General features: G+C 72.3%; 49 protein-coding genes and 1 riboswitch (1 of these 50 only partly in view). Of the genes, 34 read left to right on the top strand and 15 right to left on the bottom strand.

What is annotated here, in order from left to right; all coding sequences use genetic code 11:
* The 10 genes in view from nuoE to nuoN are tightly spaced (at most 15 nt apart) and all read left to right on the top strand, a layout consistent with a single transcriptional unit that may run on beyond the window.
* Window positions 1-225 carry the 3' end of an NADH-quinone oxidoreductase subunit NuoE gene (nuoE, locus tag ACFQ9Z_RS23865; protein ID WP_383022200.1) on the top strand. Its footprint begins 645 nt before the window's first position, so the window shows 225 of its 870 coding nt (coding positions 646-870); its start codon lies beyond the left edge, outside the window; it ends in the stop codon at window positions 223-225.
* Entirely contained in the window at window positions 225-1,571 is a 1,347-nt protein-coding gene (gene nuoF / locus ACFQ9Z_RS23860; protein WP_383022198.1) for an NADH-quinone oxidoreductase subunit NuoF, read from the top strand. Before nuoE ends, nuoF begins: the two co-directional genes overlap by 1 nt.
* Window positions 1,568-4,072, top strand: a complete 2,505-nt coding sequence (locus tag ACFQ9Z_RS23855; protein ID WP_383022196.1) for an NADH-quinone oxidoreductase subunit G — start codon at window positions 1,568-1,570, stop codon at window positions 4,070-4,072. The genes nuoF and ACFQ9Z_RS23855 overlap by 4 nt, the downstream gene beginning before the upstream one ends.
* Window positions 4,069-5,433 carry an NADH-quinone oxidoreductase subunit NuoH gene (nuoH, locus tag ACFQ9Z_RS23850; RefSeq protein ID WP_383022194.1) on the top strand — a complete coding sequence of 455 codons (1,365 nt, stop codon included), beginning with the start codon at window positions 4,069-4,071 and terminating at the stop codon, window positions 5,431-5,433. The genes ACFQ9Z_RS23855 and nuoH overlap by 4 nt, the downstream gene beginning before the upstream one ends.
* Window positions 5,426-6,076: an NADH-quinone oxidoreductase subunit NuoI gene (nuoI, locus tag ACFQ9Z_RS23845; protein WP_383022192.1), complete on the top strand. Its 651-nt coding sequence runs from the start codon at window positions 5,426-5,428 to the stop codon at window positions 6,074-6,076. The genes nuoH and nuoI overlap by 8 nt, the downstream gene beginning before the upstream one ends.
* Window positions 6,073-6,918 (top strand): NADH-quinone oxidoreductase subunit J, encoded by an 846-nt coding sequence (locus ACFQ9Z_RS23840; protein WP_383022190.1) that lies wholly within the window; start codon window positions 6,073-6,075, stop codon window positions 6,916-6,918. Before nuoI ends, ACFQ9Z_RS23840 begins: the two co-directional genes overlap by 4 nt.
* Window positions 6,915-7,214, top strand: coding sequence for an NADH-quinone oxidoreductase subunit NuoK (nuoK, locus tag ACFQ9Z_RS23835; RefSeq protein ID WP_020941573.1), 300 nt, complete (start codon window positions 6,915-6,917; stop codon window positions 7,212-7,214). Before ACFQ9Z_RS23840 ends, nuoK (ACFQ9Z_RS23835) begins: the two co-directional genes overlap by 4 nt.
* Window positions 7,215-7,229: 15 nt before the next feature.
* Entirely contained in the window at window positions 7,230-9,176 is a 1,947-nt protein-coding gene (gene nuoL / locus ACFQ9Z_RS23830) for an NADH-quinone oxidoreductase subunit L (RefSeq protein WP_383022185.1), read from the top strand.
* Window positions 9,177-9,181: 5 nt separating this feature from the next.
* On the top strand, window positions 9,182-10,753 hold the full coding sequence (locus ACFQ9Z_RS23825; RefSeq protein ID WP_383022183.1) for an NADH-quinone oxidoreductase subunit M: 1,572 nt from the start codon (window positions 9,182-9,184) through the stop codon (window positions 10,751-10,753).
* Complete coding sequence (gene nuoN, locus ACFQ9Z_RS23820) at window positions 10,750-12,399, top strand: NADH-quinone oxidoreductase subunit NuoN (RefSeq protein ID WP_383022181.1); 1,650 nt, start codon at window positions 10,750-10,752, stop codon at window positions 12,397-12,399. Before ACFQ9Z_RS23825 ends, nuoN begins: the two co-directional genes overlap by 4 nt.
* A gap of 54 nt (window positions 12,400-12,453) precedes the next feature.
* Here nuoN and ACFQ9Z_RS23815 read toward each other — a convergent pair whose 3' ends face one another.
* Window positions 12,454-13,044: a hypothetical protein gene (locus tag ACFQ9Z_RS23815; protein ID WP_383022179.1), complete on the bottom strand. Its 591-nt coding sequence runs from the start codon at window positions 13,042-13,044 to the stop codon at window positions 12,454-12,456.
* A gap of 348 nt (window positions 13,045-13,392) precedes the next feature.
* Here ACFQ9Z_RS23815 and recQ point away from each other — a divergent pair, with 348 nt between their 5' ends.
* Window positions 13,393-15,456: a DNA helicase RecQ gene (gene recQ / locus ACFQ9Z_RS23810; RefSeq protein WP_383022177.1), complete on the top strand. Its 2,064-nt coding sequence runs from the start codon at window positions 13,393-13,395 to the stop codon at window positions 15,454-15,456.
* 15 nt (window positions 15,457-15,471) lie between these two features.
* Here the strand turns inward: recQ and ACFQ9Z_RS23805 are convergent, their stop codons facing one another.
* Window positions 15,472-16,410: a M56 family metallopeptidase gene (locus ACFQ9Z_RS23805; protein ID WP_365296498.1), complete on the bottom strand. Its 939-nt coding sequence runs from the start codon at window positions 16,408-16,410 to the stop codon at window positions 15,472-15,474.
* A gap of 207 nt (window positions 16,411-16,617) precedes the next feature.
* Complete coding sequence (fahA, locus tag ACFQ9Z_RS23800; protein WP_383022175.1) at window positions 16,618-17,835, bottom strand: fumarylacetoacetase; 1,218 nt, start codon at window positions 17,833-17,835, stop codon at window positions 16,618-16,620.
* A gap of 306 nt (window positions 17,836-18,141) precedes the next feature.
* Between fahA and ACFQ9Z_RS23795 the strand changes: the two genes are divergently transcribed.
* Complete coding sequence (locus tag ACFQ9Z_RS23795) at window positions 18,142-18,954, top strand: HAD family hydrolase (protein WP_383022173.1); 813 nt, start codon at window positions 18,142-18,144, stop codon at window positions 18,952-18,954.
* A gap of 36 nt (window positions 18,955-18,990) precedes the next feature.
* Here ACFQ9Z_RS23795 and ACFQ9Z_RS23790 read toward each other — a convergent pair whose 3' ends face one another.
* The gene (locus ACFQ9Z_RS23790; protein ID WP_383022170.1) at window positions 18,991-19,476 is read right to left on the bottom strand and encodes a transglycosylase SLT domain-containing protein; all 486 of its coding nucleotides are present in this window, start codon (window positions 19,474-19,476) and stop codon (window positions 18,991-18,993) included.
* 1 nt (window position 19,477) lies between these two features.
* Window positions 19,478-19,662, bottom strand: a riboswitch (cyclic di-AMP (ydaO/yuaA leader).
* A gap of 533 nt (window positions 19,663-20,195) precedes the next feature.
* On the opposite strand from ACFQ9Z_RS23790, the gene ACFQ9Z_RS23785 reads away from it, so the two are divergent.
* The 4 genes from ACFQ9Z_RS23785 (at window position 20,196) to ACFQ9Z_RS23770 (ending at window position 24,560) form a co-directional block, all read left to right on the top strand.
* Window positions 20,196-21,206: a polyprenyl synthetase family protein gene (locus ACFQ9Z_RS23785; RefSeq protein ID WP_383022168.1), complete on the top strand. Its 1,011-nt coding sequence runs from the start codon at window positions 20,196-20,198 to the stop codon at window positions 21,204-21,206.
* Window positions 21,207-21,453: 247 nt separating this feature from the next.
* The gene (locus ACFQ9Z_RS23780; protein WP_383022166.1) at window positions 21,454-22,668 is read left to right on the top strand and encodes an outer membrane lipoprotein carrier protein LolA; all 1,215 of its coding nucleotides are present in this window, start codon (window positions 21,454-21,456) and stop codon (window positions 22,666-22,668) included.
* A 49-nt stretch (window positions 22,669-22,717) separates the two neighbouring features.
* Window positions 22,718-23,692: an ATP-binding cassette domain-containing protein gene (locus ACFQ9Z_RS23775; RefSeq protein ID WP_383022163.1), complete on the top strand. Its 975-nt coding sequence runs from the start codon at window positions 22,718-22,720 to the stop codon at window positions 23,690-23,692.
* Window positions 23,679-24,560 (top strand): ABC transporter permease, encoded by an 882-nt coding sequence (locus tag ACFQ9Z_RS23770; protein WP_383022160.1) that lies wholly within the window; start codon window positions 23,679-23,681, stop codon window positions 24,558-24,560. The genes ACFQ9Z_RS23775 and ACFQ9Z_RS23770 overlap by 14 nt, the downstream gene beginning before the upstream one ends.
* Window positions 24,561-24,566: 6 nt before the next feature.
* On the opposite strand, the gene ACFQ9Z_RS23765 is transcribed toward ACFQ9Z_RS23770, so the two are convergent.
* Complete coding sequence (locus tag ACFQ9Z_RS23765; RefSeq protein WP_383022158.1) at window positions 24,567-25,154, bottom strand: flavodoxin family protein; 588 nt, start codon at window positions 25,152-25,154, stop codon at window positions 24,567-24,569.
* Between the two features lie 219 nt (window positions 25,155-25,373).
* Here ACFQ9Z_RS23765 and ACFQ9Z_RS23760 point away from each other — a divergent pair, with 219 nt between their 5' ends.
* Window positions 25,374-26,708, top strand: a complete 1,335-nt coding sequence (locus ACFQ9Z_RS23760; protein WP_383022156.1) for a tetratricopeptide repeat protein — start codon at window positions 25,374-25,376, stop codon at window positions 26,706-26,708.
* Window positions 26,709-26,733: 25 nt separating this feature from the next.
* Here ACFQ9Z_RS23760 and ACFQ9Z_RS23755 read toward each other — a convergent pair whose 3' ends face one another.
* The 3 genes from ACFQ9Z_RS23755 to ACFQ9Z_RS23745 form a co-directional block, all read right to left on the bottom strand.
* Complete coding sequence (locus ACFQ9Z_RS23755) at window positions 26,734-27,219, bottom strand: VOC family protein (protein ID WP_383022154.1); 486 nt, start codon at window positions 27,217-27,219, stop codon at window positions 26,734-26,736.
* A gap of 47 nt (window positions 27,220-27,266) precedes the next feature.
* Window positions 27,267-28,229, bottom strand: coding sequence for an EamA family transporter RarD (gene rarD / locus ACFQ9Z_RS23750; RefSeq protein ID WP_383022151.1), 963 nt, complete (start codon window positions 28,227-28,229; stop codon window positions 27,267-27,269).
* A gap of 135 nt (window positions 28,230-28,364) precedes the next feature.
* Window positions 28,365-29,219 carry an SDR family oxidoreductase gene (locus ACFQ9Z_RS23745; RefSeq protein WP_383022148.1) on the bottom strand — a complete coding sequence of 285 codons (855 nt, stop codon included), beginning with the start codon at window positions 29,217-29,219 and terminating at the stop codon, window positions 28,365-28,367.
* A 112-nt stretch (window positions 29,220-29,331) separates the two neighbouring features.
* Here ACFQ9Z_RS23745 and ACFQ9Z_RS23740 point away from each other — a divergent pair, with 112 nt between their 5' ends.
* The gene (locus ACFQ9Z_RS23740; protein ID WP_383022145.1) at window positions 29,332-29,742 is read left to right on the top strand and encodes a winged helix-turn-helix transcriptional regulator; all 411 of its coding nucleotides are present in this window, start codon (window positions 29,332-29,334) and stop codon (window positions 29,740-29,742) included.
* A gap of 19 nt (window positions 29,743-29,761) precedes the next feature.
* Here the strand turns inward: ACFQ9Z_RS23740 and ACFQ9Z_RS23735 are convergent, their stop codons facing one another.
* The 5 genes from ACFQ9Z_RS23735 to ACFQ9Z_RS23715 form a co-directional block, all read right to left on the bottom strand.
* The gene (locus ACFQ9Z_RS23735) at window positions 29,762-30,823 is read right to left on the bottom strand and encodes a 2-oxoacid:ferredoxin oxidoreductase subunit beta (RefSeq protein WP_383022143.1); all 1,062 of its coding nucleotides are present in this window, start codon (window positions 30,821-30,823) and stop codon (window positions 29,762-29,764) included.
* Window positions 30,816-32,744: a 2-oxoacid:acceptor oxidoreductase subunit alpha gene (locus ACFQ9Z_RS23730; RefSeq protein ID WP_383022141.1), complete on the bottom strand. Its 1,929-nt coding sequence runs from the start codon at window positions 32,742-32,744 to the stop codon at window positions 30,816-30,818. The genes ACFQ9Z_RS23735 and ACFQ9Z_RS23730 overlap by 8 nt, the downstream gene beginning before the upstream one ends.
* Window positions 32,745-33,040: 296 nt before the next feature.
* Window positions 33,041-33,700, bottom strand: a complete 660-nt coding sequence (locus tag ACFQ9Z_RS23725) for a response regulator (protein ID WP_383022138.1) — start codon at window positions 33,698-33,700, stop codon at window positions 33,041-33,043.
* A 152-nt stretch (window positions 33,701-33,852) separates the two neighbouring features.
* Window positions 33,853-35,217, bottom strand: coding sequence for a sensor histidine kinase (locus ACFQ9Z_RS23720; protein WP_383022136.1), 1,365 nt, complete (start codon window positions 35,215-35,217; stop codon window positions 33,853-33,855).
* A 267-nt stretch (window positions 35,218-35,484) separates the two neighbouring features.
* Complete coding sequence (locus tag ACFQ9Z_RS23715) at window positions 35,485-36,681, bottom strand: sensor histidine kinase (protein WP_383022133.1); 1,197 nt, start codon at window positions 36,679-36,681, stop codon at window positions 35,485-35,487.
* Window positions 36,682-36,916: 235 nt separating this feature from the next.
* On the opposite strand from ACFQ9Z_RS23715, the gene ACFQ9Z_RS23710 reads away from it, so the two are divergent.
* From ACFQ9Z_RS23710 to htpX, 11 genes are all read left to right on the top strand, one after another.
* Entirely contained in the window at window positions 36,917-37,333 is a 417-nt protein-coding gene (locus ACFQ9Z_RS23710; RefSeq protein WP_143627993.1) for an NADH-quinone oxidoreductase subunit A, read from the top strand.
* Window positions 37,324-37,944 carry an NADH-quinone oxidoreductase subunit B gene (locus ACFQ9Z_RS23705; RefSeq protein ID WP_383022129.1) on the top strand — a complete coding sequence of 207 codons (621 nt, stop codon included), beginning with the start codon at window positions 37,324-37,326 and terminating at the stop codon, window positions 37,942-37,944. The genes ACFQ9Z_RS23710 and ACFQ9Z_RS23705 overlap by 10 nt, the downstream gene beginning before the upstream one ends.
* Entirely contained in the window at window positions 37,944-39,713 is a 1,770-nt protein-coding gene (locus tag ACFQ9Z_RS23700) for an NADH-quinone oxidoreductase subunit C (protein ID WP_383022126.1), read from the top strand. The genes ACFQ9Z_RS23705 and ACFQ9Z_RS23700 overlap by 1 nt, the downstream gene beginning before the upstream one ends.
* Window positions 39,710-40,678, top strand: coding sequence for an NADH-quinone oxidoreductase subunit H (locus ACFQ9Z_RS23695; RefSeq protein WP_383022123.1), 969 nt, complete (start codon window positions 39,710-39,712; stop codon window positions 40,676-40,678). Before ACFQ9Z_RS23700 ends, ACFQ9Z_RS23695 begins: the two co-directional genes overlap by 4 nt.
* 2 nt (window positions 40,679-40,680) lie before the next feature.
* Window positions 40,681-41,235, top strand: coding sequence for a NuoI/complex I 23 kDa subunit family protein (locus tag ACFQ9Z_RS23690; protein ID WP_383022121.1), 555 nt, complete (start codon window positions 40,681-40,683; stop codon window positions 41,233-41,235).
* Entirely contained in the window at window positions 41,232-41,834 is a 603-nt protein-coding gene (locus ACFQ9Z_RS23685) for an NADH-quinone oxidoreductase subunit J (protein ID WP_383022119.1), read from the top strand. Before ACFQ9Z_RS23690 ends, ACFQ9Z_RS23685 begins: the two co-directional genes overlap by 4 nt.
* Window positions 41,834-42,220 carry an NADH-quinone oxidoreductase subunit NuoK gene (gene nuoK / locus ACFQ9Z_RS23680; RefSeq protein ID WP_383022117.1) on the top strand — a complete coding sequence of 129 codons (387 nt, stop codon included), beginning with the start codon at window positions 41,834-41,836 and terminating at the stop codon, window positions 42,218-42,220. The genes ACFQ9Z_RS23685 and nuoK (ACFQ9Z_RS23680) overlap by 1 nt, the downstream gene beginning before the upstream one ends.
* Window positions 42,217-44,211, top strand: a complete 1,995-nt coding sequence (locus ACFQ9Z_RS23675) for an NADH-quinone oxidoreductase subunit L (RefSeq protein WP_383022114.1) — start codon at window positions 42,217-42,219, stop codon at window positions 44,209-44,211. Before nuoK (ACFQ9Z_RS23680) ends, ACFQ9Z_RS23675 begins: the two co-directional genes overlap by 4 nt.
* Before the next feature lie 6 nt (window positions 44,212-44,217).
* The gene (locus ACFQ9Z_RS23670; RefSeq protein WP_383022112.1) at window positions 44,218-45,795 is read left to right on the top strand and encodes an NADH-quinone oxidoreductase subunit M; all 1,578 of its coding nucleotides are present in this window, start codon (window positions 44,218-44,220) and stop codon (window positions 45,793-45,795) included.
* Window positions 45,792-47,315: an NADH-quinone oxidoreductase subunit N gene (locus ACFQ9Z_RS23665; RefSeq protein WP_383022110.1), complete on the top strand. Its 1,524-nt coding sequence runs from the start codon at window positions 45,792-45,794 to the stop codon at window positions 47,313-47,315. The genes ACFQ9Z_RS23670 and ACFQ9Z_RS23665 overlap by 4 nt, the downstream gene beginning before the upstream one ends.
* 191 nt (window positions 47,316-47,506) lie before the next feature.
* Entirely contained in the window at window positions 47,507-48,370 is an 864-nt protein-coding gene (gene htpX, locus ACFQ9Z_RS23660) for a zinc metalloprotease HtpX (RefSeq protein WP_383022108.1), read from the top strand.
* Between the two features lie 74 nt (window positions 48,371-48,444).
* Here the strand turns inward: htpX and ACFQ9Z_RS23655 are convergent, their stop codons facing one another.
* Complete coding sequence (locus tag ACFQ9Z_RS23655) at window positions 48,445-48,846, bottom strand: YccF domain-containing protein (RefSeq protein WP_383022105.1); 402 nt, start codon at window positions 48,844-48,846, stop codon at window positions 48,445-48,447.
* 616 nt (window positions 48,847-49,462) lie between these two features.
* Between ACFQ9Z_RS23655 and ACFQ9Z_RS23650 the strand changes: the two genes are divergently transcribed.
* The 5 genes from ACFQ9Z_RS23650 (at window position 49,463) to ACFQ9Z_RS23630 (ending at window position 55,955) form a co-directional block, all read left to right on the top strand.
* A complete protein-coding gene (locus ACFQ9Z_RS23650; protein ID WP_383022102.1) occupies window positions 49,463-50,638 on the top strand; it encodes a cytochrome P450 in 1,176 nt (391 codons plus the stop codon).
* Window positions 50,631-51,794 (top strand): cytochrome P450, encoded by a 1,164-nt coding sequence (locus ACFQ9Z_RS23645; protein ID WP_383022100.1) that lies wholly within the window; start codon window positions 50,631-50,633, stop codon window positions 51,792-51,794. Before ACFQ9Z_RS23650 ends, ACFQ9Z_RS23645 begins: the two co-directional genes overlap by 8 nt.
* Entirely contained in the window at window positions 51,791-53,629 is a 1,839-nt protein-coding gene (locus tag ACFQ9Z_RS23640; RefSeq protein WP_383022098.1) for a S9 family peptidase, read from the top strand. Before ACFQ9Z_RS23645 ends, ACFQ9Z_RS23640 begins: the two co-directional genes overlap by 4 nt.
* The gene (locus ACFQ9Z_RS23635; RefSeq protein ID WP_383022095.1) at window positions 53,626-54,612 is read left to right on the top strand and encodes an aspartyl/asparaginyl beta-hydroxylase domain-containing protein; all 987 of its coding nucleotides are present in this window, start codon (window positions 53,626-53,628) and stop codon (window positions 54,610-54,612) included. The genes ACFQ9Z_RS23640 and ACFQ9Z_RS23635 overlap by 4 nt, the downstream gene beginning before the upstream one ends.
* Window positions 54,613-54,704: 92 nt before the next feature.
* On the top strand, window positions 54,705-55,955 hold the full coding sequence (locus tag ACFQ9Z_RS23630; protein ID WP_383022092.1) for an MFS transporter: 1,251 nt from the start codon (window positions 54,705-54,707) through the stop codon (window positions 55,953-55,955).
* Window positions 55,956-56,155: 200 nt separating this feature from the next.
* Here ACFQ9Z_RS23630 and ACFQ9Z_RS23625 read toward each other — a convergent pair whose 3' ends face one another.
* The gene (locus ACFQ9Z_RS23625) at window positions 56,156-56,311 is read right to left on the bottom strand and encodes a hypothetical protein (RefSeq protein WP_383022088.1); all 156 of its coding nucleotides are present in this window, start codon (window positions 56,309-56,311) and stop codon (window positions 56,156-56,158) included.
* Between the last annotated feature and the right edge of the window lie 127 nt (window positions 56,312-56,438).

Genomic DNA, 56,438 nt, shown 5'->3' with positions numbered 1-56,438 from the left:
GGCAGTGCGGGACCGGCGTCGCTGGTGGGCCTTCGCCTGGCGAAGGGAGAAGCCGCACCCGCGCGCGTGGTCCATCCGCGGGACGGCGGTCCGCACGACGAACCGCAGGACCGGGCGCACCGGCCGTCGACGGCCGAGCACCTCAGTTCCCATGACGCGCCGCAGCAGACATCGGCCTCCGACCCGGCCCACCCTGCAGGGCCCGCCGCCGAGGAGGGGGAGTGATGACCGTGGCACCCGACCTCAAGGACATGAGCCCCGAGAAGCTGCTCGCACCCGTGCTGTCGGCCTTCTGGGACGAGGACCGGTCCTGGTCCATGGACGTCTACCGGAGGCACGAGGGGTACGAGGGGCTCCGCAAGGCGCTCGCCATGTCGCCGGACGACCTGATCGCGTACGTCAAGGACTCCGGTCTGCGCGGGCGCGGCGGCGCGGGATTCCCGACGGGAATGAAGTGGCAGTTCATTCCCCAGGGTGATGGAAAACCGCATTATCTTGTTGTCAACGCCGACGAGTCGGAGCCCGGGACGTGCAAGGACATCCCGCTCCTCTTCGCGAACCCGCACAGCCTCATCGAGGGCATCGTGATCGCGTGCTACGCCATCCGGTCGTCGCACGCCTTCATCTACCTGCGTGGTGAAGTCGTCCCCGTTCTGCGGCGGTTGCACGAGGCCGTGCGCGAGGCCTACGCGGCGGGTTACCTCGGCGAGAACATCCTCGGCAGCGGACTCGACCTCGAACTCACCGTGCACGCCGGCGCCGGCGCGTACATCTGCGGTGAGGAGACCGCGCTGCTCGACTCGCTCGAAGGCCGCCGTGGTCAACCGCGGCTCCGTCCCCCTTTCCCGGCCATCGAAGGGCTCTACGCCTGCCCGACTGTTGTGAACAACGTCGAGTCGATCGCGTCGGTTCCCGCCATCCTGAAGAACGGGAAAGACTGGTTCAGGTCGATGGGCAGCGAGAAGTCCCCGGGCTTCACGCTCTACTCGCTCAGCGGCCACGTCGCGAGCCCCGGCCAGTACGAGGCGCCGCTCGGCGTCACACTCCGCCAGCTCCTCGACATGAGCGGCGGGATGCGGCCCGGCCACCGCCTCAAGTTCTGGACCCCGGGCGGCTCCTCCACCCCGATGTTCACCGACGAGCACCTCGACGTCCCCCTCGACTACGAAGGGGTCGGCGCCGCGGGTTCCATGCTCGGCACCAAGGCCCTGCAGTGCTTCGACGAGACGACCTGCGTGGTGCGGGCGGTGACCCGCTGGACCGAGTTCTACGCCCACGAGTCCTGCGGCAAGTGCACCCCCTGCCGCGAAGGCACCTACTGGCTGGTGCAGTTGCTGCGGGACATCGAGGCGGGCAAGGGTGCCATGCCCGACCTCGACAAGCTCGCCGACATCGCCGACAACATCAACGGCAAGTCCTTCTGCGCCCTCGGTGACGGCGCCGCATCCCCGATCTTCTCCTCGCTGAAGTACTTCCGCGAGGAGTACGAGCAGCACATCACGGGCCGGGGCTGCCCCTTCGACCCGGCCAAGTCGACGGCCTGGGCGGACCGCCCGGAGGTGAACGCATGACCGTGACCACCAGTGCTCCCTCCGGAGGGGGAGAGGCGGCGGTCCCGCCGGAGGACCTCGTCACGCTGACGATCGACGGCATCGAGACCAGCGTGCCCAAGGGCACCCTGGTCATCCGGGCCGCCGAGCAGCTCGGCATCGAGATCCCGCGGTTCTGCGACCACCCCCTGCTGGACCCGGCCGGCGCCTGCCGACAGTGCATCGTCGAGGTCGAGGGCCAGCGCAAGCCCATGGCGTCCTGCACCATCACGTGCACCGACGGCATGGTCGTGAAGACCCAGCTCACCTCGCAGGTGGCGGAGAAGGCCCAGCACGGCGTGATGGAGCTGCTGCTCATCAACCACCCGCTGGACTGCCCGGTCTGCGACAAGGGCGGCGAGTGCCCGCTGCAGAACCAGGCCATGTCGCACGGCAACGCGGAGTCCCGCTTCGAGGGCCGCAAGCGGACCTACGAGAAGCCCGTGCCGATCTCGGCACAGGTGCTCCTCGACCGCGAGCGGTGCGTGCTGTGCGCCCGCTGCACCCGCTTCTCCAACCAGGTCGCGGGCGACCCGATGATCGAACTGATCGAGCGGGGCGCACTGCAGCAGGTCGGCACCGGTGAGGGCGACCCGTTCGAGTCGTACTTCTCCGGCAACACCATCCAGATCTGCCCGGTGGGCGCCCTCACCTCGGCGGCCTACCGCTTCCGCTCCCGGCCCTTCGACCTCGTCTCCTCGCCGTCGGTGTGCGAACACTGCTCGGGCGGCTGCGCGACGCGCACCGACCACCGGCGCGGCAAGGTCATGCGGCGGCTCGCCGCCGACGACCCCGAGGTCAACGAGGAGTGGATCTGCGACAAGGGACGCTTCGCGTTCCGGTACGCGCAGGCCAGGGACCGCCTCGACCTCCCGCTGGTGCGCAACGCCGACGGCGTCCTGGAACCGGCCTCCTGGCCGGAGGCCCTTGAGGCGGCCGCGCGCGGCCTGACCGCCGCCCGCTCCCGGGCCGGCGTCCTCACCGGCGGCCGGCTGACCGTCGAGGACGCCTACGCCTACAGCAAGTTCGCGCGGGTCGCGCTCGGCACGAACGACATCGACTTCCGCGCGCGCGTGCACAGCGGCGAGGAGGCCGACTTCCTCGCGGCCCGGGTGGCGGGCCGCGGCCGTGACCTCGACGGCACGGGCGTCACGTACACCGCGCTGGAGAAGGCGCCCGCCGTCCTGCTCGCCGGGTTCGAGTCGGAGGAGGAGGCGCCCGGCGTCTTCCTGCGGCTGCGCAAGGCCTGGCGCAAGCACAAGCAGCGGGTGTTCGCCCTGGCCACCCACACCACGCGCGGCCTGGAGAAGGCGGGCGGCACCCTGCTGCCGGCCGCGCCCGGCACCGAGACCGAGTGGCTCGACGCCCTCGCGAGCGGCGTCGGCCTCGACGAACTCGGCGCGCAGGCCGCCGAGGCCCTGCGCGCCGAGGGCGCGGTGATCGTCGTGGGGGAGAGGCTCGCCTCGGTCGCCGGCGGCCTCACCGCCGCCGTCCGCGCGGCCGCCGCCACCGGCGCCGAACTGGCGTGGATCCCGCGGCGGGCGGGCGAGCGCGGCGCCGTCGAGGCGGGCGCGCTGCCGTCCCTGCTGCCGGGCGGCCGCCCGGCGACCGACCCGCGCGCGCGTGACGAGGTCGCCGCGGTCTGGGGACTGGCCGAACTGCCCGTCCGTCACGGCCGCGACACCCAACAGATGATCGAGGCGGCCGCCACCGGCGAACTGTCCGCGCTCGTCGTCGCCGGCGTGGAGGTCGACGACCTGCCCGACCCGGCACGCGCGCGTGAGGCGCTCGGCGGCGTCGGCTTCCTGGTGTCGCTGGAACTGCGGCCCAGCGAGGTCACCGAGCACGCCGACGTGGTCCTGCCGGTCGCCGCGGTCGCCGAGAAGGCGGGCACCTTCCTGAACTGGGAGGGCCGGGTGCGCTTCTTCGAGGCCGCGCTCAAGCCCGACCAGATGACCCGCCGCCTCGCCCCCACCGACGGGCGGGTGCTGCAGATGCTGGCCGACGCCATGGACGTCCACCTGGGCCTGCCGGACCTGCGCACCACGCGCGCGGAGATCGACCGGCTCGGCGCCTGGGACGGCCCGCGGGCCACCGACCCCCTGGAGACCGGGGGCGTGCTGCCCCGCCCGGCCGTCGGCGAGGCGGTGCTCGCCGGGCACCGGCTGCTGCTCGACCAGGGCGTCCTGCAGGAGGGCGACGAGGCCCTCGCCGGGACCCGGCACGCGGCACGCGCGCGCGTGTCGGCGGCGACGGCCGCCGAGGCAGGCGTCGCGGACGGCGGTGTCCTGGCCGTCACCGGCCCTCGCGGCGCCGTCGAATTCCCGCTCCAGGTCACCGAGATGCCCGACCGGGTGGTGTGGCTGCCGCTGAACTCCGCCGGCGCGGGCGTCGCCTCCGGCACCGGTGCGCAGCCCGGCGACCTCGTCCGTATCGGCCCGGCGGCGCCCGCCGAACAGGCCCCCAAGGAGGTGGAGGCATGAGCCCGTACCTCGCGGCTGCAGACCTCTCGATGTTCGGCCGCGACCCCTGGTGGCTGGTCGTCGTCAAGGCCGTCTTCTGCTTCGCGTTCCTGATGGTGACCGTGCTGTTCTCCATCGTCTGGGAGCGCAAGGTCGTCGCCTGGATGCAGTTGCGCATCGGCCCCAACCGGCACGGCCCCTGGGGCATGCTCCAGTCGCTCGCCGACGGCATCAAGCTGATGCTCAAGGAAGACGTCATCGTCAAGCGCGCGGACAAGGTGGTCTACGTCCTCGCACCGATCGTCGCGGCCATCCCGGCCTTCATGGCGATCGCGGTGATCCCCTTCGGCCCGGCCGACAACGAGATCTCGATCTTCGGCACGCGCACCACGATGCAGCTCACCGACCTGCCGATCGCGATGCTCTACATCCTCGCGGTCGCCTCGGTCGGCATCTACGGCATCGTGCTGGCGGGCTGGAGCTCCGGATCCACCTACCCGCTCCTCGGCGGCCTGCGCTCCTGCGCGCAGATGATCTCCTACGAGATCGCGATGGGCGCCGCGTTCGCCTCCGTGTTCCTCTACTCGGGGTCGATGTCGACGTCGGCCATCGTCGAGCAGCAGCACGACCGCTGGTACATCCTGCTGCTGCCGGTCTCCTTCATTCTCTACATCGTCACCATGGTCGGCGAGACCAACCGCGCCCCCTTCGACATGCCGGAGTCCGAGGGCGACCTGGTGGGCGGCTTCAACACCGAGTACTCGTCCATCAAGTTCGCGATGTTCATGCTGGCCGAGTACGTGAACATGGTGACGGTGTCGGCCGTCGCGACCACCCTCTTCCTCGGCGGCTGGCGCGCCCCCTGGCCGATCAGCGGCTTCTGGGAGGGCGCGAACCACGGCTGGTGGCCGCTGCTCTGGTTCGTCATCAAGGTCCAGCTGCTGCTGTTCTTCTTCATCTGGCTGCGCGGCACGCTCCCCCGGGTCCGGTACGACCAGCTGATGAAGCTCGGCTGGAAGGTCCTCATCCCGGTCTCGGTGACCTGGCTGATGCTCGTGGCGACCGTGCGGGCGCTGCGCAACGAGAACTACGACTTCGCCGACATCGCCCTCTACGTCGGCGGCGGTGTCATCGCCCTGCTGCTGCTCTCCTTCGTCGCCGACATGTTCCGCGAGAAGGCGAGGACGGACGAGGGCCCCGCCGGCCCGCAGCCCGGGTTCGACCCGATGGCGGGCGGGTTCCCCGTGCCGCCGCTGCCCGGGCAGGAGCTGCCCCCCGTGCCCAGGCGCCGCCCGCGCCACGAGCGGGAGCTGATTGTCAGTGGCGGGCCGGACACTGTCAGTGACGGATCTTCGGATGGAAAGGAGGCGTCCGATGGCTGAGGAGCCAACGGAGTCCGGGCGGACCAAGCCCGGCTTCCAGAATCCCGTGGCCGGCTTCGGCGTGACCTTCAAGGCCATGTTCAAGAAGCGGCTCACCGAGCAGTACCCGGAGCAGCAGAAGACCACGGCTCCGCGGTTCCACGGACGGCACCAGCTGAACCGCCATCCGGACGGCCTGGAGAAGTGCGTCGGCTGCGAGCTGTGCGCCTGGGCCTGCCCCGCCGACGCCATCTACGTGGAGGGCGCCGACAACACCGACGAGGAGCGCTACTCGCCGGGCGAGCGGTACGGCCGCGTCTACCAGATCAACTACGCCCGTTGCATCCTGTGCGGCCTGTGCATCGAGGCCTGCCCCACGCGCGCGCTGACGATGACCAACGAGTTCGAACTGGCCGACTCCAGCCGCGCCAACCTCATCTACACCAAGGAGCAGCTGCTCGCCGGTCTGGAGGAGGGCATGGTCGACACGCCGCACGCGATCTTCCCCGGGACGGACGAGCAGGACTACTACCGGGGCCTGGTGACGGAGGCCGCGCCGGGCACGGTGCGCCAGACCGCCGTCTCCAAGGGCGAGGTGGTGCAGGAGGGCGACAGCACCTTCGGCGAGACCGAACCGGCGTCGGAGAAGGTGATCGGCCGATGAGCGCACAGCAGCTCGCCGCCTACACCACCTCCACCGGTGAGGCCTTCCAGTTCTGGGTCCTCGGCACCTTCGCGGTGATCGGCGCCCTGTGCACCGTGCTGATGAAAAAGGCCGTGCACAGCGCCCTCTGCCTCGCCGGGACCATGATCATCCTGGCGGTGTTCTACCTCGCCAACGGTGCCTACTTCCTGGGCATCGTGCAGATCGTCGTCTACACCGGCGCGATCATGATGCTGTTCCTGTTCGTTGTGATGCTCGTCGGCGTCACGGCCGCGGACTCGCTGAAGGAGACCATCAAGGGCCAGCGCTGGCTGGCCCTCCTCTGCGGGGCCGGCTTCGGTGTGCTGCTGTTCGCCGGCATCGGCAACGCCTCGCTGAAGGAGTTCAACGGCACCGGCCAGGCGAACGCGCACGGCAACGTGGAGGGCCTCGCGTCCCTCATCTTCACCAAGTACGTCTTCGCCTTCGAGATCACCGGCGCCCTGCTGATCACGGCCGCCGTCGGCGCGATGGTGCTCACCCACCGCGAGCGCACCGAGCGGGCCAGGACCCAGCGCGAGCTGGCCGAGCAGCGCATCCGGGAAGGCAGGCACATCCCGCCGCTGCCCGCCCCGGGCGTCTACGCCCGCCACAACGCCGTGGACATCGCGGGCCTGCTGCCCGACGGCACCCCCTCCGAGCTGACCGTGAACAAGACGCTGCGCGAACGCGGTCAGATCCGGGACGTGTCGGCGGAGGCGCTCAACGACCTGCGGGCCCTGGAGCAGCGTGCCGCCGAGCGTCTGGAGCGGACCGCGATCGAGCCGGCGACGTTCAAGCGGCCCGAGGAGGCGTCGAAGTGAATCCGGTCAACTACCTCTACCTCGCGGCCCTGCTGTTCACCGTCGGCGCGACCGGAGTGCTGATCCGGCGCAACGCGATCGTCGTGTTCATGTGCGTCGAGCTGATGCTCAACGCCTGCAACCTCGCGTTCGTCGTCTTCTCCCGGATGCACGGCAACCTCGACGGCCAGATCATCGCCTTCTTCACGATGGTCGTCGCCGCCGCGGAGGTCGTGGTGGGCCTCGCGATCATCGTGTCGCTGTTCCGTACCCGCCACTCGGCCTCGGTCGACGACGCCAGCCTGATGAAGCTGTAAGGGGTCGGAAGAATCGTGGACAACCTGATCGCGCTGCTCATCGCGGCGCCCCTGCTCGGAGCGGCCGTCCTCCTGGCCGGCGGCCGGCGGCTGGACGCCGTGGGCCACTGGATCGGCACGCTCCTGTCGGCCACCTCGTTCGTCATCGGCGTGGTCCTCTTCGCCGGCCTGCTCGGCAAGGACGCCGGACAGCGCACCCTGACCCAGCACCTGTGGACGTGGATCTCGGTCGGCGACTTCCAGGCGGACGTCACCTTCCGCCTTGACCAGCTGTCGATGACGTTCGTGCTGCTGATCACGGGCGTCGGCTCCCTCATCCACCTCTACTCGGTCGGGTACATGGAGCACGACGAGCGGCGCCGCCGCTTCTTCGGCTACCTGAACCTGTTCCTGGCGGCGATGCTGCTGCTGGTCCTCGCCGACAACTACCTGCTGCTGTACGTCGGCTGGGAGGGCGTCGGCCTCGCCTCGTACCTGCTCATCGGGTTCTGGCAGCACAAGCCCAGCGCCGCGACGGCCGCGAAGAAGGCCTTCCTGGTCAACCGGGTCGGCGACATCGGCCTGTCGATCGCGATCATGCTGATGTTCACCACCTTCGGCAGCTTCGCCTTCGGACCGGTCCTCGGCCACACCGGTGACACCTCCGAGGGCCGGCTCACCGCGATCGGCCTGATGCTGCTGCTCGCCGCGTGCGGCAAGTCGGCCCAGGTCCCGCTGCAGTCCTGGCTCGGGGACGCGATGGAGGGCCCGACCCCGGTCTCGGCCCTGATCCACGCCGCGACGATGGTGACGGCGGGCGTGTACCTGATCGTCCGCTCCGGCGCCATCTTCAACGCGGCGCCCGACGCGCAGCTGGCCGTCACCGTGGTCGGCGCCGTCACGCTCCTCTTCGGTGCGATCGTCGGTTGCGCCAAGGACGACATCAAGAAGGCGCTGGCCGGTTCGACCATGTCGCAGATCGGCTACATGGTGCTGGCGGCGGGCCTCGGCCCGATCGGCTACGTCTTCGCGATCATGCACCTGGTCACCCACGGCTTCTTCAAGGCCGGCCTGTTCCTCGGGGCCGGTTCGGTGATGCACGGCATGAACGACGAGGTCGACATGCGCAAGTACGGCGGCCTGCGCAAGTACATGCCGGTCACCTTCGTCACCTTCGGCCTCGGCTACCTGGCTATCATCGGCTTCCCGTTCCTGTCCGGCTTCTACTCCAAGGACGCGATCATCGAGGCGGCCTTCGCCAAGGGCGGCACCCAGGGCTGGATCCTCGGTGGCGTGGCCCTGCTCGGCGCGGCCATCACCGCCTTCTACATGACGCGCGTGATGCTGATGACGTTCTTCGGGGAGGAGCGCTGGAAGCACCAGCCCACCCGTTCCCCCGAGGCGCCCAGCGCGGAGCCGGCCGCCGAGCACCACGGCGAACACGCGGAGCCGCACCCGCACGAGTCCCCGAAGATCATGACGATCCCCATGGTCGTGCTGGCCGTCGGCTCCGTCTTCGGCGGTTTCTTCTTCCACCTCGGCGACCGCTTCCTCAACTGGCTGGAGCCGGTCACCGGCCACAGCGAGGGCCACTCGCCGGTCAGCGCCGCGACGGTCACCGGCGCCACCCTGGTCTGCCTGGTCGTCGGCGTCGGCATCGCCTGGGCGCAGTACGGCCGCAAGCCCGTCCCGGCGGTCGCCCCGCGCGGCTCGCTGCTCACCCGGGCCGCCCGGCGCGACCTGCTGCAGGACGACTTCAACCATGTCGTCCTGGTGCGCGGCGGCGAACACCTCACGCGCTCCCTGGTGTACGTCGACCACACCCTGGTCGACGGTGTCGTCAACGGCACGGCGGCCGGCTTCGGCGGTCTGTCCGGACGGCTGCGCCGGGTCCAGAACGGCTTCGCCCGCTCCTACGCGGTCTCGATGTTCGGCGGCGCGGCACTCCTGGTCGCCGCGACCCTGCTGATGAGGGCGGTCTGATACCGATGTCCTTTCCCCTGCTGACAGCGACGGCGGTGGTCCCGGCCCTCGGGGCGGTCGCCACGGCCGCCGTACCGGCCGCGAAGCGCACCGCCGCCAAGTGGCTGGCGCTGGTCGTCTCGCTCGCCACACTCGCCCTGGCGATCACCGTCCTGGTCCGCTTCGACCCGGACGGCGGCCGCTACCAGCTCACCGAATCCCATGCCTGGATCGCGGACTTCGGTGTGCGGTACGAACTGGGCGTGGACGGCATCGCGGTGGCGCTGCTCGCCCTGACCGCGCTGCTCATCCCGTTCATCATCCTGGCCGGCTGGCACGACGCCGATCCGCTGGAGACCGGCAGCCGCCGCTGGCGGCCCACCCAGGGCTTCTTCGTGCTGATCCTGGCCGTCGAGGCGATGGTGATCATCTCCTTCGAGGCCACCGACGTCTTCCTCTTCTACATCTTCTTCGAAGCCATGCTCATCCCGATGTACTTCCTCATCGGCGGCTTCGGGGACCGGGCCCACGAGCACGGTGAGGCGGCGGCCTCCACCCAGCGGTCGTACGCGGCCGTGAAGTTCCTGCTCTACAACCTCGTCGGCGGCCTGATCATGCTGGCCGCGGTGATCGGCCTCTACGTGGTCGCCGGGAACTTCAGCCTCCAGGAGATCGCGCAGGCGCGGGCGAACGGCTCGCTGCACATGGCGACCGGCACCGAACGCTGGCTGTTCCTCGGCTTCTTCTTCGCCTTCGCGGTGAAGGCGCCGCTGTGGCCGCTGCACACCTGGCTGCCCAACGCCATGCAGGAGTCCACCGCCCCGGTCGCCGTGCTCATCACGGCGGTGGTCGACAAGGTGGGCACCTTCGCGATGCTCCGCTTCTGCCTCCAGCTCTTCCCGGAGGCCAGCAAGTGGGCGACGCCCGTCATCCTGGTACTGGCGCTCATCAGCATCGTCTACGGCGCGCTGCTCGCCGTCGGCCAGCGGGACATCAAGCGCCTGGTGGCCTACGCGTCGATCTCGCACTTCGGCTTCATCATCATGGGCATCTTCGCGATGACCAGCCAGGGCCAGTCCGGGGCCACCCTCTACATGGTCAACCACGGCATCTCCACGGCCGCGCTGATGCTGGTCGCCGGGTTCCTGATCTCCCGGCGCGGCTCCCGGCTCATCGCCGACTACGGGGGCGTGCAGAAGGTCGCCCCGGTGCTCGCCGGCACCTTCCTGATCGGCGGCCTCGCCACTCTGTCGCTGCCCGGGCTCGCCCCGTTCGTGAGCGAGTTCCTGGTGCTGGTCGGCACGTTCACGCGCTACCCGGTGATCGGCGTCATCGCCACCTTCGGCATCGTCCTCGCCGCGCTCTACACCCTCGTCCTGTACCAGCGGACGATGACCGGCCCGGTGAAACCCGAGGTGTCGGCCATGCCCGACCTGCGCCTGCGCGAACTGGTGGTCGTCACCCCGCTGATCGTGCTGCTGATCTTCCTCGGGGTCTACCCGAAGCCCGTCACGGACATCGTCAATCCGGCGGTCAAGCAGACCATGTCCGACGTACACAAGACCGACCCCAAGCCCGAGGTGGAGGCGGCCAAGTGAGCGCAACAGCCGTCCACAGCCTGTGGACAACCGCGGCCGACCCGATCTCGAAGATCGACGCGCCGAAGATCGAATACGGACAGCTGTCGCCGACCCTGATCGTGGTCGGTGCGGCACTGGTCGGGGTGCTCGTCGAGGCGTTCGTCCCGCGCAGGTCCCGCTACTACACGCAGGTGTTCGTCTCCGTCGTGGCGCTGTGCGCCGCCTTCGCCGCGGTCGTCGCCCTCGCGGCGAACGGATACGGCACCACGAAGGCGCACATCGCCGCGATGGGGGCGATCGCGGTCGACGGACCGGCCCTGTTCCTGCAGGGCACGATCCTGCTGGCCGGCCTGGTCGGCCTGTTCACCTTCGCCGAGCGGCGCCTGGACCCGGAGGCGCACGGCAACCGGGTCGACTCCTTCGCCGCGCAGGCCGCGTCCGTGCCCGGCAGCGACAGCGAGAAGGCGGCCGTCCGGGCCGGGTTCACCACCACCGAGGTCTTCCCGCTGCTGCTCTTCGCCATCGCGGGCATGCTGGTGTTCCCCGCGGCCAACGACCTGCTGACGCTGTTCGTGGCCCTGGAGGTCTTCTCGCTGCCGCTGTACCTGCTGTGCGCGCTCGCCCGCCGCAAGCGGCTGATGTCGCAGGAGGCCGCGGTCAAGTACTTCCTGCTCGGCGCGTTCGCCTCCGCGTTCACCCTGTTCGGCATCGCCATGCTCTACGGCTACGCCGGCTCGGTGTCGTACGGGCGCATCGCGCAGGTCGTCGACGGCACGGTCACCAACGTCGACCCGGCCCTCGCCGGCACCATGGGCAACGACGCGCTGCTGCTGATCGGCGGCGCCATGATCATGATGGGTCTGCTGTTCAAGGTGGGCGCCGTCCCGTTCCACATGTGGACGCCCGACGTCTACCAGGGCGCGCCCACCCCGGTGACCGGGTTCATGGCCGCGGCGACCAAGGTCGCGGCGTTCGGCGCGCTGCTGCGCCTGCTGTACGTCGTCCTGCCGGGCATGCGCTGGGACTGGCGGCCGGTCATGTGGGCGGTGGCCGTCATCACCATGCTGGGCGGCGCGATCGTCGCGATCACCCAGACCGACATCAAGCGGCTGCTGGCGTACTCGTCCATCGCGCACGCCGGATTCATCCTCGCCGGTGTCATCGCGACCTCGAAGGACGGCGTGTCGTCCGTCCTGTTCTACCTCGCCGGGTACTCGTTCGTGACGATCGGCGCCTTCGCGGTGGTGACCCTGGTGCGCGACGCCGGCGGCGAGGCCACCCACCTGTCCAAGTGGGCGGGGCTCGGCCGCCGCTCCCCGCTGGTGGCGGCCGTGTTCGCCGTGTTCCTGCTGGCATTCGCGGGCATCCCGCTGACCTCCGGTTTCGCGGGGAAGTTCGCCGTGTTCAAGGCGGCGGCGGACGGCGGCGCGGCCCCGCTGGTCGTGGTCGGTGTGATCTCCTCGGCGATCGCCGCGTTCTTCTACATCCGGGTGATCGTGCTGATGTTCTTCAGCGAGCCCAGGCCCGAGGGACCGACCGTGGCCGTGCCCTCGCCGCTGACCATGACGGCGATCGGGGTGGGCGTGGCGGTCACGCTGGTGCTCGGCGTGGCGCCGCAGTACTTCCTGGACCTGGCGAGCCAGGCGGGCGTCTTCGTGCGCTGAGGTGCTGTCCCGCGGCCCCGGTTCCTCCCGGTGAGGAACCGGGGCCGTCGCACGTCAGTGACCCGAATTGCCCTGCATGCCCTTCATGCTGGTCGTGCCCTTCGCATCCTTCATGCCCGACATGCCCGACGCGGCCGAGGCGGGGCACGTCACCCGCGGGTTCCACTGCGCGAAGAGGCCATTGGGGTTCTGCTTGTACAGCCACACGTGCAGGTCGTAGTGGGTGGGCATGCCCGGGTAGTGGCCGGGCATCGGGCCCTGGAAGTCATGCCCGAACAGCCGGGGCCGCTTCATGTTCTTGCCTTTGACCGGGACGACCCACTCCACACCGATGAGCCGGCGCTCGCCGTGCCCGGCGTCCTCGTAGAGCAGCCCGCCCGGCCGCGTCGGGTCCAGCGAGCCGAAGTGGGACTCGTTGAAGTAGTGGAAGCCCATGCCGCCCTCGGCGCGGGCCAGGCAGACGCGGGCCCGGTAGCCGTCCGCGGCCGCGAACGGCGTGTAGCTGTACTGCGCCGTGGCCGCGTAGGCCTCCCCGAGCTGCTGCTCGACGGCGGGGTTCAGGCCGGTGGCGTGGGCGGGCGCGGACGCAGGCACGGCGAGGGCCGCGACGAGGGCGAGGGCGGCTCCTGCGAAACGAGCGATCATGAGGCGGGGCTCCTAGGGGCGGGCGCGGGTGGAATCGCGCACCCCTCGGGGGAGCGCGACGTGTTCCGTCGGCGGGCGAGCCTCCTCCGGCCCGCTCCAGCAGCCTTTTCCCGTGCCGGGGCGGGCGCCCCCCCCAGAAGCACCCGATGGGTCGATGGGCGGCTGCCGATAAGCACCCGATCGGTTCAGCGACGACCCCCGGACCGCACCCGATGAGCTGATACGACAGACCATGCGCATCTGTGGACAACTTCCGGCACTGTCGGCGTGGACCCCTATCGTGGAGGCAGTGGTCGAGGGACGACGACGCACGGGGGACGGGAAAGACAGGACACGGGGGACCGGACGATGAGCACGACGGGCGGGATCGGAGAGATGCAGGTGGTGACCGAAGGGCCGGACGCGGCCGCGAGCGAGGCGCTGGCCACGTTGCACCGGGTCTTCGGGTACGAGGCCTTCCGCGGCGAGCAGGAAGAGGTCATCGAGCATGTGGTGGCGGGCGGCGACGCCGTCGTGCTCATGCCGACCGGTGGCGGCAAGTCGCTGTGCTACCAGATCCCGTCCCTGGTCAGACCGGGTACGGGCGTGGTGGTCTCGCCGCTGATCGCGCTGATGCAGGACCAGGTGGACGCCCTGCGGGCGCTCGGCGTGCGAGCGGGCTTCATCAACTCCACGCAGGACTTCGACGAGCGGCGCGTGGTCGAGGCCGAGTTCCTCGCGGGCGAGCTGGACCTGCTGTACCTGGCCCCGGAGCGGCTGCGCGTGGAGGCCACGCTCGACCTGCTCTCCCGCGGCAAGATCTCCGTCTTCGCCATCGACGAGGCGCACTGCGTCTCACAGTGGGGCCACGACTTCCGCCCCGACTACCTGGCCCTCTCCCTGCTCGGCGAGCGCTGGCCGGACGTGCCGCGGATCGCGCTCACCGCCACGGCCACGCACGCGACCCACCAGGAGATCACCCAGCGGCTCGGCATGCCGGCCGCCCGCCACTTCGTGGCGAGCTTCGACCGGCCCAACATCCAGTACCGGATCGTGCCCAAGGCCGACCCCAGGAAGCAGTTGCTGGCCTTCCTGCGGGAGGAGCACCCGGGCGACGCCGGCATCGTCTACTGCCTCTCCCGCAACTCGGTGGAGCGCACCGCCGAGTTCCTGAGCGCCAACGGCATCGAGGCGGTGCCCTACCACGCGGGCCTCGACGCGGGCACGCGCGCGGCCCACCAGTCCCGGTTCCTGCGCGAGGAGGGCCTGGTCGTGGTCGCGACCATCGCCTTCGGCATGGGCATCGACAAGCCGGACGTACGCTTCGTCGCCCACCTCGACCTGCCCAAGTCCGTCGAGGGCTACTACCAGGAGACGGGCCGTGCGGGGCGTGACGGCCTGTCCTCCACCGCCTGGATGGCCTACGGCCTCAACGACGTCATACAGCAGCGCAAGCTGATCCAGTCCGGCGAGGGCGACGAGGCGTTCCGCCGCCGGGCGTCCGCCCACCTCGACGCGATGCTCGCCCTGTGCGAGACCGTCCGCTGCCGGCGCGGGCAGCTCCTCGCCTACTTCGGCCAGGAGCCCTCCGCCGAGGGATGCGGCAACTGCGACACCTGCCTCACCCCGCCGGAGACCTGGGACGGCACGGTCGCCGCGCAGAAGGTGCTCTCCACGGTGGTGCGGCTGCAGCGCGAGCGCGGGCAGAAGTTCGGCGCCGTGCAGATCGTGGACATCCTGCTCGGCAAGCGCACCGGCAAGGTCATCCAGTTCGACCACGACCAGCTCTCGGTGTTCGGCATCGGCCAGGACCTCACCGACGGCGAATGGCGGGGCGTCATCCGGCAGTTGCTCGCCCAGGAGCTGCTCGCGGTCGAGGGGGAGTACGGCACGCTCGTGCTCACCGAGGCGAGCGGGACCGTGCTGCGCCGGGAGCGGGAGGTGCCGCTGCGCAAGGAGCCGAAGAAACCGGCCGCCGCCCGCGCCGGTTCCTCCGGCCGCGGCGAGCGCAAGGCCAGGTCGGCCGCGGCCGAGCTGCCCGCCGAACTCCTCCCCGCCTTCGAGGCCCTGCGCGCCTGGCGCGCCGAACAGGCCCGGGAGCAGGGCGTCCCCGCGTACGTCATCTTCCACGACGCCACGCTCCGGGAGATAGTCACCCTTCGGCCCGGCTCGGTGCGGGAGCTGGGCACGGTGGGCGGCGTCGGCGAGAAGAAGCTGGCGACCTACGGGGAAGGCGTGCTGGAGGTGCTGAACTCCCTGGCCGGCTCCGCCCCGGACGGCGCCTCCGCCCCGGACGGCGCCTCCGCCCCGGACGGCGCCTCCGCCCCGGACGGCGCCTCCGCCCCGGACGGCGGCTCGCCCGCCGCCGACGGTGCCGCGGAGGACCACTGGGCCGGGCCGGTGGAGGAGCCGGAGCCCGAGGACTGGATGTAGCGGCGGCGGGGGCGGTCAGGACAGCGCCGTCAGCCCCGGGGCGAAGGTGATGAGCAGCGGCAGCAAGGGCACCAGCGCGGCCACCGTGGTGGTCAGCGCCCGGTGCCTGCGCAGCAGCCGCGGCGGGGGCTGAAGGAGCCGGTCGACGCGTTCGCCGAGCAGCCGGTGGCTGGAGGCGCAGGACAGGACGCCGCGGTGCTGGTTCAGCTCGATCAGGGCGAGGGCGGTGGTGAGGTGGCCGCAGCGGCGGGAGGCGGTGTCGTCGGCGGCCAGTTCGACCAGACGGTGCGTCTGGTCGCAGAAGTGGGCGAAGAGCGGGACGCGCGGGAAGCCGGTGGCGAGCGCCGTGGACAGATGGAGCAGCCAGTCGTGGTGGGCGCGGGCGTGGCCGCGCTCATGGGTCAGGACGGCGTCGAGCTGACGGCCGGTGAGGCGGCGCAGCGCCCCGGTGGTGACGACGAGCTGCGGCGGGTGTCCGGGCATCCACCAGGCGTCCGGGTACTCGTCCTCCAGCACCAGCATCGGGCCGCGCGCCGCCGGCAGCCCCGCGGGCAGATCGGGTGCGCGTTCCCGCAGGTGGGCCCGGGCCTGGCCGCGGCGCCTGCGGACCTCGGCGAGTTCCCGGGCGAGCATCGCCGTGGTCCACGCGGCCCCGCAGGCCAGCAGCACGGTGAGGGCCACCGCCCAGACCGGTGCGGTGGACAGGTCGTATGCGGCGGTGACGGCGGGCGGCGCCGGGGCGAACACATGGTCGCGGACGGTGCGGAAGACGGCCGCCGCGCCCAGCACCAGCGCCGTCAGACAGCACAGCAGGACCGTGGCCACCAGGCACTGCCACACCCACAGGGCGACCACGGGCTCCCGTTCGGGCCAGTCGGCCCGGGTCAGCGCGCGCGGCGCCGGTACGGCGGCCGTCAGGGCGACGACGCTCAGCAGGAGCAGGCAGACCGTCATGCCGGGGCTCCGGTTCCTGGTCGGAGAGATGCGGGTGTCGGGTGGTGCCGGGGGACGCGCCGAAGGCCCGTCGGATGGTGCCGTGTCCCCGTCAGTATGACGGGGGCACGGGCCGTGAGTCAGGTGTCCGGGCGGGATCGTCCGCGTCGAGGCGGGTTCGCCCCGCCTTTCCGGGCACCCGGTCGCGCCGCTGCCGCAGGCAGCGCCTCAGCCGGACACGATCCGCCCGCTGACCTCCCCGAGCCCGACCCGGCCGCCGTCCGGCCCCGGCGCCCAGGCCGAGAGGGTCACCACGTCCCCGTCCTCCAGGAACGTGCGCTTGCCGTCGGGGAGTTCGAGCGGGTCGCGGCCGTTCCAGGTCAGTTCGAGCAGCGAGCCGCGCTGCCGCTCCGCCGGTCCGCTGACCGTCCCCGAGCCGTACAGGTCGCCGGTGCGCAGCGAAGCACCGTTCACCGTCATCTGGGCGAGCTGCTGGGCGGCGGTCCAGTACATGGTGGAGAAGGGCGGCTCGGACACCGTGTGACCGTTGATCGCGACGGAGATCCGCAGGTCGTAACCGCCGGGTTCGATGCCCGCGGCGGCGTCGTCCAGGTAGGGCAGCAGGGGGTGCGTGCGCTCGGGGGGCGCCACGCGCGCGTGCTCCAGCGCCTCCAGCGGGGTGATCCACGCCGACACCGAGGTGGCGAAGGACTTGCCGAGGAAGGGGCCGAGCGGGACGTACTCCCACGCCTGGATGTCGCGCGCCGACCAGTCGTTGAGCAGGCACAGGCCGAAGACGTGCTCCTGGAAGTCGCCGAGCGCGACCGGCCTGCCCTGCGTGGAGGGCACGCCCACCACGAAGCCGACCTCGGCCTCGATGTCCAGCCGGACCGAGGGCCCGAAGACCGGTGCCGGGTCGCCGGGGCCCTTGCGCTGCCCCGAGGGCCGTACGACGTCCGTGCCGGAGACGACCACCGTGCCGGAGCGGCCGTGGTAACCGATCGGCAGGTGCTTCCAGTTGGGGGTGAGGGAGTCCTCGGCGTCCGGGCGGAAGATCCGGCCGACGTTCCGCGCGTGGTTCTCGGAGGCGTAGAAGTCGACGTAGTCCGCGACCTCGAACGGCAGGTGGAGGGTGACCGACGACAGGGGGTGGAAGAGCGGTTCGATCGTCGACCGGTGCGAGGGGACCGTCACCCACGCCGTCAGCGCGCGCCGCACGTCCGACCACGCCGTGCGGCCGGCCGCCAGCAGCGGGTTGAGGGTGGCCTGCGCGAGCAGGGAGACGTACGGCGAACCGAGCGCGGCGGCCGCGGCGCCCGCGTCGAGGACGTGGTCACCGAGCCGGACGCCGACCCTGCGCTCCGTGCTGCCGGAGGGCGAGAACACACCGTAGGGAAGGTTGTGCGGGCCGAAGGGGTCGCCCTCGGGGACGTCGAAGGGGGGCATGGGGTGCTGCCTCACTCTCATCCGGGCCATGCATGGCGATGCGTTCCATGTGATCGCGCCACACGTTACGGCCGGGACCCATGTCTTGGGCAGTGCCGACAGGGTTGTCCGGCCGATGTCCGGAAAGAGGACGCGGACGGGGTGAGGGCCGGTAGCCGGACAGGGGTGGGCGGAGCGGTGCGGGGCCGGGGACGGGGTGGGCGCGCCTCCCGAGGCGGGTCGGGGGGCGCCGGACCGCGGCCGCGGGCCCAAGTCCGGGAAGATCCAGATGAGTCGGCGGGGCGCCGCGGTCCGTATTCTCTGATCATGGCCGCACCCCCCGCATACGCACTGATCGCCACCGATCTGGACGGGACGCTGCTGCGCGGCGACGACACCGTCTCCGACCGGTCGCTCGCCGCTCTGGAGCGGGTGGCGCGGGCCGGCGCCCGGCACCTGGTGGTGACGGGCCGGCCGGCTCCCCGGGTACGGCCGCTGCTGGCCGCCCTGGGCTGCACGGGGCTCGCGGTGTGCGGGCAGGGGGCGCAGGTCTACGACGCCGGCTCCGGCCGCCTGCTGTGGTCGGTGCGGCTGGACCGGGAACTGGCGGAGACCGCGCTCGGCAAGATCGAGGCCGAGGTGGGGCAGGTCTTCGCGGCCGTCGACCAGGACGGCGTGGACGGGCTCACCCTGATCGAACCCGGGTATCTGATGCCCCACCCGACCCTGCCCGCCGTGCGGGTCGGCCGGCGCGACGACCTGTGGCGCGAGCCCATCAGCAAGGTGCTGCTGCGCCACCACAGGCTGTCGGACGACGAGTTGGCGGCGACCGCGCGTGCGGCGGTGGGCTCGCTGGCCACGGTCACCATGTCGGGGCCGGGCACGGTGGAGCTCCAGCCGTGCGGGGTCACCAAGGCGACGGGGCTCGCGCTGGCCGCCGACCGTCTGGGGATCGCCGCCGGCCGGGCGCTGGCCTTCGGGGACATGCCCAACGACATCCCCATGTTCGACTGGGCCGGCCGCGGGGTCGCCATGGCCAACGCCCATCCCGAACTCAAGGCGGTCGCGGACGAGGTCACTACGTCCAACGAGGACGACGGCGTCGCCGTCGTCCTCGAAGGACTGTTCCCGGCCCACTGACCGGGACCGCGGCGGGCGCCCCGCCGCGGGGGCCGGTCAGTAGGCGCCGAAGACGTTGTCGATCGAGCCGTAGCGAGCGGCCGCGTAGTTGCAGGCGGCGGTGATGTTCGCGACCGGGTCGTAGATGTCGAAGGACGTTCCGGCCACGTGGTAGCTGTTGAAGGTCGGGTCGATGACCTGGAGCAGACCCTTGGACGGGATGCCCTTGGCCGCGTTGGAGTCCCACAGGTTGATGGCGCGCGGGTTGCCCGAGGACTCGCGGATGATGTTGCGGTGGATGCCGTTGTAGGTGCCCGGGATGTGCTTCTCCGCCATGATCGCGAGGGACTCGCGGATCCACCCGTCGAGGTTGTTCGGGTACCCGGCGACGGTGGTGCCGGACGAGCTGGTGGAGTCGGCCGCGGAGGCGCTGGTGGCGCCGACGACCGGAAGGGCGAGCAAGGCGGCGCCGGTGCCGAGCACGGCGAGCTTGCGGGCGAGGCGACCGGTGCGGAAGCGGCGGTTCTGAGCGGCAGCAGGCATGGAAGTTCCTCTCCGTCGCCTGCGAGGTGAGCTGTCGGGTTCGGGCGGGGAGGTGCCCGGCCGTGCCGCTCTGCGCGGCACGGCTTCACCCCTTGCCGTTCCGGTGACGACACGCGTCGTCCGGTCCGGCGAACTTACCTGGGTCCCCCGCTCCTGCCGTACGAATGAGTTCGTCGATGGGTGGTGTCGAGCGGCGGCAGGATTCGGCGTTCCGCTCGACTGGCCGGGAACGTATGCGAGAGCACATGTCCGGAACAAGTGTTGGATTCACGTAAAAGCCAAGTTGACCTTGTTCTGTTCCGTTTTGAGTGCTTGATCCTTTGCGACTGCCAATGCTCAACTGGCCGTCCGTGCAAGGGCGGACCGGCTGCCGGCCGGGCCGGACGGGCCCGTCGCGGGGCGTGACCCAACTCACGAAATAGCGAAGTATTCCAAATCCGACATAGGGGATTTGACCGTGGCAATGGATCGGGCTGGTGTGCCCCGCCGGATGCCCCGTGGCTGATTTGCCTACGTTCCAAAAGGAGTATTAAGGAACTAAATGTCCGTATTAGTGGATGGTCGGCGATGTGCCGACCGTGGTCCTGTGCCGTCCCTGCCGGACCGGTGGCCGCCCTCGGTGATCGAAACAGGACCGGATACGCTGACTTGAGTGAGGGCAGCGACCTATCGACAAACCGCGTAATCGCCAGCAGACACCAGCAGACAGGAGACCCCTCGTGACCGTCGTCGGGCCGTTCGGGCTGAGCGTGCGGGACCAGGCTCTGGAAGCCGATGTCCAGGCCGGATTGACGGCTGTCGAGGAAGGCTTGCTCGAGGCCACCAAGAGCGAGGTCCCGTTCATCACGGAGGCCGCGCAGCACCTCGTACGGGCCGGCGGGAAGCGGTTCCGGCCGCTCCTGGTGATGCTCGCGGCGCAGTTCGGCGACCCGTACGCGCCCGGCGTCGTGCCGTCGGCCGTGGTCGTGGAGCTGACCCACCTGGCCACGCTGTACCACGACGACGTCATGGACGAGGCGTCCGTGCGGCGCGGGGTGGACAGCGCGAACACGCGCTGGGGCAACTCCGTCGCCGTCCTCACCGGCGACTTCCTGTTCGCCCGCGCCTCCCAGATCCTCGCCGACCTCGGCCCCGAGGCGGTCCGCGTGCAGGCCCTCGCGTTCGAGCGGCTGGTCACCGGGCAGATCCTGGAGACCGCGGGCCCCTCGGACGGACGCGACCCGGTCGAGCACTACCTGGACGTGCTCGGCGGCAAGACCGGCTCCCTGGTGGCGGTGTCCTGCCGGTTCGGCGCGATGATGTCCGGCGCCGACGAGACGGTCGTCGACGTGCTGACCCAGTACGGCGAGCGGCTCGGGGTCGCCTTCCAGCTCGCGGACGACGTCCTGGACATCGCCTCCGACTCGCACGAGTCCGGCAAGACGCCGGGGACCGACCTGCGCGAGGGCATCCCGACGCTGCCCGTGCTCCGGCTGCGCGAGCGCGCCGCCCGCCTGGCGCTGCCCGAGGACATCGCGCTGTGCGAGCTGCTGGACTCCGACCTCGGCGACGACGCCCGTCTCGACGAGGCGCTGACCGCGCTCCGCGCGCACCCCGCGCTGGAGCAGGCCCGCCGCGACACCGTCCGCTACGCGGAGGAGGCGCGCTCCGCGCTGGCCCCGCTGCCGGAGTGCGACTCCAAGGCGGCGCTGCTCGAACTGTGCGACGCGGTGGTGCACCGGGCCGGCTGAGCCCCCCCGTACACGGACCGAGGGCGGTGACTCCCGCACGACCCCTACGGGTCGGGGGAGACACCGCCCTCGGGTGTCATACCGCAGGCGTACACGGAGTTGGTGCCGTGGTCTGACGCCTCCTCACGGCCGATTTGGTCATATGGAAGCCACGGAAATCACCAATCCTCACCGATTCGGGTGAGAATGGCGGCTCAGGTGGACCAGTGTGGGGACAGCCGCCGCCGACGACGGAGGTAAGGCACAGATGGCACCGTACGAATCCGACGACGCAACGGCCGCCGCGCGTGACGAGGACCTGCCCACCGGACGCCGCAAGGCCGCCCGGTACGTGGTCCCGGTCGCGGTGGTGGGGGTGGCGGCGGCCACGATCGGGCTGGTTCCGGCGCTCGCCGACTCCGGTGACCCCGATCTGCCGAAGATCACCGCGCAGCAGCTCATCGACAAGATCGCCAAATCGGACGTGCAGCAGCTCTCCGGCACGGTGAAGGTCAGCACCGACCTCGGTCTGCCGGACCTCGGCGGCCTGGAGAGCGGACTGATGTCCGGGGCGGCCCGGGGCGACGGCGGCGGCTCCTCCGCCGACCCGCAGTCCAAGCTGACCGAACTGGTCTCCGGCACGCACACGCTGCGCGTGGCCGCCGACGGACCGGACCGGCAGAAGCTGTCGCTGCTGGAGAGCGGCTCCGAGTACAGCCTCGTCCACGACGGCAAGGACGTCTGGGGCTACGACAGCAAGAGCAACGAGGTCTACCACTCCGCCGGCGCCGAGTCCGGCGGGCGGCACCGGACCGGGCAGCCGCCGGCCACGCCCAAGAACTTCGCCGACGAGGCCCTGAAGGCCGTCGACGACACCACGTCGGTGACCGTCGACGGCACCGCGCGGGTCGCCGGCCGCGACGCCTACAAACTGCTGATCAGGCCCAGGCAGTCCGGCACCACGGTCGGCGCGATCAGCATCGCCGTGGACGCGCGGACCGGCCTGCCGCTGAAGTTCACCCTCACCCCGCGCAGCGGCGGCGCCGCCGTGCTCGACGCGGGCTTCACCCAGGTCTCCTTCGCCGCGCCGGCCGCCTCCACCTTCGACTTCACCCCGCCCAAGGGCGCGAAGGTCACCGAGGAGAAGAAGGGCGCCGAGGCGCCGGAGCACACCCGGGAGCACGCCACCAAGGGCGGTGAGGACCTCGCCGGGGGCCTGAACGGCGCCACCGTGCTCGGCAAGGGCTGGACGTCGGTCGCGAGCTTCGACACCGGCGGCGGGGCCGGCCTGCCGTCCGGCGGCCAGGGCGGCGCGCTCGGCGGCTTCCTCGGCTCGCTCGGCGACCAGGTCTCCGGCAAGTTCGGCAAGGGCACGGTGTTCTCCACCCGCCTGGTCAACGCCCTGATCACCGACGACGGCAAGGTGTACGCCGGCGCGGTGACCAAGGACGCGCTGGTGAAGGCGGCGAACGCGGGGAAGTAATCCTCCCTGGGCAAGGGGCAGGGCAGGAGCGGGCACCGAGGGGGAGCCGATGGACGGACCGTCCGCCGCGGAGAGTGAGCCGGCAGACGCGCCGGAGCACGTGATCGCCACGCGCGGCCTCACCAAGCGCTACCGCGGCGGACAGCTCGCCGTCGACGGTCTCGACCTGACCGTCCCGGCGGGCAGCGTCTTCGGCTTCCTCGGCCCGAACGGCTCCGGCAAGACCACCACCATCCGCATGCTGATGGGGCTGATCGAGCCGACCTCGGGCACGGCCCGCGTCCTGGGCCGGCCCATGCCCCGGGCCGCCCGCACCGTCCTGCCGAGGGTCGGCGCGCTGATCGAGGGCCCGGCCCTGTACGGCTTCCTCTCCGGCCGGGACAACCTGCTGCGCTACGACGCCGCCGATCCGACGGCCGATCCGCGCACCCGGCGCGCCCGGGTCGGGGCCGCCCTGGACCGGGTGGGCCTGACGGCGGCGGCGGGCAAGAAGGCGAGGGCGTACTCGCTCGGCATGAAGCAGCGCCTGGGCCTGGCCGCCGCCCTGCTCCAGCCGCGCGGACTGCTCGTGCTGGACGAGCCCACCAACGGGCTCGACCCGCAGGGCATGCGCGAAATCCGCACCCTGGTGAGGGAACTGGCGTCCGACGGCACGACCGTGTTCCTCTCCTCCCACCTGCTCGACGAGATCGAGCAGGTGTGCACGCACGCGGCGGTGATGGCGCAGGGCCGCCTGATCACCCAGGGCGCGGTCGCCGACCTGGCGGCCGGGGCGCGCGGCCGGCTGGCGGTGAGCACGCCGGATCCCGCCGAGGCGGCCCGGGTGCTGAAGGAGCAGGGCGTCGCCGACGTCGTCGCCGACGGTGACCGGGTGACCGGCGAGCCGCCCGAGCGGGACCTCGCTGAGCTGAACGCGGCCCTGGTCGCGGCGGGCGTGCGGGTACGGGGCTTCACTCTCGAACGGGCCTCGCTGGAGGACGCGTTCATGGCGCTGACCGGGGAGGGCTTCGATGTCGCGGGCTGAGGCGCTCGCGGCGCCTGCCGGGCGCCGGACGAGTCCGCTGTGGACCTTCGGACTGCTGCGCAGCGAGCTGGTCACCACCCTGCGCCGCTGGCGCACGCTCGCCCTGCTCGCGGTGCTGGCGGCGGTGCCGGTGCTGGTCGGGATCGCGGTGCGGATCGAGACGCGCGGCGGGTCCAGGGCGGGCGGTGGCGGCGACGGGCCGGCGTTCATGGCCCAGATCACCAACAACGGCCTGTTCCTGGTGTTCACGGCGCTCGCCGCGACCCTGCCGTTCTTCCTGCCGATGGCGGTCGGCGTCGTCGCGGGCGACGCGATCGCCGGGGAGGCCGGCGCCGGCACCCTGCGCTATCTGCTGGTCGCCCCGGCCGGCCGCACCCGGCTGCTGCTCGTCAAGTACGCGACGGTCATGGCCTTCTGCCTGCTGGCCACCCTGGTCGTGGCCGTGTCCGCGCTCGCCGTCGGCGCCCTGCTCTTCCCGCTCGGCGACCTCACCACCATCTCGGGCACGAGCATCACCTTCGCCGAGGGGCTCGGCCGGGCGCTGCTGATCGCGCTGGCCGTCGCCGCCTCACTGGTCGGCATCGCGGCGCTCGGCCTGTTCGTGTCGACCCTGACCAACAGCGGCATCGCGGCCATGGCGACCACCGTGGGCCTGCTCATCACCGTTCAGATCCTGGACCAGATACCCCAGTTGCACGCCCTGCGGCCGTACTTCTTCTCGCACTACTGGCTGTCCTTCGCCGACCTGATGCGCGACCCCGTCTACTGGGACGACCTGGTGCGGAACCTCGTGCTCCAGGCGCTGTACGCGGCCGTGTTCGGCTCGGCGGCCTGGGCGCGGTTCACGACGAAGGACATCAGCGCCTAGGGCGGCTCAGGCCTCCTGATACGGGAAGCGGGCGAGGGGCGCCTGGCGTGCGAAGAACGTCTTCGCACGCGTGAGCGCGTCGGTGTCCTTCGCCACGTCACCGGGCGCGCTTCCGTTGCCGAGCAGCACGCCACCGAAGCGCATCTCCAGGTAGGCGGCCGAGTTGTTGAGCGTGCCGACGAGCGGGTCGGAGACCGACGGCTCCTGGGCGGCCCGCACCGAGACGCCCCACAGGGTGCGTCCGGCCATCGCCTCCTTGAACCCGACGCCCGGCGTGCGGAGCCAGGCCGACCAGTAGTCCAGGTACCGCTTGGTGTGGCCGGACACCGAGTACCAGTACAGCGGGGAGGCGATCACCAGGTCCGTGGCCGCGAGGGTCGCGTCCAGCAGCACTCCGGCCGGGGTGTCCGGGGCCGGCCGTACGTGGTCGGTGTCGTGCCGCAGGTCCGTGAAGTCGGGCAGCGGGTGGTCGGTGAGGCGGATCCAGCGCTGCTCGACGTCGCCGGGGAGCTGTTCGGCGGCGGCGCGGGCCAGCAGTTCGGTGTTTCCGTCGAGGCGGGCACTGCCCAGGACGAAAAGGAAGCGGCGGCTCATGGGTTCCCCCGGAATGTTTGATGTCACACCGCGAATAAGGGCGTGTGCATTTTATGCACACGCAAGCAGTCTGTTTCAAGAGCCGGTTCCCGCCGCGCCGGGCTGCGGCTGGTGCGATGCTGTGACGTCGCGGTGACGCGGGAGCCGGACCGGGACGGACACACTGGTCGGCAGGACGCGTACGGACCGGATCGTGGCGCCGGGGGAGTGAGGGAACCGATGTCTCGACTCAGCTTCGAGAAGAAGCGGGCGCAGCAGCCCGTGGCACACCCCGCGGCGGTGGCCGTGCGGGTGACCGGCACGGGCAGTGCCTCGGTGGGCGGGACGGCGGTCGTCGCGGAACCGGGCCAGGAGATCCAGCAGGCCGTGCTGAACCACCTCCAGCGCCTGGCGATAAGCCTGGGCGCCCCGATACGCGCCACGATCCACGACGACCGCGCCGGCTGCGTGGTCCCGCTCGAGGTCTCGGCCGACGGCTCCAGCAAGGTGGCGGGCGACCCGGTACGGACCACCGCCCGGCCCGCCGCGCACGAACCGGCCGCCGCGGCGCCCGGCGCGGTGGCGCCCGCTCCGGGCGTGGCGGGCTCCGGTCCCGCCGCGATGGTCTCCGGTCGGGAGCAGGCGCCGATGGGGCGGTTCGGGCCGCCGCCGGTCATGGACGGTGTGCCCGGGGCGCTGGCCGCCGCCGCCCGGACGCCGGCGCACGTCCCCGCCTACGCACCCCGGACGACGCCCCCGGCGCCCGCGCGGCGCCCCGAGCCGGACGTCCCGGTGTCCGTCCCGCGCCCCGAGGAGCCGCCCGTCGCATCCGTACGGCGCTCCCAGCCGGATGGGCCGGTGCCGGCCACGCGCCCCGAGGAATCGCCCGCCGCGCCCGCGCGGCGCCCCGAGCCGGCCGCCTCCGCGCCCCTGCGGGCGGTCCCCGAGGTGGCCGCCGGTGTCCCGCAGGCGCACGCGGGCGGCCCGGACGCGCTCCTGCACGACCCCGAGCCCGTCCCGGCCTCGTCCCTCACTCCCACCCCCGCACGCGGCTTCGACGCCGTGGCCGAGGAGGTGCTCGGGGACACGCCCGTGACCGAGACCGCGGAGGGCGCCGAACTGCTCACCGAGCCGATGGCGCGGATCAGCGAGGCCGTCCGGGACGGCCGCATCGAGGCGGCGGCCCGGCTCGCCGACCGCACCGTCGCCGAGGCCTCCGCCGTGCTGGGCCCCCGCCACCCCGAGGTGCTGCACCTGGGCGAACTCACCGCCTACATCGCCTACCTGGCGGGTGACCCGGTGCGTTCCTTCCACCTCTCGCTCGACCTCGCCCGGCTGCGCCGGCAGGCCTGCGACGCGGAGGCGGCCTACGGCAACGTGCGCAGCGCCGCCACCGCCTGGCGCGCGGTGCGCGACCCGGAGGAGGGGCTGCGGCTGGGCCGCGACCTCATCGACCTGTGGACGGCCCTCACCGCCGAGCCGGGTCCCGCGGCCGGCGACACGGAGCCCCTGGAATCGGCACGCTCGCGCATGGTCCGCCTGACCGGCCGCGCGGCCGCGGCGGCGCGGCCGTAACCGGCGCCGACCGGCCCTGCGGCGGTCACGCGACGCAGAACTCGTTGCCCTCCGGGTCGGCCATCAGGATCCATTCGCCGCCGGGTTCCTTCACCTCGCGCAGCACCCGCGCGCCCAGCGCGGTCAGCCGGGCCACCTCGTCCGCGCGCCGCCCTGCGCCGGCGTGCACGTCGATGTGCAGCCGGTTCTTGACGGTCTTCGGCTCCGGGACGCGCTGGAAGAGCAGCCGCCGGCCCAGTCCGGTGCCGGTGTCCGGGTCGCAGGGGTCGTCGGGGTGCCGTACGGCGATCAGGTCCCGGAAGGCGGGGCGGCCGTGGTACTCGACGGTGGCCTCACCGGTCAGCGCGCCGACGGACAGCAGCCGTTCGACGAGCGCGCTGTTGTCCTCGGGCTCGTAGTGCAGCGCGGCGGCCCAGAAGTCCGCCTGGGCGTGGGGGTCGGCCGCGTCGATGACGATCTTCCAGTGCAGCGGGGCGGGAGTGGATGCGGATGACGGCGTTGGTGTCGACATGCTCACCACTTATAGCCGCCCGCGCGGGACCCGCACGGGCATTGGCGTCAACCGACCCGGCGCACGTCCGGCCGGGCCGGGTCCGGAGCCTCGACGAGCGGCGACACCGCGACCACCCGGGGCCTGCGGGCGGCGCGCAGCGCGTCCCAGGTGAGCAGGACCAGCGCCAGCCACACCAGCGCGAAGCCGGCCCAGCGCTCGAGCGGCATCGCCTCGTGGAAGTAGAGGATGCCGAGCAGGAACTGGAAGACCGGGGCCAGGTACTGCAGCAGTCCCAGCGTGGACAGCGGCACCCGGATCGCCGCCGCGCCGAAGCAGACCAGCGGCAGCGCGGTGACGACGCCGGTCGAGGCGAGCAGCAGGGCGTGCCCGGTGCCGCCGGTGGTGAAGGTGGCGCCGCCGTGCACGCCGAGCCAGACCAGATAGCCGAACGCGGGCACGAACTGGACCGCGGTCTCGGCGGCCAGCGACTCGAAGCCGCCGAGGGCGACCTTCTTCTTCACCAGGCCGTACGTGGCGAACGAGAACGCCAGGCACAGGGAGATCCACGGCGGACGGCCGTAGCCGACGGTCAGCACGACGACGGCGGCGGCGCCCACCCCGACCGCGGCCCACTGCGCGCGCCGCAGCCGCTCCTTGAGGAGCAGCACGCCCATCGCGATGGTCACCAGCGGGTTGATGAAGTACCCGAGGGAGGCCTCGACCACATGGCCGGAGTTCACGGCCCATATGTAGACGCCCCAGTTGACGGTGATGACGGCCGCGGCCACCACCACCAGCCCCAGCCGCCGCGGCTGCCGCAGCAGTTCCCCGGCCCAGGCCCAGCGCCGTACGAAGACCAGGGCGATGGCGACGAAGACGAGGGACCACGCCATGCGGTGGGCCAGGATCTCCATGGCTCCGGCGGGCTTCAGCAGCGGCCAGAACAGCGGGACCAGGCCCCACATCCCGTACGCGGCGAAGCCGTTCACCAGGCCTGTCCGGTGCTCTCCTGTGGACGTCCCGGCCATGGGCCCCTCCTTGTCGCCTCACCCACTCGTGCGAGGAAGAAGGTAGCGCCGAGCCGGCCCGTCTGTCATGCCCGTATCGCCATACGGTCATGACAGACGTTCGCGCCGGTCGCCTGGGAGGCGCCGGAGCCGGTGTCAGCCCTTGAGCGCGGCGGCGACGGCCTCGGCGAGCGGGGTGGTCGGGCGGCCGGCCAGGCGCGAGAGGTCGCCGCCGGGGACGACCAGTTCGCCCTTCTCGATCGAGGCGTCCACGCCGGCCAGCACCGCGGCCAGCGGGCCGGGCAGCCCGGCGCCGGTCAGGATGGACTCGAGCGTCTCGACCGGGACCGGGGTGTAGGCGATCTCCCGGCCGGTCTGCCGGCTCAGCTCGGCCGCGTACTCCGCGAAGCCCCACGCCTCGTCGCCGCCCAGCTCGTACGTCGAGTTCTCGTGGCCCTCGCCGGTCAGCACCGCGACCGCGGCGGCCGCGTAGTCGGCGCGGGAGGCCGAGGAGACCCGGCCGTCGCCGGCGGCCTGGACGACCGCGCCGTGCTCCAGCACCGGGGCCAGGTTCTCGGTGTAGTTCTCGTGGTACCAGCCGTTGCGCAGCAGGCTGTAGGGCAGGCCGGAGGCGAGCAGCGCCTCCTCGGTGGCGCGGTGGTCGTCGGCGAGCGCGGCCTTGAGGGTGCCGGGGGCGCTGGTGTACGCCAGCAGCGCGACGCCGGCGGCGCTGGCGGCGTCGATCACGACCTGGTGCTGCTGGACCCGGCCCTTGTCGAACTCGTTGCCGGAGATCAGCAGGACCTTGTCGCCGGCCGAGAACAGGCCGTCGAAGGTCTCGGGCGCGTTGTAGTCGGCGACGGCGAGCCGCACCCCGCGGGCGGCGAGGCCGGCGGCCTTCGCCTCGTCGCGCACGACGGCGGTGATCTCTCCGGCCGGGACCTTCTCCAGCAGCTGCTCCACCACGTGACGGCCGAGGTGTCCGGTGGCTCCGGTGACGACGATGCTCATGATGTGCGCTCTCCCTGGGGGGTGTGTCTGTCGGTGACTCCGTATATCTGCCACTGACCTTAGGGTGGGCGCTTACCAAACGAAAGTACCCACTTTGAAGTAAGGTACTGACATGGCAGTAAGTAACCGGGTGACCGCCGCCGAGGCCGAGGCCCAGTGCCCGTACCGGCTCGTCCTGGAGCACCTCACGAGCCGGTGGGGCGTCCTCGTGCTGATCGAGCTGCTGGAGCGGCCGTACCGCTTCGGCGAGCTGCGCCGGGCCATCGGCAGGTACAGCGGCCGGGGGGTCAGCGAGAAGATGCTGACCCAGACCCTGCAGACCCTGGAGCGCGACGGGTTGGTCCACCGGGACGCCAAGCCGGTGATCCCGCCCCGCGTCGACTACTCGCTCACCGGCCTCGGCCAGGAGGCGGCACGGCAGGTGCGGTCCCTCGCCCGGTGGACCCACGAGCGCCTGGACGAGGTGGAACGGGCCCGGCTGGCGTACGACGAGGCCCGGGACCTCAGGTCCCGGGCCTCGTAGTCGGCGAGCGCGCCGGTCCTCAGCCGATGACCGTCCAGGTGTCCCCGCCGGCCAGCAGGGCGGCCAGGTCGCCCTTGCCGTGCTGTTCGACCGCCGTGTCGAGCTGCTCGGCCATCTCGGTGTCGTAGACGGGGCGCTCGACCGAGCGGAACACGCCGATCGGGGTGTGGTGCAGGGTCTCCGGGTCGGCGAGCCGGGAGAGGGCAAAGGCGGTGGTCGGGGACGCCGAGTGCGCGTCGTGCACCAGGACGTCCGCCTCGTTCTCCGCGGTCACCGTCACCACCTGCAGGTCCCCGGTCTGCCGGTCGCGGACGACGCCGCGCTCCCCGTCGGACCCGAAGCGGATCGGCTGCTCGTGCTCGAGGCGGATGAGCGCTTCCTCGGCCCGCTGCTTGTCCTTCAGGGCGTCGAAGGCGCCGTCGTTGAAGATGTTGCAGTTCTGGTAGATCTCGATCAGCGCGGTGCCCGGGTGGTCGGCGGCCGCGCGCAGCACCTCGGTGAGGTGCTTGCGGTCGGAGTCGATGGTCCGGGCGACGAAGGACGCCTCCGCCCCGATCGCCAGGGAGACCGGGTTGAAGGGCGCGTCCAGGGAGCCCATCGGCGTCGACTTGGTGATCTTGCCGATCTCCGAGGTCGGGCTGTACTGGCCCTTGGTCAGGCCGTAGATCCGGTTGTTGAACAGCAGGATCTTCAGGTTGACGTTGCGGCGCAGCGCGTGGATGAGGTGGTTGCCGCCGATGGAGAGGGCGTCGCCGTCACCGGTGACCACCCACACGCTCAGGTCGCGGCGGGAGGAGGCGAGGCCGGTGGCGATGGCGGGGGCCCGGCCGTGGATGGAGTGCATCCCGTAGGTGTTCATGTAGTACGGGAAGCGGGAGGAGCAGCCGATGCCGGAGACGAAGACGATGTTCTCCCTGGCCAGCCCCAGCTCGGGCATGAAGCCCTGCACCGCCGCCAGGATCGCGTAGTCGCCGCAGCCCGGGCACCAGCGCACCTCCTGGTCGGACTTGAAGTCCTTCATCGACTGCTTCGCCTCGGCCTTGGGCACCAGCTGCAGCAGCCCGTTGCTGGCGTCAGTCATCGATGGCCTCCTTCAGCGCGGCGGCGAGCTGTTCCGCCTTGAACGGCATGCCGTTGACCTGGTTGTACGAGCGGGCGTCGACCAGGTACTTCGCCCGGACCAGCGTGGCGAGCTGCCCGAGGTTCATCTCGGGGACCACCACCTTGTCGTACCGCTCGAGCACCGCGCCCAGATTGCGCGGGAAGGGGTTGAGATGGCGCAGGTGGGCCTGCGCGACGGCCTCGCCGGCGGCGCGCAGTCTTCGCACCGCGGCCGTGATGGGCCCGTAGGTGGAACCCCAGCCCAGCACCAGGGTGCGCGCCCCGTCCGGGTCGTCGACCTCGACGTCCGGCACCTCGACGCGGTCGATCTTGGCCTGGCGGGTGCGCACCATGAAGTCGTGGTTGGCCGGGTCGTAGGAGATGTTGCCCGTGCCGTCCTGCTTCTCGATACCGCCGATCCGGTGCTCAAGACCCGGCGTGCCCGGGATCGCCCACGGCCGGGCGAGGGTCTGCGGGTCGCGCTTGTACGGCCAGAACACCTCGGTGCCGTCGTCCAGGGTGTGGTTCGGGCCGGTGGCGAACCGGACCCTCAGATCGGGCAGCTCGTCCAGGTCCGGGATGCGCCAGGGCTCGGAGCCGTTGGCGAGGTAGCCGTCGGAGAGCAGGAGCACCGGAGTGCGGTGGGTCAGCGCGATCCGGGCCGCCTCCAGGGCCGCGTCGAAGCAGTCCGCGGGGGTCTTCGGGGCGACCACCGGGACCGGGGCCTCGCCGTTGCGGCCGTACATCGCCTGCAGCAGGTCCGCCTGCTCGGTCTTGGTCGGCAGACCGGTCGACGGGCCGCCGCGCTGGATGTCGACCACCAGCAGCGGCAGCTCCAGCGACACCGCCAGGCCGATCGTCTCGCTCTTGAGGGCGAGGCCGGGACCGGACGTGGTCGTCACCGCCAGCGAGCCTCCGAAGGCCGCGCCCAGCGCCGCGCCGATGCCCGCGATCTCGTCCTCCGCCTGGAACGTGCGCACGCCGAAGTTCTTGTGCTTGCTCAGCTCGTGCAGGATGTCCGAGGCCGGGGTGATCGGGTACGAACCCAGGAACAGCGGCAGGTCCGCCTGCCGGGAGGCGGCGACCAGGCCGTAGGCCAGGGCCAGGTTCCCGGAGATGTTGCGGTAGGTGCCGACCGGGAAGGCCTTGGCGGCCGGCGCGACCTCGTAGGAGACCGCGAAGTCCTCGGTCGTCTCGCCGAAGTTCCAGCCCGCCCGGAAGGCGGCGATGTTCGCGGCCGCGATGTCCGGCTTCTTGGCGAACTTGCTGTTCAGGAACTTCTCGGTGCCCTCGGTGGGCCGGTGGTACATCCAGGAGAGCAGGCCGAGGGCGAACATGTTCTTGCTGCGCTCGGCCTCCTTGCGGGAGAGGTCGAACTCCTTGAGCGCCTCGACCGTGAGCGTCGTCAGCGGCACCGGGTGCAGGTGGTAGCCGTCCAGCGAGCCGTCCTCCAGCGGGGAGGCGGCGTATCCGACCTTCTGCAGGGCGCGCTTGGTGAACTCGTCCGTGTTGACGATGATCTCGGCGCCGCGCGGCAGGTCGCCGATGTTGGCCTTCAGGGCGGCCGGGTTCATCGCGACCAGCACGTTCGGCGCGTCGCCCGGGGTGAGGATGTCGTGGTCGGCGAAGTGGAGCTGGAAGGAGGAGACACCGGGCAGGGTGCCCGCGGGGGCGCGGATCTCGGCGGGGAAGTTGGGGAGGGTGGAGAGGTCGTTGCCGAAGGACGCGGTCTCCGAGGTGAAGCGGTCACCGGTGAGCTGCATGCCGTCACCCGAGTCCCCCGCGAACCGGATGATCACCCGGTCCAGGCGCCGCACGTCCTTCGCTCCGCCCGGTTTGCGCTGCTCTCCCACGACGGGTGTGTCGGCCTGCTCCGCTGGGCTGCTGACCTGGCTGGTCACTGAACTGGACCTCCTTCGAGGCGGCTGTCCGGGAATGGCCGTCCCACGGACCATCCCAGAATCAACCCTACGTCGCTCGGGGTCGCCCTCCGGCGGCCATCCGCATGATGGACCGCGTTCCGGGACGGCCCGGAGCACTGGATTCTCATGGTTCCTCGCGCCGCCGGAGCCATGGCCGAGCGGCTCGCCGCGACTGTGCGTCTTCCACGGTTCCCTCCTCCGGCCTTCCACCACCCGAGTACCCGTCTCCACAGAAGCCGGACGGACTGACACCCGGCTGACACAGTCTCAGCCGGTCACGAGTTCAAGTAGGTGAGAACGGCCAGAACACGCCGGTGGTCGCCTTCGCTCGGGGACAGCCCGAGCTTCAGGAAGATGTTGCTGACGTGCTTCTCCACGGCTCCGTCGCTGACCACGAGTTGCCGGGCGACCGCCGAGTTCGTCCGGCCCTCCGCCATCAGCCCCAGCACCTCGCGCTCGCGCGGGGTGAGCCCCGCCAGCACGTCCTGCTTGCGGCTGCGCCCGAGGAGCTGCGCGACCACCTCCGGGTCCAGCGCCGTGCCGCCCCCGGCGACCCGCACCACCGCGTCGACGAACTCCCGCACCTCCGCGACCCGGTCCTTGAGCAGGTAGCCCACGCCCCGGGTGGAACCGGCCAGCAGTTCGGTGGCGTACCGCTCCTCCACGTACTGCGACAGCACCAGCACCCCGAGCCCCGGGTGCGTCCGGCGCAGCCGTACGGCCGCCCGGACACCCTCGTCGGTGTGGGTCGGCGGCATCCGCACGTCCGCCACCACCACGTCGGGCAGCTCTCCCTGCGCGTCCAGGTCGGCGATGGTCTTGAGCAGCGCCTCCGCGTCCCCGACGCCGGCCACGACGTCGTGCCCGCGGTCGGTCAGCAGCCGGGTCAGCCCCTCTCTCAGCAGCACCGAGTCCTCGGCGATGACCACGCGCACCCTGTTCTCCACTGTCTCCCGGCCCCCCACAGCCCGACCTTCCGACGGCGTCTCGTAAGAAGGTCAAGCATTCCAGCATTCGGGCCGACGCGCGCAGGACCGGGGGAAACAACCGCGCGGCGCGCGCACCCGCCCGGCCCCGGCGCGTCCGCTCAGCCGCGCCAGGGCAGCTCGGCGATCACCCGGGTGGGGCCGCCCGCCGGCGAGTCCACGACCAGGACCCCGTCCACCGCGTCCAGGCGGCCGGCCAGCCCCGCCAGACCCGAACCCCGGGCGGCGTCGGCCCCGCCGACCCCGTCGTCCCTGACCTGGATGAGCAGCCGGTCCTCGTTCCGCCAGACGTCGACCGACGCGGAGTGCGCCCGGCTGTGCTTGCTGATGTTCTGCAGCAGCTCGGAGACGGTGAAGTAGGCGATGCCCTCGATCGCCGGGGCGGGCCTGGCCGGCAGATCGACCTCCACGCGCACCGGGACCGCGCAGCGGGAGGCCACGGAGGACAGGGCCGCGTCCAGACCGCGGTCGGTCAGCACCGCGGGGTGGATGCCCCGGGCCAGGTCGCGCAGCTCCTGCAGCGCCGTCTTCACCTCGCCGTGCGCGTCCTCCACCATCCGGGCCGCCTCCCGCGGGTCCTCCCGCAGCTTCTCCTTCGCCAGCCCCAGGTCCATCGCCAGGTTCACCAGCCGGGCCTGCGCCCCGTCGTGCAGGTCGCGCTCGATGCGGCGCAGGTCGGCGGCCGCCGTGTCGACCACGACACCCCGGTCCGACTCCAGCTCCACCACCCGCGCCGACAGCCGCGACGGCCCCAGCAGCCCGCGCACCAGCAGCCCGTCCACCGTCGTCAGCCCCCGCACGATCCACGGCGTGGCCAGGGTGAACAACAGACCCGCCAGCGCCGTCACGCCGACCTCGAACGGGTTGTCCAGGTAGACGCTGTGGTGCGCGTCGCCGTAGAGCTGCAGGCCGTCCTGGCCCGCGTACATCGGGAACACCCAGAACCACAGCGGGTACGTCAGCAGGGACCAGCCGGTGGTCCAGAAGGTCACCGCCACGACGAACGAGAACACCGCCCAGGGGAACTGCACCAGCGCGTACAGCAGGTGCCGCCAGGAAGCGCCGCTCTTGAGGACCGCGCCCATCCAGGCGAACGCCCCCGGCTTGGCCGTCCGCAACGGCTCCGGGTCGGCCACCTCAAGGCGCAGCAGCGCACGCGCGCGCGTGCGTTCCAGAACGCCGAAGCCGCGGCAGCCGGCGAGCCCCGCCGCCAGCACCGGGACCCCGAGGAAGGTGATGAGCAGGCCGGCGCCGAGCGACACCATCGTGACCGTCCAGCAGAACAGCACGACCGCGACCGGCAGGCCCAGCAGCACATGGCCGAGCTCGCGCCAGCTCCGCGCCTCGACGGGCGCCCGCAGCGCGGCGGGCAGCCGGTGGCGCCGTTCCCCGTCCTGGGTGGGGAAGCCGGATCCGGCGGGGTGCCCGTGTCCCCGCCCGTACCCCTGTCCGTACTCCGTGGCCATCGGTGTCGTCCGTTCTCCTCGTCCTGGCGGCGCTGCTGCGACCGTGTCTCCAGAGTGGCGGGCCGCGGCCTCCGGTGACATGGAGGTCGTCGGCGTCTTGGACCGGGGGTTTTCCCCACCACGGGCGTGCCCACCACGGGGGTGGGGGCCGGGCGGCGCGATGGTGTGACGCGGCGGGGGGCGACGCGGACAGGCCCGGGGGGCGTGCCACGGCGGGGGCCGGGTGGCGTCACGCGGGCGGGCCCGGCGGTCGGTGCGGGCGGCCGGCTATTCCTGGCGGTCCCGCCAGGGCAGCTCCGCCGTGACCACGGTCGGGCCGCCGGCCGGGGAGTCGACGAGGAACAGGCCGTCCACCGCGCCCAGCCGCTCCGCCAGGCCCCGCATGCCGCTGCCGCTCTCCAGCCGGGCGCCGCCGCGTCCGTCGTCCCTGACCTGGATGAGCAGCCGGTCCTCGTTCCGCCAGACGTCGACCGACGCGGAGTGCGCCCGGCTGTGCTTGCTGATGTTCTGCAGCAGCTCGGAGACGGTGAAGTAGGCGATGCCCTCGATGGCCGCCGCGGGCCGGGTCGGCAGGTCCGCCGTCACCTTCACCGGCACCGTGCAGCGGGAGGCCACGGAGGACAGGGCCGCGTCCAGGCCGCGGTCGGTCAGCACCGCCGGGTGGATGCCCCGGGCCAGGTCGCGCAGCTCCTGCAGAGCGAGCTTCACCTCGCCGTGCGCCTCCTCCACCATCGCGGCGGCCGAGTCGGGATCCTCCAGCAGCTTCTCCTTCGCCAGGCCGAGACCCATGGCGAGGTTCACCAGCCGGGCCTGCGCCCCGTCGTGCAGGTCGCGCTCGATGCGGCGCAGGTCGGCGGCCGCAGTGTCGACCACGACCCCGCGGTCCGACTCCAGTTCGGCGATCCGCCGCTCCAGCTCGTCGGAGGGCGACAGCAGCCCCCGCACCATCGCCCGGTCCACGTTGGACAGCCCCCGCGCGATGAACGGCAGTACCGGCCACAGCACGAACAGCGAGACCAGCACGGTGCTGAAGGTGAGGATCCCCCAGGGCAGCCGGATGAGGTCGTACAGCAGAGTCCGCCAGCCCACCGGGTCCTTCAGCGCCAGCCACAGCCGCTGCAGCACCCCGCCGCCCCGGGCGATCGGCAGCGGCGACGGCTCGTCCACCCGGACCCCGAGCAGCGCCCGGGACCGGATCCGCTCCAGCTTGCCGAGCTGCCGTGCGCCCAGCAGGCACACCGCGAGCAGCGGCAGCCCGATCACCGTCAGGGTGAGGACACCGCTGACGAGCACCACCGTGAACACGTACGTGAAACCGAACACCGCCATCGGCAGGTTCAGCAGGAGGTGCGAGACCTCTTTCCAGGTACGCGCGTCGAGGGCGACACGGGCGGGCGGAAGGCGGTCGGCGGGAAGACGGTCGGAGCCTTCGGTCCGGCCTGCGGCGGAGGCGGAAGCGGTCATGCGGGCCAGCCTGCCGTGCCCGGCGCCCCTTGTGCCATGCGGCCCACCGCCCCCGTCCCCTGGGGAAAACCCCACCCCTCGCCCGGTCCTCGCGTCCCATGCCGTGACGGGCTGCTTACCGTGTCTTTATCAGGGCCTAGACTCCCGTGCGTACAGATCCTCGAATCAGGTCGCGGCAGCACGGGCCACTGCGCCGGGTTCACCAAGGGCACTAGGTCAGGGAGCGAGGCGGACGGTGCGGGAGACGTTGGGGGACTCGACGGTCGCCGCGGCGGACGTCGCGGCCGGTTACTTCCGGTCCTACTCGGTCGTGGGACTGCTCGCGCTCGTCGGCGTGCTCTTCGTCGCGGTCGCCTTCGGCGCCGGCCGGCTGCTGCGCCCGGTGGTGCCCACCCCGGAGAAACTGCTCACCTACGAATGCGGCGTCGACCCCGTCGGCGAGGGCTGGGCCCACACCCAGGTCCGCTACTACGTCTACGCCTTCCTCTACGTGATCTTCGCGGTCGACTCGATCTTCCTGTTCCCGTGGGCGACGGTGTTCGCCGCCCCCGGCTACGGCGCGACCACCCTCGTGGAGATGTTCATCTTCCTCGGCTTCCTCGCCGTGGGCCTGCTGTACGCCTACAAGAAGGGGGTGCTGGCATGGACGTGAACCCGTCCGCCACGGACAACCCGTCCGCCGCGCAGCCCGTCCTGCTTCCGGAGCCCAAGCGGCTGGGCGCCCTCGCCCGGCTCGCCCCCGAGCCGATGAAGGTGGTCCTGAACTGGGGCCGCCGCTACTCGCTGTGGGTGTTCAACTTCGGCCTCGCCTGCTGCGCGATCGAGTTCATCGCCGCGTCGATGGCCCGCCACGACTTCATCCGCCTCGGTGTCATCCCCTTCGCGCCGGGCCCCCGCCAGGCCGACCTGATGGTCGTCTCCGGAACGGTGACGGACAAGATGGCCCCGGCCGTGAAGCGCCTGTACGAGCAGATGCCGGAGCCGAAGTACGTCATCTCCTTCGGCGCCTGCTCCAACTGCGGCGGCCCCTACTGGGACTCGTACTCCGTCACCAAGGGCGTCGACCAGATCATCCCGGTCGACGTGTACGTGCCCGGCTGCCCGCCGCGGCCCGAGGCGCTGCTCCAGGGCATCCTCAAGCTCCAGGAGAAGATCGCGGCCGAGTCGCTCGAGCACCGGTACGGGACCGCCCGGCCGTCCGCGGCCGCGCTGCGGAGCGACCTGGTGAAGCCGCCGGCGCCCGCCCCGGAAGGGGACGCGTGATGAGCACGGCAGGCTGGCTGCCCGCTCCCGCCGGGGAACTCTTCGGCGCCGACGCCACGGCCGAGGAGTCGTACGAGGTCCTGACGGTGGACGTGCCGCCGTCCTCCTGGCTCACCGCCCTGGAGACGGCCCGCACCACCCTGGCCTGCACCTACTTCGACTGGCTGAGCGCGGTCGACGAACCGGGGACGGGTTTCCGGGTCTCGGCCCACGTCGTGGCGCTCCACCCGGTCCGCCGTCTGCTGATCCGCACGACCGTGCCGCACGAGGCGCCGGCGCTGCCGTCCGCCGTCGGCGTCTACGCGGGGGCGGCCTGGCACGAGCGCGAGACGCACGAGATGTTCGGGGTCGTCTTCGAGGGCCACCCGGGCCTGGAGCACCTGCTCCTCCCGGAGACCTTCGAGGGCCACCCGCTGCGCAAGGACTTCGTCCTCGCCGCCCGGGTGGCCAAGGCCTGGCCCGGCGCCAAGGAGCCCGGCGAGTCCGACCACGGTGGCCCCAAGCGCCGCCAGATGCTGCCGCCGGGCGTGCCCGACCCGAACGAGTGGGGCCCGTTGAAGGGCCAGTTGCCGCCCGCCCCGGCGCGCCCGGCCCGGGGCGCGGGTCGCGCCGCGGGCGAACGTCCGGCACGCGCGGCGGGCGAACGCCCCGTACGGCGCACCCGCACGGCGTCGGATGGCTCCGCCAGCCAGACCGGTGAGGCCGCGGCTGGGGCGGCTGGCGCCGTCGGAGGTGTCGGCGGTGCCGAGGCTGCTGGGGCCGCCGGAGGTGCCGGTGCGGCCGGTGCTGCTGGGGCTGCCGGAGGTGCTGGTGCCACTGGGGCTGCTAGCGCTGCTGGAGCTCCAGGAGGCGCCGGTGCCGCCGGGGCTGCCGGGGCCGGCCGAGCCGCTGGCGCCGCGGCGCGGCCGCGTCGGATGAGGAGCGCGAACGAAGGCTCGGTGAGCCAGTCGGCGGCGCCGGCCGAGGACGCGGCGGTGCGCGAGCAGGCCGCGGCCGAGGGCGACGCCACGCCGGCGTCGGCGGAGGGACCGGCCGCGGAGGCCTCGGTGGCCCACGAGCCCGGACCGGCACCCGCCCGGCCGCGCCGTGCGCGCAGCGCCTCGGAGGGCTCGGCCTCACAGCGGGCCGAGGCCCCGGCCGAACCGGACGGCTCCGCCCGCCGGAGTACGGCCCCGCGCAGCTCCGACGCCCCCTGGCACCACGCCCGCCCGGCCTTCGACCAGCGGCCCGAGTCCGCCCCGGAACCGGAGCGCGCCCGGAAGGCAGGCGAGGGCGAGCGAGGCCCGGAGCCCGAGCGGACCCAGGAGGCACAGGCGGCGGAGGCCAAGCGAGCCGCGCAAGCCGAACAGACCCCGAAGCCGGAAGCCGAACAGGCCCCGAAGGCCGAGCCGGCCCCGAAGGCCGAGCAGACCCCGAAGGCTGCGGGACAGGCAGCACCGGATGCTGAGCAGGCCGCAAAGGCTGAGCGAGCTCCAGAGCCTGAGCCGGTCCGGGAAGCCGAGCGTGCCTCGGAGCCTGAGCCGGCCGCAGAGCCCAAGCCGGTCCGGGAAGCCGAGCGTGCCTCGGAGCCTGGGCCGGCCGCAGAGCCCAAGCCGGTCCGTGAAACCGACCGCGCCCCGGAGCCCGAGCCGGCCCCGGGGAGCGGGCGCGCCCAGGATGCCCAGGGCTCCGCGGACGCCCATCCGGCTCAGCGCCCCCAGGGCGCTTCCGGGTCCCGGAGCCCCGAAGAACCCCCCACCCCTGACGACCCCACAGGAGGCCCGCGGTGAACGACGCGCTGGATGTCGTCCTGCGACTCCTGGTCGTGTTCGTCGTCTTCCTCACCTTCCCCCTGATCGTGGGCCAGACTGAGCACAAGGTGATGGCCCACATGCAGGGCCGCCTCGGCCCGATGTACGCGGGCGGCTTCCACGGCTGGGCCCAGCTCGTCGCCGACGGCGTGAAGTTCGCGCAGAAGGAGGACGTGGTCCCGGCCGGCGCCGACCGCCGTGTCTTCCAGCTCGCCCCGGCCGTGGCCCTGCTGCCGTACCTGCTGGTCCTGCTCGCCGTCCCGATCGGGCCGGGCGAGGGCGCCGTCGGGCAGGTGCTGGACGCGGGGATCTTCTTCGTGCTCGCGGTGATGGGCGTCGGCGTCCTCGGCTCGCTGATGGCGGGCTGGGCCAGCGCCAACAAGTTCTCCCTGCTCGGTGGCCTGCGCACGGCGGCCCAGCTGCTCGCCTACGAGCTGCCCATGCTGCTGGCCGCGGCCTCCGTCGCCATGGCCGCCGGCACCGTCTCCCTCCCGGGGATCGTGCACGCCTTCCACTGGTGGTGGCTGCCCTGGCAGATCGTCGGCGCGATCGTGTTCTTCGTGGCCGGCCTCGCCGAACTGCAGCGCCCGCCCTTCGACATGCCGGTCGCCGACTCGGAGATCATCTTCGGCGCCTACACCGAGTACACCGGTCTGCGGTTCGCGCTGTTCCTGCTCGCCGAGTACGCCGGCATCGTCGTCCTGTGCGGGCTGACCACCGTCCTCTTCCTGGGCGGCTGGCACGGCCCGTGGGGAGCCGAGGGCCTCGGCTGGCTGTGGACCCTGCTGAAGACCGCGATCCTCGCCTTCGTCGTCATCTGGCTCCGCGTGACCTACCCCCGCCTGCGCGAGGACCAGCTCCAGAAACTCTCCTGGACCCTCCTCGTCCCCCTGTCCCTCGCCCAGATCGCCCTCACCGGCATCGTCAAGGTGGTGATCCAGTAGCCATGGCTCCGATTCCCGGCAGCGGCCTGGCCAAGGGCCTGGCCGTCACCCTGCGCACGATGACGCGGAAGACCGTCACCGAGCAGTACCCCGAGTCGCTCCCCGAACTGCCGCCCCGCACGCGCGGTGTGATCGGCCTGTTCGAGGAGAACTGCACGGTCTGCATGCTGTGCGCCCGCGAGTGCCCCGACTGGTGCATCTACATCGACTCGCACAAGGAGACGGTCCCTGCGGCCGCCCCCGGCGGGCGCGAGCGCAGCCGCAACGTCCTCGACCGGTTCGCCATCGACTTCTCCCTGTGCATGTACTGCGGTATCTGCATCGAGGTCTGCCCCTTCGACGCCCTGTTCTGGTCCCCGGAGTTCGAGTACGCCGAGACCGACATCCGCGAACTCACCCACGAGCGCGACAAGCTCCGCGAGTGGATGTGGACCGTCCCGGCCCCGCCGGCCCTCGACCCGGGAGCGGAGGAGCCGAAGGAGATCGCCGCGGCCCGCAAGACCGCCGAGAAGCTCGCCGCCCAGCGGGCCGCCGAACACGGGGAGGAGCAGTCGTGAGCCTCGCCGAAGCCCAGCACGGCTTCCTGTCCCCGACCGGCGTGGAGATCGCCTTCCTCCTCGTCGGCATGGTCACCCTCGGCGCCGCGCTCGTCACCGTCACCACCCGGCAACTGGTGCACGCCGCCCTGTGGCTGGTGGTCGCGCTCGGCGGACTGGCCGTCGAGTACCTCCTGCTCACCGCCGAGTTCATCGCCTGGGTGCAGGTCCTCATCTACGTCGGCTCCGTCGTCGTCCTCCTCCTGTTCGGTCTGATGCTCACCAAGGCCCCCGTCGGCCGCTCACCGGACGCCGACTCCGGCAACCGCTGGGCCGCCCTGGCCGTCGCGGGCGCGGCGGCGGCAGCCCTGGTGTGGGTGGTCGTCGACGCGTTCCGCACCACGTGGATCGACCTGGACGGCCCGGCGGCCGGCACCACCCGCGTGACCGGCCAGAGCCTGTTCCAGCACTGGGTGCTGCCCTTCGAGGCGCTGTCCGTCCTGCTCCTCGCCGCCCTGGTCGGTGCGATCGTCCTGTCCCGCAAGGCGGCAGCGGCGGAGCCGCCCCCGGGCGCCGCCCCCGTGGCCGGCGCCCCCGGCGAGAAGGAAGGCGCCCGCTGATGCACCTCGCCTATCCCGCCGTCCTCTCCGCCCTGCTGTTCTGCACCGGCCTGTACGGCGTCCTCGCCCGCCGCAACGCGATCCTGGTCCTGATGTCCGTCGAGCTGATGCTCAACGCCGTCAACCTCAACCTGGTCGCCTTCGACGTCTGGCTCAGCCGCGCCGCCGAGGAGACGCTGCACTCCGGGCAGGCGCTGACCCTGTTCACCATCGCCATCGCCGCCGCCGAGATCGGCATCGGACTGGCGATCGTGCTCGCCGTGTACCGCAACCGCGGCACCTCCGACATCGACAGGCTCCGCGACACCGCCGAGGGCCACGGCGACGACACCGACGGCCCGGGCACCGACGCCCCCGCGGCCGAGAAGACCGAGGCCACCGCGTGACCACGACCACCCTCGCCGTCCTCGTCCCCCTCCTGCCGTTCCTCGGCGCCGCCGCCGGGCTGCTGCTCGGCCGCACCGCCCCGAGTTTCGTCCGCCCGCTCGCCGTGCTGCCGGCCGCGGCCGCGCTGGTGCTGGCCGCGCTGGTCGCCGTACGGCAGGGCGGCGGCCAGGCCATCGAGGCCCACACCGAGCTGACGCCCACCGGCTCGGTGCCGATCGACCTGGCCCTGGACGTCGACGGCTTCGCCGCGCTCGTCGCCGTCCTGGTCGCGTTCGTCGCGACCTGCGTGCAGGTCTACTCGACCGGCTACCTGCGCGACGACCCGCGCTACTCCTCCTACGCCGCCCTCGTCTCCCTGTTCACCTCCGCGATGCTCCTGGTCGTCTACTCCGGCGACCTGATCGTGCTGCTGGTCGGCTGGGAAGTCATGGGCATCTGCTCCTACTTCCTGGTCGGCCACTACTGGGAGACCCCCGAGGCCCGCGCCGCCTCCCTGAAGGCCTTCCTCGTCACCAAGCTCGGCGACGTGCCGTTCCTCATCGGCCTGTTCGCCCTGGGCACCGCCGCCGGATCGTTCAACATCCCGCGCGTCCTCTCCGCCGTGGCGAACGGCAGCATCGACCACCCGACGGTCGTCGCCCTGCTGCTGCTCGCGGGCGTGGCCGGCAAGTCGGCGCAGTTCCCGCTGCACACCTGGCTCCCCGACGCCATGGCGGGCCCCACCCCCGTCTCGGCCCTGATCCACGCCGCGACGATGGTCGCCGCCGGTGTCTACTTCGTCGCCCGTCTCCTCCCGCTCTTCGAGGCCTCACGGGCCGCGATGGTGGTCCTCGCCGTCATGGCCGCCGTCACGATGACCGGCTCCGGACTCGCCGCGCTCGCCCAGGACGACATCAAGCGCGTACTCGCCTACTCCACGATCGGGCAGCTCGGCTACATGACCGGCGCGCTCGCCGTCGGAGACCGCGGCGCGGCCGTCTTCCACCTCCTTGCGCACGGCGCCTTCAAGGCGCTGCTGTTCCTCGCCGCCGGCGTGATCATCCACGCCGCGGGCACCAACTCGCTGGCCGCCATGTCCCGCATGGGCCACCTGCGCGACCGCATCCCGGACGCCTACTGGACGATGACCGTGGCGCTGCTCGCGCTCGCCGCGATCCCGCCCTTCAGCGGCTTCTTCTCCAAGGAGTCCGTCCTCGGCGCCGCCGAGCACGTGGCCACCGGACACACCGCCCAGGCCCCCGGCGCGGCCGGCTGGCTCGTGCTGGCCGCCGGACTGCTCACCGCCCTGCTCACCGCCGCCTACGCCACCCGGCTGTGGCTGCTGGCCTTCCGCGGCCGGGGCGCCGAGGTCCCCGACCACGGCCGCCAACCGCTGACGATGACCGTGGTGCTGTGGGTCCTCGCCGTGCCGTCGCTGGCCTTCGGCGGGCTCGCCTACCGCTCGCTGCCCGGCTGGTTCGACGGCCGCGACCTCGCCCCGACCCTCCTCACCTCCATCCTCGGCACCGGCCTCTCCGTGGTCGGCGGACTCCTCGCCTACGGGGCCTGGCAGCGCACCACCGCGCTCGCCGCCCGGGTCCCGCTGGGCGCCGTCGCCGCCCACCCCGAGGGCGACGCCGGACTGGTCGAGGCCGAGGCCATCGCCGGCCACGAACCCGCCTACGGCGACATCGCCCGGGCGCCCGACCCGGCCGACCCCGCACGGCTGCTGCTCGGCCCGCTGCACCGGCACGCGGCCGCCGGCTTCCACCTGGACGCCGTGTACTCGGCGCTGTTCGTCCGCCCGGTCCAGGCCGGCGCGAGCCTCGTCCGCTTCCTCGACCGCGAGGTCGTCGACACCTACGTACGCGGCGCGGCCGCCCTGCCCCGGCTGCTCGGGGCCGCCGTGCGGCGGGCACAGACCGGCAATGTGCAGACCTATGTGAGCGCGCTGCTCGCCGGCACCGTCGTCCTGGCGGTCGCCGTCCTCCTCGTCGCCACGGGAGCGTGAGCAGGCGTGACCGATATCAACGAGTCCGTGATGCAGTTCCTTCTGGCATTCGTCGTCGCCGGCCCGCTCCTCGGCGCCGCCACCGCTCTCCTGCCGGCCCCGCCCGGGCTGAAGGGGAAGTCGCCCGAGCAGGCCGTGCTGCGGCACGGTGTCACCGTGACCGGCGTGATCCTCGCCGCCGCCGTCGTCCTCGCGCTCGGCTTCGACCACGGCCATCCGTCGAGGATGCAGGCCACGACCGACATCAGCTGGATCCCCGCACTCGACGTGCGGATCCACCTCGGCATCGACGGCATCTCACTCCCCCTGGTGGTGCTGACCGCGCTGCTGGCCTTCCTGTGCGCGCTCTACTCCTACTTCAAGCCGCCGTCGGGCCCGTCCCCGAAGGCGTTCGTCGCACTGCTGCTCCTGCTCGAGACCGGCACCCTCGCCACCTTCGCCGTCCTCGACCTGCTGCTGTTCTTCCTCGCGTTCGAGACGGTGCTCATCCCGATGTACTTCCTCATCGCCCGCTGGGGCGGCGAGGGCCGCACCAGGGCCGCGTGGAAGTTCATCCTGTTCACCCTGCTCGGTTCCGTGGTCATGCTGCTCGGCCTGCTCCTGATCGGAGTCAAGGCGGGCACGTTCGACATGGTGGCACTCGCCACTGACAACGGCCGGTCGCTGACCACATCCGTGCAGGTCATCGCCGTTCTGGCGATCGGGATCGGACTCGCGGTCAAGACGCCGATGTGGCCCCTGCACAGCTGGCTGCCCGACGCCCACACCGCAGCCCCGACGGTCGGCTCGGTCCTGCTGGCCGGCGTCCTGCTGAAGATGGGCACGTACGGTTTCGTGCGCATCCTGCTGCCGGTCGCGCCCGACGGCTTCCGCACCTTCGCGCCGTACCTCGCCGCCTTCGCCGTGGTCGGGATCATCTACGGGTCCCTGGCCTGCCTGGCCCTGGCCAAGCGGGGCGCGAGAGGCGACCTCAAGCGGCTCATCGCCTACTCCTCCGTCGGCCACATGGGCTTCGTCCTGCTCGGCATCGCCACCATGACCCCGACCGGCGTGAACGGCGCCCTGTTCGCCAACATCGCCCACGGTCTGATCACCGGCCTGCTCTTCTTCCTGGTCGGCGCCCTGAAGGACCGCACCGGCACCACCGACCTCGACACGCTCTCCGGGGAGACGGGCGCCGCCCTGTACGCCAGGGCCCCGCGCCTCGGCGGACTGCTCGCCTTCGGCGCCGTCGCCTCGCTCGGCCTGCCCGGCCTCGCCGGGTTCTGGGGCGAGATGCTGGCCCTGTTCGGCTCGTTCAGCCCCGCCGCCGGCCTCAGCCGGCCCGCCTTCCTCACCTTCATGGCGATCGGCGCGTTCGGCACCCTGCTGACGGCCGCGTACATGCTGATCGTGGTCCGCCGGGTCTGCATGGGCGCCGTACCGCGGCAGGCCCCGCCCACCCTCGCCGACGTGCACGGCTACGAGTTCGCGGCCTGGACCCCGCTCGTCACCCTCACCGTCCTCGCCGGACTGTGGCCGCGTGCCCTGCTCGGCCTGACCGACCCGGCCGTGCAGCAGCTCCTCGCAGGAGGCACCCGATGAGCGCCCTGGCCCAGGCCCCGGCCCAGTCGCTGGTCCAGTCCGTCGACTGGCTCGCGATCGCGCCGCCCACCATCACCGCGGTCGTGGCGCTCGCGGTCCTCGTCGCCGACCTCTTCCTCCCCGAGGCGCGCAAGCCCCTCCTCGGCTGGACCTCCGTGGCCGGCCTGGCGGTGGCCACGCTGACGCTGCTGCCGCTCCTCGACGGCGACCGCAGCACCTTCTGCCTGCCCCGCCCCGCGCGCGCGTGCAGCTACACCGCCGACCACTTCACCCTCGTCATCCAGTTCCTCGTGCTCGGCGGCGCCCTGCTGGCGGCCCTGCTGTCGGTGACGAACCTCGGCGACGAGCGGCGGCGCATCCCGACCGGGGAGTTCTGGTTCCTGCTGCTGTCCTCGGCGGCCGGCGCCGCCCTGCTGCCCGCCTCCCGGGACCTGGCCACCCTGATCGTCGCCCTGGAGGTCGCCTCCCTGCCGGCCTTCGCACTCGTCGGCATCCGGCACGGCGACAAGCGGTCCGCCGAGGCGGCCCTGAAGTTCTTCCTGTCCTCGGTCACCGCCACCGCGGTCAGCCTGCTGGGCGTCAGCTTCGTCTACGCCTCCACCGGCACCCTCTACCTCACGCAGGTCGCCCAGCGCATCCAGCACGTCGACGGCCAGTTGCACACCCTCGCCCAGACCGGCGTGGTCCTCACCCTGGTCGGCTTCGCCTTCAAGACCGCCGCGGTGCCCTTCCACTTCTGGGTGCCCGACACCTACGTGGGCGCACCCCTGCCCATCGCCGCCTACCTGTCGGTCGTCGGCAAGGCGGTCGGCTTCTCCGGGCTGATCCTCGTCACCGTGGTCGCCTTCCCCTCCTACGCCGACGCCTGGGGGCCCGCGCTCGCCGCCCTGGCCGCCCTCACCATGACCGTCGGCAACGTCGGCGCCCTGCGCCAGCAGGCCACGCGCGCGTACAGCGCCGTACGGCTGCTCGCCTGGTCCTCCGTCGGCCAGGCCGGCTACCTGCTCGTGCCGATCGCCGCCGCCGGATACTCGAAGGACCCGCAGAAGGCGGTCGGCTCCACCGTCGCCTACGCCCTCATGTACGCCGCCGTGAACCTCGGCGCGTTCGCGGTGGCCGCCCTGGTGGGCCGCACGAAGTCCCTCAACCGGCTCAGCGACTACCGCGGCCTGTACGCGGCCAACCCGGTCACCGCCCTGCTGCTGGCCTTCTTCCTGCTGTGCCTCGCCGGGCTCCCGCCGGGCGTCATCGGCCTGTTCGCCAAGGTCACGGTGTTCTCGGCCGCCGTCGACGCGGGCCTCGGCTGGCTCGCCGTCGTCATGGCCGTCAACGTGGTGATCGCCCTCTTCTACTACCTCCAGTGGACGGCGCTGCTGTTCCGCGCGCCCGAGGGCGCACCCGCCCGGCACCCGCTCCCGGCCCCCCTCACCGCCGCCCTCGCCCTCACCGGGGCCCTCGGTGTGGTGCTCTCCGGCGCGCCCCAGCTGGTCCTGCGCTTCGCCGCCACCGGACTGTTCTGAGGACTCGTCACGCGCGTAGGGGGCACCGGTGGTCCCGCGCGCGCGGCAGGCCGAAAGAGCACGTCACCCGTACGGCCGACGCGCCCCGCCGTCCGTACCGGGGAACTCGCGGCGGCCGCCTGGCGTTGACCAGAGCGGGAGGGTCCACTGGACCAAGGGGTTCCCGCGCAGCACGACTTGGAGGGCGTACCGTGCACCGCCGGCACAACGGGCTGAGGACCGCAGTACTCCTCGGAGGGCTGTCCGCGCTCATCATCGTCATCGGCAGCCTCTTCGGCCGGGCGGGACTGATCGTGGCGGTCCTGATCGCGCTGGGCACGAACGCGTACGCGTACTGGAACAGCGACAAGCTGGCGCTCCGCGCGATGCGGGCCCGCCCGGTCAGCGAGTTCGAGGCCCCCGCGCTGTACCGGATGGTCCGCGAGCTGTCCACGCAGGCCCGGCAGCCCATGCCACGCCTGTTCATCTCGCCCACGGAGGCGCCCAACGCCTTCGCGACCGGCCGCAACCCGCGCAACGCCGCCGTGTGCTGCACGGAGGGCATCCTGCGCCTGCTCGACGAGCGCGAGCTGCGCGGCGTCATCGGTCACGAGCTGAGCCACGTCTACAACCGCGACATCCTCATCTCGTCGGTGGCCGGCGCCCTCGCCTCGGTGATCATGTTCCTGGTCAACTTCGCCTGGCTGATCCCCATCGGCCGCTCCGACGACGACGAGGGCCCCGGTCTGTTCGGCATGCTGCTGATCATGATCCTGGGCCCGCTCGCCGCCTCCCTCATCCAGCTGGCCATCAGCCGGTCCAGGGAGTACGAGGCGGACGCCTCGGGCGCCCAGCTCACCGGCGACCCGCTGGCCCTGGCCAGTGCCCTCCGCAAGCTGGAGCTCGGCACCCAGCAGCTCCCGCTGCCCCCCGAGCCCCGGATCGAGACCGCGAGCCACATGATGATCGCGAACCCCTTCCGACCGGGACAGGGGCTGGCCAGGATGTTCTCCACCCACCCGCCCATGGCGGAACGCATCTCCCGGCTCGAGGCGATGGCGGGCCGTCGCGGCTGAGGCGCTCCACGGCGCTCCCTGCGCCGGGCGGCCCCACCGCGGCCGTTCCGGGAGCAGCCGTCGCCGCCGTTCGGTCAGCGCGTGCCGAACCGCTGATCGGTGGGGACGACCTCCCGTCCGAGCGGCATGAGCGAGATGGGGATGAGCTTCAGGTTGGCCCACCCGAAGGGGATCCCGATGATCGACACGAACAGCGGGATGCTCGTCACCAGGTGGGCCAGGGCCAGCCACCACCCCGCGAACACCACCCAGATCACGTTGCCGACGAACGAGCCGGCCCCGGCGTCCGCCCGGTCGACGGTGGTCCGTCCGAACGGCCACAGCACGAACCCGGCGATGCGCAGCGACGCGATGCCGAACGGGATGGTGATGATCAGGGCGAAGCAGATCAGCGCGGCGATCAGGTAGCCGATCGCCATCCAGAGGCCGCAGAAGACGAGCCAGAGCACGTTGAGCAGCAGGTTGAAGACCTTCATGGTCGGTACCTCTCCAGGTCGCTCCGTCGCCATGCCGGCTCCACCAGTATCGGCGGGACGGCCGTCCGGACCGAACGGAGCGGCCGACGGGGCGGGGTGCCGTCAGAGGTCCGCTCCGGCCGGTGGCGCTCATATTCGGACACCACGCGGCCGAAGCCGCACGCGTGACGCCCGGCCGGCGCCGCCGTACGCACCCGCCCCTGCTGCGCTGCCTTCACGGAGGGGCCCGGCAGGCGCCACCGGCGGTTGATCAAACATTCATACGCCACCCTGTTTCGGTCACCTTTTCACCCCTGGGCAATTGCCGGGGAAATACGTACACGGTCGCCAAAGGCAACCGGACAAAGTGCTGCGATCCGGGCCGGTTGAAAGTCACCGGAAGTCATCGAGCGTCATTGACGAGGTCATGCCGGCTACCTACATTCACTCTGGCTCGCCGCCCGGTGGGTCCCCGGTGTGAAACCGAAAGCCGTCTGGAGGTGCCGCCATGCGCTACGCCTACTGATAAGACGTGACGGCGGCCCGGGTCATTAAACGACCCGGGCCGCCGCTCTGCCGGAAGCCGGCGACACGCATTACCCACCTGCTATGTCAAACGAATTGATGGGGCCACGGCATGGACGGATACAACCCCCTCGACCCGGCGACCGTGGCGGACCCCCACCCGGTGTACCGCCGACTCCGCGAGAGCACACCCGTCTTCTTCAGCGAACGGCTGAACTCCTGGGTGCTGACCCGCTACGCCGACTGTCACCGTGTGCTCGCCGAGACCGAGACGTTCGCGGCGGACTGGCGCCGCGCCGGACACGACGACGGCCCCGCCTCCGTCGCCAGCATGCAGGAGCTCGACCCGCCGGACCACACCCCGCTGCGCCGCCTGTTCACCACCGCCTTCCGCGACCAGGACCTCGACACCATCGGCGAACGCGCGGCCGCCGAGGCGATCGCCGCGCTCGAACGATGCGCAGGCCGGCCGTCGTTCGACTTCACCGCCGAAGTGGCCCGTCCGGTCGCGCTGTCCGCGGTCTGCCGCCTCCTCGGCGTCGCCGAGCCGCCGGTCTCCTCGTTCGCCGCCCAGTCCGACGCGCTCGTGCGCGGCATGGACGCCGGCCTCCTGCCCGAGGTGCTCGAACCGGCCCTCGCCGCCCGCCGCCAGATCAACGACCTCATCGCCTCCTGGCACACCGCCGCGCCCCGCCCGGGCCTGCTGCGCGAGGTCCTGGCCGGCGCCGGACCGGCCGGCGTCACCGAGGAGGCGGTGTGGAACAGCGTCCGGGTGCTGTTCCTCGCCGGCTTCAGCACCACCGTGGGCGCCGCGGCCAACGCCGTCCTCGCCCTGCTGGAGCACCCCGAGGCGCTCGAACGCATGCGTGATCCCGCGCTGCTCGCGACCGGCGTCGACGAACTCCTGCGCTACGACGGCCCGGTGCAGGGCACGAGCCGCGCCTGCGTGACACGCACCGAGATCGGCGGCGCAGTGATCGAGCGCGGCCAGATCGTGCTCGCGCTGTTCGCCGCCGCCAACCGCGACCCCGAGCGCTTCCCCGACCCGGACACCCTCGTCCTCGACCGGACGCCGAACCGGCACCTGTCGCTCGGCTGGGGCCCGCACGCCTGTTCCGGGGCGATCCTGGCCCGCCTCATCATCCGGGCCCTGGTGGCCGCCCTGCTCAAGGCGCCCGCGCCGATGCGGCTCGCCGCCGCCCCGACCCGCGCCCCGCGGGCCACCCTTCGCTACCCCGACACACTTCCCGTCACCCTCCGACCCGCTGGGAGCGACGTCCATGCCTGAGTTGACCACGGAGTACAACCCCCTCGATCCGGCCACCCTGGACGACCCCTACCGGGTGTACGCGGAACTCCGTGCGGCCGGCACCCCGCTGTGGAGCGAACGGCTGGACAGCTGGGTCCTCACCTCCTACGACGACTGCAAACGGGTGCTCCTGGACCACGAGCGCTTCGCCGCCGACTGGCGCCGGGCCGGCGAGACCGTGCCCGAGCCCGCCCTGGACGTCCACACGGTCGACCCGCCCGAGCACACGGCCATCTACGGCGTGCTCGCCGACGCCCTGCGCGACATGACCTCCCCCGCCCTGGCCGCCCGGGTCAGGGCCCACGTCTCCGACCGGCTCGACGCGCTGCCGCCCGGGCCGGTGAACCTGATCACCGACTTCACCGAGCCGCTCGCCCGCTGGTTCATCCCGGAGGCCGTCGGGCTGCCGCAGTTCGACCTCGACGAGATCCGGCCCGTAGCCGAGGCGATCACCCGCGCCATGGACTCCGGGCTGGTGCCCGAGACCCGCGAACCCGGCGTCGCCGCCCAGCGCAAACTGGCCGCACTCATCGACGGCTGGGTCGCCGGCATGCCCGCCGGAAGACCCATCAGGGACCTGGTCGACCGGGCCGACGCGGCGGGCGTCCCGCACCAGCTCACCATGAACTCGCTGCGCACCCTGGTCGTCAACGGGTTCACCGCGGTTCCCGCCTCGCTCGGGAACGCCCTGAACGCCCTCGCCCGGCTTGAAACGCCGCCGAAAGCCGTGTTCGACAGCCCGGAAACCCTGGAAAGGGCGCCGCACGAATTCTTCCGGTTCGAGGCTCCCATTCAGGGCACCACCCGGCTCGCCGTCGCCGACACCGAATTCGCCGGAGTCGAGGTGCGACGCGGCCAGGGAATGCTGATGCTTTTCGCCGCGGCCAACCGCGACCCGGCACAATTCAGCGATCCCGACCGGCTCGATTTCCGGCGGAAAGCCAATCACCACCTGTCGTTCGGATACGGCGCCCACGCCTGCACCGGATCGATGCTCGCCCACCTGCTGCTGCGGGAAGTGCTCACCGTGCTCGCCGAACGCGGCATGGAGATCCGGCCGACCGGGCCCGCCGTGCACAAGCGCCTGGCGACCGTCCGCACGCTCGCCGAACTCCCGGCGGAAGTCATCCGGTGACCGGCACGCCACCCGCGGCGGAACCGGACGAGGACCGCTGGCGGGCCCGGGTCCGCGCCCCGCGCGTCACCCTGCCCCGCTGGGCCCGCGACGCCCCGGACCGCTGCCTGTACCGGTCCAACGCCTCGGGGACCTGGGAGCTGTACGCCTGGGACCGGGCCGCCGGCACGCACCGCCAGGTCACCCGGCGTCCGCACGGCACCTGGACGGGCGCGGTCGACCCCTCGGGCGCCTGGATCTGGTGGTTCGCCGACCGCGACGGCGGCGAGTTCGGGGTGTGGATGCGCCAGCCGTTCGACGGCGGCCCCGACGAGCCCGCCACCACCCTGGAGCCGGCCTACCCCGCCGGCCTCGCCCTCGGCGCCGACGGGCTGGCCGTCGTCGGCCGCGCCGCCGCGGACGGCAGCTCGGTCCACGTCTGCCGCCCCGGCGCCGAACCCGTGCCCGTGTACGCGCACCAGGCGGACGCCCGGGTGGCCGCGCTGTCCCACGACGGCACCCTCATCGCCGTCGCCCACGGCGAGCACGGCGACAGCCGCCACCCCGCGCTGCGCGTGCTGCGCACCGACGGGACCACGGTCGCCGACCTCCACGACGGCCCCGGCCTCGGGCTGACCGCCTGCGCGTTCGGACCCGCCGCCGGGGACGGCCGCCTGCTGGTGGAACACGAGCGCCGCGGCCGCGCCGAACCCCTGCTCTGGGACGTGCGCACCGGCGAGGTCCGGGAGATCACCCTCGACCTGCCGGGGGAGACGGCCGCCGACTGGTACCCGGACGGCTCCGCCCTCCTCGTCTCGCACACCCGGCACGCCCGCGACGAGCTGTACCGCTACGACCTGCGGTCGGGGGAGCTCACCCGGATCCCCACGCCACCCGGCTCCATCGGGGTCCCGCTCGACCGGATCGCGGACGCCGCCACGGTGCGCCCGGACGGGACCGTCGAGTACGCCTGGTCGTCGGCGGCGGAGCCTCCCGTGGTGCGCTCCACCGGGACCGGTGTCCTGCTGAGTCCGCCAGGACCGCCCTGCCCGCCGTCGGTACCGGTGGAGGACGTGTGGGTGGACGGTCCCGGCGGCCCGGTGCACGCCCTGGTGTCCCGGCCGCCCGGCTGGACCGCCCCGGGCGCCTGCGTCTTCGAGGTGCACGGCGGTCCCATCGGCTTCGACGCCGACATCTTCGACCCCTCCGTCGCGGCCTGGGTCGACCACGGCTTCGCCGTGGTGCAGGTCAACTACCGCGGCTCCACCGGATACGGCGCCCAGTGGCGGGACGCCATCGAGGGCCGCCCTGGACTGACCGAGCTGGAGGACGTCGAAGCCGTCCGCGACTGGGCCGTGGCGTCCGGTCTCGCCGACCCCCGCCACCTGGTCCTGACCGGACGCTCCTGGGGCGGCTACCTCACGCTGCTCGGCCTCGGCACCCGCCCCTCGAACTGGGCGGTCGGCGTCGCCGCCATGCCGGTGGCCGACTACCTGGCGGCCTACGAGGACGAGATGGAGGAACTGCGGGCCTACGACCGCTCCCTGTTCGGCGGCTCGCCCGACGAGGTCCCGGAGCGCTACCGGGCCTCCTCCCCGCTCACCTACGCCGACCGGGTCACCGCCCCCCTGATGATCATCGCCGGGGAGAACGACCCCCGCTGCCCCATCCGGCAGATCGACAACTACATCGCACGCATCGCCGGCCTCGGCCTGGAACACGAGGTCTACCGCTACGACGCGGGCCACGGCTCCCTCGTCGCCGGGGAGCGCATCCGGCAGATCGCCGCCACCGTCGGGTTCGCCCGCAAGCACGTCCGGTCTCTCAGCCCGCACCCGTCCGGAGGCACCGCATGACCGTGACCGACAACGCCGCCCCCACGATGCCCGCGGAGGCGGCACGACTCGCGGCCGGCTTCGACCCCGCCAGGCTCCTGGCCGACCTCGACGCCGTCCGCACACACCAGTGGAAGCTGCAGCGGTACTTCGGGGACGGGGTGGGCGCCCAGGCGGAGGTCGACTGGCGCATCCTGCCGCTGCGCAGCCCCGGCGGCGACCCCTCCCGCACCGACCCGGGCGGGCCGGGCAGCCAGGAGTGCGCGGAGACGGAATGGCTGGCCCGCACCCCGTACCTGCGCGAGGTGCTCGCCGCCGTTCCCGCGCCGCTGCGCGCGGTCCGGCTGATGGCCCTCGGCCCGGGCGCGGTGAGCGACGTGCACAACGACACCAAGTACGGCCCGGCCTGGGGGGTCGCCCGCCTGCACGTGCCCATCACCACCCACCACGAGGCCACCCTGGTGCTCGACGGGGTGACGCACAGGTGGCAGCCCGGCGAGTTCTGGTTCGGCGACTTCTCCCGGATGCACAAGGTGGAGAACACGGGCTCCGAGTCACGCGTGCACATGGTCGTCGACTGCCTGATGGTGCCGGAGCTGGCGGCGGTGTTCCCCGCCGGGTGGCAGGAGTACTTCGCCCACGGCGAGGTGCTGCTCAACCGGCCCGAGACCCCTTACACCGGCGACCCGGGCCGGCTGGCGCGCCGCTTCCAGGTGCCGCCGCCCTTCGCCGACTGGGAGGAGGAGGGGGAGTTCCCGGACGCCCCGGAGCGCGTCCAGGCCGAGATCGCCGTCACACCCGGCGGGGTGGAGTTGCGCGTCGCCCCCGACCAGAGCTTCCCCCTCGTCCACATCGCCGACGCGGAGTTCCGCTTCGCGGGGTGGAGCCAGGAGCGGACCCTCCAGCTTCTCGACGGCCCTCGGGCCGGCGTCGCGCTGCGCACCCGCGTCGGCCGCGACGTACGGGAACTGATCGTCAACTCCGAGCCCGTGGAGCCCAGTTGACGTTCACGGGATAGATTTCCCGGGAACTGCCTGCGGACGAGACGGCTCATGGAGGCGGCGCCCCGGCGGCGCCGGCTGCCCTGAGGAGGGTCATGCGGAAGTACCTCGACGTGCTGCGGATCGCCGACTTCCGGCGACTGTGGACCGGCTCCACGCTGAGCCTGCTCGGCGACGGGGCGAGCTGGACCGCGATGGCCTGGCTCGCCGTCACACACGGCGGCGCGGCCTCGCTCTCCCTGCTCGGGCTGTGCTACACCGCGCCCATCCTGGTCGGCGGGGTGCTGGGCGGCGCGGTCGTGGACCGCTTCTCCCGCCGGGCGCTGCTCATCGTCGACTCGCTGTGCCGGGGCGTCGCCATGGGAGCCGTTCCGCTCCTCGCGCTCAGCGGGCTCTTCCACCTCTGGCAGCTCTACGCGGCCGCCGCCGTCTGCGGCCTGTTCAAGATCCTCCCGATCGCCATCACCCCCGCCGTCGTCCCCGAACTCGTCCCGCAGGACCGGCTGGCCACCGGCACCGCCCTGGAGACGATCGCCCAGGGCGTGGCCAGCCTCACCGGACCGGCGATCGGCGGCGCGCTGATCCCGCTGCTCGGCGCGCAGGCCGTGCTCGTCCTGGACGCGGCCACCTTCCTCGCCTTCCCGCTGTTCGTGCTGCGGATGGACCACCGGCTGCCCCGGCCGTCCGGCACTGCCGACGAGCGGTCCCGCAGCAGCTGGGTGCCGGTCGTCCGGCTGGTGCTCAGGGACCGGGCCCTGCTGGTCATCACCATCGCGTTCAGCGCGCTCAACACCGCCGCCGGCATGCTGATGGTGATGCAGCCGTGGCTGGCCCATGACCGGCTCCGGGACGGCGCGGGCGTCCTCGGCCTGCTGGTGGCCGGCCTCGCCGCGGCCGAGCTGCTCGGCTCGTTCGCCGGCGGCACCCTCAACGCCTCGGCCCGGCCGATGCTGCGCATCGGCGCCTGCCAGCTCCTCGCCGGCACCGGCCTGCTGCTGTTCCTGGGCGGCCACCTGCCCGCGATCCTGGCCGGCCAGCTCGTCTTCGGAGTCGGCAGCGCCCTCGCCACGGTCTCCTCCCAGGTGGTCCGCTACGCCCGGACGCCACCGGCACTCCTGGCCCGCACGATGACCCTGATGCGGACCCTGATGCTGGGCGCCATCCCCCTCGGCTCACTCCTCGCCGGCCCGCTTCTCGCCGGCCAGCGCTACACGGCCACGGTGCTGGTCATGGTGGCCATCACCGTCGTGCCCGGGCTGCTGATGTGCGCCGTCCGCCTCCCGGCCCTCCCGACCACCCCGCCCCGGCCCTCCGCTTCCGCCGAGGAACACCTGGTCGAGGGCTGACGGGGGACGCGGACGGCGCGCCTCGACCGCGGCTCCGGGCCAGGCACGTCAGGGCGTGGTCGCGGAGCCAGGCACGTCAGGCGTGGTCGCGGGCGGGGCACGTCAGGCGTGGTCGCGGCGGGGGATGGCAGCGCCCTGGGCTGGGAGTGCGGGGCGCCGCAGCGGACCGCGGGTGTCCGGGGCGGTCGCGGTCGTGGGCGTCAGGCGTGGTCGCGGCGCGTCCACCACCGGCGTGCGCCGTAGGCCAGTACGCCCAGGGCGAGTACGCCGGTGCCCGTGGCGACCGAGGCCGGCGGCAGGGCGAAGGCCAGTGCGGCGCAGCGCACCGGTCCGTCCGCCCCGCCGGTATGACTCATCCGGGCGGGTGGGCTCGCAGCGTGTCAGGCGCGGTCGCGGCGCGTCCACCACCGGCGTGCGCCGTAGGCCAGTACGCCCAGGGCGAGTACGCCGGTGCCCGTGGCGACCGAGGCCGGCGGCAGGGCG

This window comes from Streptomyces sp. NPDC056580 (assembly GCF_042793175.1).
Classification (GTDB): Bacteria; Actinomycetota; Actinomycetes; order Streptomycetales; family Streptomycetaceae; genus Streptomyces.
The sequence above is the reverse complement of the archived record's forward strand: the minus strand, read 5'-3'. Positions and strand labels throughout refer to the sequence as shown.

Bases quoted from the DNA above. Each gene is read 5' to 3' on its own strand.
- ACFQ9Z_RS23655 (WP_383022105.1), bottom strand. From the start codon at position 48,846: ATGAAGGTCTTCAACCTGCTGCTCAACGTGCTCTGGCTCGTCTTCTGC.
- recQ (WP_383022177.1), top strand. From the start codon at position 13,393: ATGAGCACGACGGGCGGGATCGGAGAGATGCAGGTGGTGACCGAAGGG.
- nuoK (WP_383022117.1), top strand. From the start codon at position 41,834: ATGCACCTCGCCTATCCCGCCGTCCTCTCCGCCCTGCTGTTCTGCACC.
- ACFQ9Z_RS23770 (WP_383022160.1), top strand. From the start codon at position 23,679: ATGTCGCGGGCTGAGGCGCTCGCGGCGCCTGCCGGGCGCCGGACGAGT.
- ACFQ9Z_RS23650 (WP_383022102.1), top strand. From the start codon at position 49,463: ATGGACGGATACAACCCCCTCGACCCGGCGACCGTGGCGGACCCCCAC.
- ACFQ9Z_RS23690 (WP_383022121.1), top strand. From the start codon at position 40,681: ATGGCTCCGATTCCCGGCAGCGGCCTGGCCAAGGGCCTGGCCGTCACC.
- ACFQ9Z_RS23775 (WP_383022163.1), top strand. From the start codon at position 22,718: ATGGACGGACCGTCCGCCGCGGAGAGTGAGCCGGCAGACGCGCCGGAG.
- nuoI (WP_383022192.1), top strand. From the start codon at position 5,426: ATGGCTGAGGAGCCAACGGAGTCCGGGCGGACCAAGCCCGGCTTCCAG.
- ACFQ9Z_RS23825 (WP_383022183.1), top strand. From the start codon at position 9,182: ATGTCCTTTCCCCTGCTGACAGCGACGGCGGTGGTCCCGGCCCTCGGG.
- ACFQ9Z_RS23715 (WP_383022133.1), bottom strand. From the start codon at position 36,681: ATGACCGCTTCCGCCTCCGCCGCAGGCCGGACCGAAGGCTCCGACCGT.
- ACFQ9Z_RS23840 (WP_383022190.1), top strand. From the start codon at position 6,073: ATGAGCGCACAGCAGCTCGCCGCCTACACCACCTCCACCGGTGAGGCC.
- ACFQ9Z_RS23700 (WP_383022126.1), top strand. From the start codon at position 37,944: ATGAGCACGGCAGGCTGGCTGCCCGCTCCCGCCGGGGAACTCTTCGGC.
- ACFQ9Z_RS23780 (WP_383022166.1), top strand. From the start codon at position 21,454: ATGGCACCGTACGAATCCGACGACGCAACGGCCGCCGCGCGTGACGAG.
- ACFQ9Z_RS23635 (WP_383022095.1), top strand. From the start codon at position 53,626: ATGACCGTGACCGACAACGCCGCCCCCACGATGCCCGCGGAGGCGGCA.
- fahA (WP_383022175.1), bottom strand. From the start codon at position 17,835: ATGCCCCCCTTCGACGTCCCCGAGGGCGACCCCTTCGGCCCGCACAAC.
- ACFQ9Z_RS23760 (WP_383022156.1), top strand. From the start codon at position 25,374: ATGTCTCGACTCAGCTTCGAGAAGAAGCGGGCGCAGCAGCCCGTGGCA.
- nuoF (WP_383022198.1), top strand. From the start codon at position 225: ATGACCGTGGCACCCGACCTCAAGGACATGAGCCCCGAGAAGCTGCTC.
- ACFQ9Z_RS23720 (WP_383022136.1), bottom strand. From the start codon at position 35,217: ATGGCCACGGAGTACGGACAGGGGTACGGGCGGGGACACGGGCACCCC.
- ACFQ9Z_RS23665 (WP_383022110.1), top strand. From the start codon at position 45,792: ATGAGCGCCCTGGCCCAGGCCCCGGCCCAGTCGCTGGTCCAGTCCGTC.
- ACFQ9Z_RS23790 (WP_383022170.1), bottom strand. From the start codon at position 19,476: ATGCCTGCTGCCGCTCAGAACCGCCGCTTCCGCACCGGTCGCCTCGCC.
- nuoH (WP_383022194.1), top strand. From the start codon at position 4,069: ATGAGCCCGTACCTCGCGGCTGCAGACCTCTCGATGTTCGGCCGCGAC.
- ACFQ9Z_RS23765 (WP_383022158.1), bottom strand. From the start codon at position 25,154: ATGAGCCGCCGCTTCCTTTTCGTCCTGGGCAGTGCCCGCCTCGACGGA.
- ACFQ9Z_RS23630 (WP_383022092.1), top strand. From the start codon at position 54,705: ATGCGGAAGTACCTCGACGTGCTGCGGATCGCCGACTTCCGGCGACTG.
- ACFQ9Z_RS23645 (WP_383022100.1), top strand. From the start codon at position 50,631: ATGCCTGAGTTGACCACGGAGTACAACCCCCTCGATCCGGCCACCCTG.
- ACFQ9Z_RS23805 (WP_365296498.1), bottom strand. From the start codon at position 16,410: ATGACGGTCTGCCTGCTCCTGCTGAGCGTCGTCGCCCTGACGGCCGCC.
- ACFQ9Z_RS23745 (WP_383022148.1), bottom strand. From the start codon at position 29,219: ATGAGCATCGTCGTCACCGGAGCCACCGGACACCTCGGCCGTCACGTG.
- rarD (WP_383022151.1), bottom strand. From the start codon at position 28,229: ATGGCCGGGACGTCCACAGGAGAGCACCGGACAGGCCTGGTGAACGGC.
- ACFQ9Z_RS23625 (WP_383022088.1), bottom strand. From the start codon at position 56,311: ATGAGTCATACCGGCGGGGCGGACGGACCGGTGCGCTGCGCCGCACTG.
- ACFQ9Z_RS23855 (WP_383022196.1), top strand. From the start codon at position 1,568: ATGACCGTGACCACCAGTGCTCCCTCCGGAGGGGGAGAGGCGGCGGTC.
- ACFQ9Z_RS23740 (WP_383022145.1), top strand. From the start codon at position 29,332: ATGGCAGTAAGTAACCGGGTGACCGCCGCCGAGGCCGAGGCCCAGTGC.
- ACFQ9Z_RS23705 (WP_383022129.1), top strand. From the start codon at position 37,324: ATGGACGTGAACCCGTCCGCCACGGACAACCCGTCCGCCGCGCAGCCC.
- ACFQ9Z_RS23795 (WP_383022173.1), top strand. From the start codon at position 18,142: ATGGCCGCACCCCCCGCATACGCACTGATCGCCACCGATCTGGACGGG.
- ACFQ9Z_RS23735 (WP_383022143.1), bottom strand. From the start codon at position 30,823: ATGACTGACGCCAGCAACGGGCTGCTGCAGCTGGTGCCCAAGGCCGAG.
- ACFQ9Z_RS23815 (WP_383022179.1), bottom strand. From the start codon at position 13,044: ATGATCGCTCGTTTCGCAGGAGCCGCCCTCGCCCTCGTCGCGGCCCTC.
- ACFQ9Z_RS23755 (WP_383022154.1), bottom strand. From the start codon at position 27,219: ATGTCGACACCAACGCCGTCATCCGCATCCACTCCCGCCCCGCTGCAC.